The sequence below is a fragment of the Schumannella sp. GW821-FHT10F01 genome (assembly GCF_058809295.1).
Window position 1 is genome coordinate 1 of sequence record NZ_JBXASM010000012.1, and the last position, 52,815, is coordinate 52,815.

A 52,815-nucleotide genomic window follows, 5' to 3' on the forward strand; every position below is an offset into this window, starting at 1 on the left:
GGCGCGGCCGGTGCCGCGGGCCCCGTCCCGCCCGACGACCAGGCGACCGCGGTCTTCGGAGCGGCCGGTGCGGGCGGCTTCGCCGCCGCGACCGCCGCGACGCAACGCTATGAGGGCGGCTCATACCTGCCGCCGACCGGCGGCGACGACGGCTCGGGCGGGGGCGGCGACGGCCGCGGCCCGAACCGGAACGTCATCATCCTCGCCTCGATCGGCGCTGTGCTCCTGCTCGGCCTGATCATCGCGCTCGTCGTGTTCTTCACCTCGAACGCGACGCCGGCCGGGAACCCGTCCGCCACCGCTGACGACTCGCCGAGTGCGTCCTCGACGCCGAGCCGGACGCCGTCGAAGTCGCCGACGCCGAGCGCGACGCCGACTCCGACGCCCACCCCGACTCCGACGCCGAGCGCGACGCCGACTCCGACGCCGAAGCCCACTCCGACGGTCGCTCCGGCCAAGCTCGCGGTGACAGCATTCTCCGGTTCCGGCGCTGTGCAGGGCTGCACGAGCGGGTCGACTGACGGCGTCGGGACAGTCACGCTCTCGTGGAGCACAACCGGTGCCGACTCAGTGACTGTGTCCTACGGCCCGCCGAACAGCGAGGTCACCGGCAGCGTCCCGTCCCTCACGCCCAACGGGAGCTCGAACAAGATCCCGTATCCGTGTGATGCAACCTCGATGGTCTACCTGATCTCGGCGTTCAAGGGATCGACGAGCGTCGAAGGCAACGACCCGGTCCCTTTCAGTCGCTGATCGCGGCGAGGCTTCGAAGCCGCGCGGGGCCGGCGTGGCCGCGGGCGGCCTCGTCAGCCAGCGAGTTGGCATACGACAGGAGCCCCGGGCGTCGCGCCCGGGGCTCCTGTCGTGCTCAGTTCGGTCCGATCAGGACTCCGAGGCCGCCGTGTACGCGGACTGGATCGCCGAGCCCCAGTACGGCCCGAACATGGTGTTCGACACCGAGTCGTAGCCGAAGCTGTTGATCGAGTTCTGCGTTCCACCGGCGCCGCCGCCGATGAACCAGGGGCCGCCCGACGAGCCGCCGGTCATGTCGCAGCTCACGCCCTGCGACTCGCTCTGGCCGAACGGGTCGTCCGAGGCCGAGCCGGAGCAGCTCTGCAGCGTCTCGCCGTCGAACGGCGCGGCGGCCGGGTAGCCGTACAGCGTGTAGCCCAGCCCGCGGTCCTGGTTGAAGGCGACGCCGGAGGCACCCACCTCGTCCGAGAGGGTGCCCGATCCGGAGACCACCGCGAAGCCGGTGTCGTAGGTGATGTCGCCGTCCTGCGCCCACTGGTTCGTCGTGTAGAGGTCGGTGGCGGTCCACTGGCCGTACGGGGCGGCGCCGTCGTCGTAGGCGGGCACGAACACCCAGTTCGTGGCGAAGTCGCCGGGACCCTCGTTCACGCAGTGGCCCGCCGTCGAGACGACGCTGCCGTTTGCGGAGGCAACCGAGTTGCCCGAGCAGACGTAGTCGCTGCCGCCGAGCGTGAAGAAGACCTTGCCGATGTGCGCGATCGGCGCGACGGCCGCGGCCGCCGGGGCGACGGCGGCCTTCGTGACCGGCGCGCCCTTCGCCGGAGCCGCGGAGGCTGTGGCGGTCTCGGCGGCCGGCACCTCGGCGGGGGCGGCGGCCTCCATCCGCTCAGCGGTCCAGTACGCCGTCGCGGCCTTCGCCTTCGTGCTCGGCACCGACCAGTGGGCGACGGATGCGGTGCTGTCGTCGGCGGCGGGTGCGGCCTGCGCCGACATCGCCCCGCCGGCCGTCAGCGCCGCGCCGAGCAGGAGCGCCGCTCCGGTCGCGCCGAGACGCGCGGTCTTCTTCGTCATTCGATCCTCGTTCCGTATGGATTCGTTCCGTGTGCTGGAGAGCTCCGCGCCGCTGGGACGGTGCGTGGCACTGATCGTCGCGTCACTCAGGGAACCCGCACCGGAAACCTCGGTTCCCGAAGGACCTGTCGTGAAAACCGAGAAAGGGGTACACGAGCGGGGCTCATGACGTACCCTCCACCCCCCGGATGGGGGACAGATCAGTGGGCCGGATGCCCCACCCGGTGCCCCGGGGGCCAACCGTCGCGCACCTCTGACACACCCGTCCGGACGGTGCCGCGCGGGTACGATGAACGCGGAAGACACACTCAGGCATCCCTTGACGCGATGCCGCCGATATCGAACCGGAGCATCACGATGACCGACGCCACGCCCTCGCGCATCCCCGACCGACCCGCCCTCGAGGGGCTCGAGTCCAAGTGGGACGGGAGCTGGGCCGCAGACGGCACCTACCGGTTCGATCGGGCCGCCGCCCTCGCGGCCGGCAAGGAGTCGGTCTACGCGATCGACACCCCGCCGCCGACCGCGTCCGGCAGCCTCCACATCGGCCACGTCTTCAGCTACACGCACATGGACCTGGCCGCCCGGTTCCAGCGGATGCACGGCCGCCATCTCTTCTACCCGATGGGCTGGGACGACAACGGCCTGCCCACCGAGCGCCGGGTGCAGAACTACTACGGCGTGCGCTGCGACCCGTCGCTCCCCTACGACGCGTCGTTCGAGCCGCCGTTCGAGGGCGGCGAGGGCAAGAGCTCGAAGGCCGCCGACCAGATCCCGATCTCGCGCCGCAACTTCGTCGAGCTCTGCGAGCGGCTGACCGTCGAGGACGAGAAGCAGTTCGAGGACGTCTGGCGCAAGCTCGGCCTCAGCGTCGACTGGAGCCTCACCTACCGCACCATCGGCGACGAGGCGCAGCGGGTGGCGCAGCGCGCGTTCCTGCGCAACCTCGCCCGCGGCGAGGCCTACCAGGCGGACGCCCCCACCCTCTGGGACGTGACGTTCCGGTCCGCCGTCGCGCAGGCCGAGCTCGAGGAGCGCGACCAGCCCGGCGCCTACCACGGCATCACGTTCCACCGGCCGGACGGCGAGACCGTCGAGATCCAGACCACGCGCCCTGAGCTGCTGCCGGCCTGCGTCGCCCTCGTCGCCCACCCGGACGACCCGCGCTACCAGCACCTGTTCGGCACGACGGTCACGACGCCGCTCTTCGGCGTCTCGGTTCCGGTGCTCGCGCACCACCTCGCGCAGCAGGACAAGGGCTCCGGCATCGCGATGATCTGCACGTTCGGCGACACCACCGACGTGGTCTGGTGGCGCGAGCTGCAGCTGCCGAACCGCACCGTGATCGGCTTCGACGGCCGCCTCCTCGCGGAGGCCCCGGCGGCCGACCTGTTCACCGAGCAGGGCACCGCCGCCTACGCGGAGCTCGCGGGCAAGACCGTGTTCAGCGCGAAGGCGAAGATCGTGGAGCTGCTCCGCGAGTCGGGCGACCTCGTCGGCGAGCCGCGCAGCATCCAGCACCCGGTGAAGTTCTACGAGAAGGGCGACCGCCCGCTCGAGATCGTGTCGACGCGCCAGTGGTACGTGAAGAACGGCGCGAACGACCCCGCCCTCCGCGAGCGGCTGATCGAGGCCGGACGCCGCATCGGCTTCCACCCCGACTTCATGCGCGTGCGCTACGACAACTGGGTCAACGGGCTCTCCGGCGACTGGCTCATCTCGCGCCAGCGCTTCTTCGGGGTGCCGCTGCCGGTCTGGTACCCGCTCGACGAGGAGGGGAACCCGGTGCTCGACGCCGCGATCGTGCCGTCGGAGGACGCCCTGCCGGTCGACCCGACCTCGGACACCGCGCCCGGCTACGACGAGTCGCAGCGCGGCGTGCCCGGTGGCTTCGCGGGCGAGGTGGACATCATGGACACCTGGGCGACCTCGTCGCTCACCCCGCAGATCGCGGCCGGCTGGGGCACCGACGACGAGCTGTTCGACCTCGTGTTCCCGTACTCGCTGCGCAGCCAGGGCCAGGACATCATCCGCACCTGGCTGTTCTCGACCGTGCTGCGCGCGGAGCTCGAGCACGGCGAGATCCCGTGGCGCGACGCCGGCATCTCCGGCTTCATCGTCGACCCCGACCGCAAGAAGATGTCGAAGTCGAAGGGCAACGTGGTCACCCCCGCCGGCATGCTCGACGAGCACGGCTCGGATGCGGTGCGCTACTGGGCGGCGAGCTCGCGGCTCGGCACGGATGCGGCGTTCGATCCGCAGAACCCGAAGACGATCAAGATCGGCCGCCGCCTCGCCATCAAGGTGCTCAACGCGGCGAAGTTCGTCTACTCGTTCCCGTTCGACGCGGACGCCGCGGCCGTGACGGAGCCGCTCGACCTCGACCTGCTCGCCGAGCTCGCCGTCGTCGTGCGCACCGCGACCGACGCGTACCGCCAGTTCGACCACTTCCGCGCGCTCGAGGCCTCCGAGCAGTTCTTCTGGACCTTCTGCGACGACTACCTCGAGCTCGTGAAGGAGCGCGCCTACTCCGGCGCCGGCGCGGGTCAGACGAGCGCCGTGACCGCGCTGCGCGCCACCGTCGACGTGCTGCTGCGTCTGCTCGCCCCGGTGCTGCCGTTCGCGACCGAGGAGGTGTGGTCGTGGACGCACGAGGGCTCGATCCACACCGCCACCTGGCCCGTGGCCGAGGAGCTCACCGCCCTCGGCGCCGGCGAGCCCCGCGGCCTGCTGCCGGCGGTGAGCGCGGCGCTCATCGGCATCCGCCGCGCGAAGACCGACGCGAAGGCCTCGCAGAAGACCCCGGTGGTCTCGGCGTCGCTCGCCGGGCCGGCGCTGCTCGCGGACGCCGTCGACGACCTCCGCGCCGTCGGCCGCATCGAGACGCTCGCACTGACCGAGTCGGCCGAGGTCGCGGTGACCGACATCGTGCTCGGGGAGCAGCCGGCATGAGCACCGACGGCGACCGGGCCGGCGGTGCCGGGTCGGGCGTGCTCGTCCGACCCGTCGCGCCGGGCGACGCTGACGCGTGGCGCGGGCTGTTCGGCGCCTACGGCGAGTTCTACGAGACCGCGTTCGACGACGCGCACCTCGACCACGTCTGGGCGCTGCTGCTCGCGGACGGCTCCGGCGTCGACGCGCACCTCGCGGAGGTCGACGGCGCGGTCGTCGGGTTCGCCCACCACCGCTCGCATCCGGACACCTTCGGCCCGGGGCGCGACTGGTTCCTCGACGACCTGTTCGTCGATCCGTCGGCGCGCGGCGTCGGCGCGGCCACGACCCTGATCGCGCACCTGACCGAGCTCGCCCGACTGGACGGCGGCGGCACCCTCCGCTGGATCACCGCGGCGTCGAACGAGCGCGCGCAGCGCGTCTACGACCGGGTCGCGACGCGGACGAGCTGGGTCACCTACGAGGTGCGGCTCTGATGCAGCTCGGCACGCGCTGGAGCATCGGCGACGAGCCGCCGGCCCGGCTGCCGGAGGCGATGGTCGAGGCCATCCGCTCGGTGGAGGCGGAGCTCGAGGCGGATGCCCGAGCCGGCCGGCGCTGGACGCTCACCTGGCTCGAGCGCAGACCGCACGTCGAGCTCGACGACGGCCCCGTGCTGCGGCTCGACGCCGCCGGCGGAGTCGTGCGGATCGACGACCCGGACGACTGAGCCTCCCGGAGGCGGCTTCGGCCGGCTGAGCCGGTCGAAGCCTCGCGACCCTTCCGGATGGCTGAGCCTGTCGAAGCCCTTGCGGGTCGGGGCGGGGCCCCGCGAGGTCACATGTAGCGCGTGACCTGCGATCGCGACATCGACAGCGTGCGGTCGTCGTCCCGACGACGCCACGCCTCCTGGCGGAGGCGGTCGGACTCGAGCTGCTCGTGCAGCGACGGCCGGCGCGACTCGCGCGAACGGGACCACGCCACGAGCGCGACGCCGAGTCGGAAGACGGCCCCGTCGAGGCCGTGCGGGCGGGTGGTGCGAGCGGTGTTCAGCGTGAGAGCGGACATTTCGGCACCTCGTTTCTCTGCTTCGATCATGTCGCGGACCACCGACATCGACGCGGTGTCCGAGGGGGTGCGGAGAGCGGTCATCGCGAGCCGCCCTCGTCGTCCGGGGTGACGTCGCCGTCGACCACCGGGAAGAGGTTCAGGTGGAGCTGCACCGGCCGCGAGCCGGGGTTGCGGCGGCCGCGGAACTCGGTGACCGCGTCGTCGAGCGCGCGCGCCATCCGGTCCTGCACCTGCCGCGCCTCATCGGCGGTGAGCCGCAGGTTCACCGTCGAGATGAGCGCGGTGTCGAGCCACTCCTCGGGCAGGTGCCGATCACCGTGGGTGATGAAGTCGGCGAGCAGCGCCTGCCGGCCGCGCGACCACTCCGCGTTGATGAGGTCCTCGGCGGCGCGCGTGGCGGCATCCGCCCGGTGCGACTCCGATCCGGAGGGCAGCGAGATGCCGCCGGGCACCCGCTCCCACCAGCGCTCCCGCGCCGTGCCGCGGCCCTCGACCTCGCGGACGAAGCCGTGCTTCTCGAGCTGGCGCAGGTGGTAGCTCGTGGCGCCGCTCGACTCGCCGAACCGGTCCGCGAGACCGCTGGCGGTGTTCGGGCCGTAGACGGAGAGCGCGTCGAGCACGGCGATGCGCAGCGGATGCGCGAGCGCCTTGAGCGCGACCATGTCGAGGGTGCGCCCCTCGAGGCCCGCCGGGATCTTCCGGTCGGGGGCCGGCCGATCGGCCGGGTCAGGTGTGCTCTGTGCCATGCCGACCACGATACGCGTGCAAAGAATCCTTTGCAAGTACTTCTTTGCAATTGATCTTTTGCAACGATGCGTTTGCAACGCTTTCTTTGGAGTGCTCGGGGAGCGCGCTTAGGCTGGACGCATGACGAACCCGTTCCTCGAGCCGAGCACCCTCCCCCACGGACTCCCGCCGTTCGCGGACATCCGCGACGAGCACTTCGAGCCGGCGATCGAGCAGGGCATGGAGGAGCAGCTGCGCGAGATCCGTGCGATCACCGTGCGGCGCGACATGCCGACGTTCGAGAACACGATCGAGTCGATCGAGCGCAGCGGCCGCACGCTCACGCGCGCGCTGCACGTGTTCTTCAACAAGTCGTCCGCCGACTCGAACGACCTCACGAACGCGCTCGAGGAGGAGCTCGCGCCGAAGCTGGCCGCGCACGAGGACGCCATCCGCCTCGATCCGCAGCTCTACTGGCGGGTGTCGCAGCTCTTCGAGCAGCGCGAGCACGCGGACTGGACCCCGGAGCAGCGCCGCCTCGTCGAGAAGCGCTACGAGGAGATGACCCTCGCCGGCGCGGGCCTCGACGACGCGGCGAAGGAGCGCCTCCGCGACCTCAACGCGCGCCTGTCGAGCCTGCAGACCCGCTTCGAGAAGAACCTGCTCGCCGACACGAACGACCTCGCCGTCGTCGTCGACGACGCGGCCGAGCTCACCGGACTCGACGCCGGCGGCGTCTCCGCGACCGCCGAGGCGGCGAAGGAGCGCGGCCTCGAGGGCGGGCACCTCATCACGCTGCCCCTGTTCAGCGGGCATCCGTACCTCTCCGCGCTGTCGGATCGCGCCCTCCGCGAGCGGATCATGGCCGCCTCGCGCGCCCGCGGCATCCGCGGCGGCGAGCACGACAACCGCGACCTCGTGCTCGAGATCTCGCGCCTGCGGGCGGAGCGCGCCGAGCTGCTCGGGTTCGCGAACCACGCCGCGTTCGTCACCGCCGACCAGACCGCGAAGACCCCGGAGGCCGTCGCGGCCATGCTCGACCGTCTCGCTCCCCCGGCCGCCCGCAACGCGCGCGCCGAGCAGGGTGCGCTCGAGAAGCAGGCCGGCGGACCGGTCGAGAGCTGGGACTGGGCCTACTGGACCGAGAAGGAGCGCGTCGCGACCTACGACGTCGACACCGCGGCGCTGCGCCCGTGGTTCGAGGCCGAGCGGGTGCTGCAGGACGGCGTCTTCTTCGCCGCGAACCGCCTCTACGGGCTGACGTTCGCCGAGCACCCGGAGCTCGTCGCCTACCACCCGGACGTCCGCGTGTTCGAGGTCTTCAACGAGGACGGCTCGACCCTCGGGCTGTTCCTCTACGACCTCTACACGCGCGACTCGAAGCGCGGCGGCGCCTGGATGAACTCGCTCATCGACCAGTCCGAGCTGCTCGGCCAGTCGACCAGCATCGTCGTGAACAACCACAACGTGCCGAAGCCGGCCGCCGGCGAGCCGACGCTGCTCACCTTCGACGAGGTGAACACCCTCTTCCACGAGTTCGGGCACGCGCTGCACGGCCTGTTCGGCCACGTCGCGTACCCGTACTTCTCCGGCACGTCGGTGGCGCGCGACTTCGTGGAGTTCCCGAGCCAGGTCAACGAGATGTGGATGCTCTGGCCCGAGGTGCTCGAGAACTACGCGAAGCACTTCGAGACCGGCGAGCCGCTCGACGCCGCGATCGTGGAGCGGCTGCACGCGTCCGAGCGGTTCAACGAGGGCTTCGGCACGAGCGAGTACCTCGCCGCCGCGCTGCTCGACCAGGCCTGGCACCGGCTGTCGGCATCCGAGGCGGCGGCGGTGACCGACGTGGCGGCGTTCGAGGCGGCGGCGCTCGCGGCCGTCGGGCTCGACAACCCGGCCGTTCCGCCGCGCTACTCGTCCACCTACTTCGCGCACACGTTCTCGGGCGGCTACGACGCGGGCTACTACTCCTACATCTGGAGCGAGGTGCTCGACGCCGACACGGTCGAGTGGTTCAAGGAGAACGGCGGACTCGTGCGGGCGAACGGCGACCGGTTCCGCGCCCGCCTGCTCGGCGTCGGCGGCTCGAAGGACCCGATGGAGGCGTACCGCGACTTCCGCGGCCGCGACGCGGTGATCGAGCCGCTGCTGGAGCGCCGGGGACTGCAGTAGAGCCGGCGGGCGCGGGTGCGGGCGGGGGCGGCGGGCTCTGGTGCTGGACGCATCCGTTCCGCTTACGCGTGTGTCGACTGCGCACCGTTGTCAGTGCGCAGCCGACACGACGATGCGCAGTCGGCAGCGGGCCAACCGTCGGATGGGCGGTCAACCGATTCCTGACGCAGCGAGGAGTCGTCCGAGTCGCGGGCGATCGGCCGCGATCGCCATGTCCCAGCGCACCACCGTCCTCACCTGCCGGCGGAGGCGATCCTCTCGGCGCTTCTCGCGCCAGATCGCCTCGGCCGTAGCCTCGCCGGTTCGGCCGTACTTCACGTGTCCGTCGAACTCTCCCGCCACATCGAACTCAGGCCAGTAGAAGTCCGGGTACATGTCGCCCTCGGCGTCGGCGAACCGGCGCTGGAGGACGGGGCTCGGCAGTCCGAGACGATCGATCTGCACGCGGCTGAGTGACTCGCCCGGAGACTCCGAGCGCTCGTCGGCGAAGCGGAGCGCATCGCGTGCCGACGCGCTGCCGCGGCCACGGGCGGCCGCCAGCAACTCGGCCTCGAGCTCCGCGCGCGTCGTGCGGATGATCCCATCAGACGCCGGGATCCCCGCGAGCGCAGCGTCGATGGTGACGACGGCGGACGCGAACCCATCCGAGCGTGCCGTGTCGACGACCGTCCTCGCGAGGCAGGTGAGCGCGATCCCGCCCCGCATGACGATCCGAGTCGGCCGGTCACTCGCGAGGTGAGCGACACCCGCCGTCGAACGGCCGCCCGAGAGGACCCAGTCGTGCGCCTCGACCCGAGTCGGCCACTCATCGAGCCTCGGAAGATGCCAGATCGCTGCTGCCGATCGACCGCCGAACACATAGCGGCGGGGAGCGATGAGCTCACGTGCGCGAACGAGTGCACGATGGCGCTCGTCGTCGAACGTGCCCTCCGGCCACGGGCGGCGATAGACGCCCCGCACGACCCGGATCAGGGCCCCCGTCTTCGCCAGGGCCGCGAGCTGCGCGCGCTCGCTCGCCGTGGCGGCTTCCGCAGTACGCACGAACTCCGAACGCCACGACTCATCGGCGTCGGCGACCAGCGGCACACCCCGATAGACCATGCCGTGAGGATCGCGCCGCAGGCAGTCGCGTGGATCGCGTTGCGGCCGCACTGTGGAGGGGAGGGCCCCGCCGAGCCTCTGTGAGTTCTTCGGCCACGGCCCGGCTGCGTACCGTCGTGGCGACTGCGGACCTACGTGGGTGCGCAGTCGCTTCGCGCGTACGCGAGACGCATCTGCGCGCGGGCGAGGCGCCAGCTCAGGCGGCGGAGGGCGCCAGCGCCTCCAGCGTCTCGACCCGATGCGCCAGCTCGCCGCCCTGGGTCGCCAGGATGAGCTCGTCGGCGCCGGTCTCCTCGACCAGCGCGTCGAGCCTCGCGCGCACACCCGCGACGTCGCCGACGGCCTGCATCGCGAGGCGCTGGTCGACCCAGTCGTTCTCGGAATCCGTCCACGGATGCGCCTCCGCCTCCTCGATCGAGGGGACGCGCGGCAGCAGCACGCCCTGCCGCATCCGCAGCATGACGAGCGCCTGGGGCAGCGCGCGCCGGCGGGCCTCGGCCGGCGTCGGGGCGACGACCGTCGAGACGGCGAGCATGGAGTGCGGCTCGCGCAGCACCACCGACGGCGTGAACTCGCGGCGGTAGAGGTCGAACACGGCCGGCGTCTGCTCCCCGCCGGCGAAGTGGTGCGCGTACGCGAACGGCAGGCCCATCATCCCGGCGAGGCGTGCCGAGAAGTCGCTCGAGCCGAGCAGCCAGAGCTCCGGGGCGTCGCCGAGGCCGGGCACGGCCAGGATCCGACCGCCCTGCCCGCCCTCGAGCGGCGGGATCGTGCCGAAGTACGCGAGCAGCTCGATCACCTGGTTCGGGAAGTCGTCCACCGTCTCCGCGCCCACGTTGCGGCGGATCGTCGCCGACACGAGCGGATCGGTGCCGGCCGCCCGCCCGAGTCCGAGGTCGATCCGGTCGCCGTGCAGCCCGACGAGCGTGCCGAACTGCTCCGCGATCACGAGCGACGAGTGGTTCGGCAGCATGACCCCGCCCGACCCGACTCGGATGCGCTCCGTCGCGGCGGCGATCGCGCCGATCAGGACGGCGGGCGACGAGCTCGCGATCGACGGCATCCCGTGGTGCTCGGCGACCCAGAAACGCGAGAAGCCGAGGCGGTCGGCGGCGCGGGCCGCGTCCACCGTGGCGGCGAGGGCCGTGGCGTGGGTACCGCCGGAGACGACGGGGGCGAGATCGAGGACCGAGAGGGGCGTGCTCACGCTCTGCTCAACGACCGCGGGAGGGCGGGGATTCCGGATGCCCGGCTCGAGCCCGCCTCACCCGGCCGCGCGGCTCCCTCGCCGCCCGAGCGTGAACACGAGCATCAGCACCCCGCCCGCGATCAGCCCCCAGAACGCCGAGCCGATGCCGGCGACCGAGATCCCCGACGCGACGACGAGGAAGGTGGCGATCGCGACGATCCGGTGCTCCGGCGCTTCGAGCGCGGTCGCGATCGCGGAGACGAGCGCCCCGAGCAGGGCGAGTCCGGCGAGCGCGGTGATGAGGATGGAGGGGCTCGCGACGACCAGCGCCCCCGCCACGCCGGCACCGAGGCCGAGCACGAGGTACGCCGATCCGGACGTCACGGTGGCGATCCAGCGCCGCCGCGGGTCCGGCGAGGCATCGGGTCCGGCCATCATCGCCGCGGTGATCGCGCCGAGGTTGAGCGCGTAGCCGCCGAAGAACGAGGTGGCCGCGGTGGCGAGCCCGGTGCCGGCGAGGATCGCCCGGGCCGGCGGACGCTCGTAGCCGAACGTCGTGAGCACCGCGAAGCCGGGGACGTTCTGCCCGGCCATCGTGACGATGTAGAGCGGGATGCCGAGGCCGACGAGTACGGCCGGCTCGAACGTCGGGAGTACCGGCACGACCGCCGGCGCGAGGTGCGCGCCGTCGGCCCAGCCGGGTCCGGCGGCGATCACGATGGCGACGGCCGTGGCGACCACCGCACCCGGCACGGCCCAGCGCGGCGCGAACCGGAACAGCACGACCCAGACGACGATCGCCGGCAGCGCGAGCGCCGGCAGCTGCACCGCCGCCTGCGCGGGCGCGATGCAGATCGGGAACAGGATGCCGGCCAGCATCGCGGAGGCGATCGGCTTCGGGATGGAGGTCATCGTCCGCGCCAGCCAGGGCCAGAGGCCGGTCAGCAGCAGCAGGATGCCGCAGAGCAGGAACGCGCCGACGGCGGCACTGAAGTCGTGGGTGGTGCCGGCGGCCGCGACGAGCACCGCAGCACCCGGCGTCGACCAGGTGATGCTGATCGGCAGGCGGAACCTCAGGCTCAGCACGATCGCGACGAGGCCCTGCCCGACGCAGAGCACGAGCAGGCCCGAGGCCGCCTCGGCCGGGGTGGCGCCGACCGCGCGGAGGCCCGCGAGCAGGAGGACGAACGAGCTGGCGAACCCGGTGACGGCGCCGATCAGCCCCGCGGAGACGGGCTGGAGCACGTCGAGCCGGGGCCGCGGCGCGGGGCCGGCATCCGGGGGCGGCGGGACGGTGGACATGGGCCTCTCAGCCTAGGGCCGACCCCGGGTGCCGGAACGCGGTGCGCGCCGGACTACGCCGCGTGCCGCGCGGCGTGCTTCTCGACGACCGTGCGCCCGTGGTCCTGCGCGAGCGACTCGGCCGACGCGCGCAGCTCGGCGGCGACGTCCGTGAAGGCGTCGAGCGCCGGGTTCACGCCGACGAGCGTGAACTCGCGGGTCACGACGTGGAGGTCGAGGCCCCAGACGTCGGCGAGGACGCGGCGGAGCCAGCCGGTGGAGTGATCCCAGCCCTCCTTCGGCGTGCCGGGTCCGTAGTTGCCGCCGAGCACCGTGGCGAGGATGGCGGGGCGTCCCGCGAGCGCCTGGCCGGCGGCCGGGCCGAGACGCGGGTCGGTGTAGGCAAGGTCGAACCAGGTCTTGAAGGTCTGGGCGACGCCGTAGTTGTAGAGCGGCACGGCGAACAGGAGCGCCTCGGCTCCGAGCACCTCGTCGGCGATCTCGGCAGCCAGTGCGACCGCCGAGGTCTGCTCGGCGCTGCGGTCGGCCTCCGGCGTGAACCCGGCCGTGACGGCGGCGGCCCAGGCGCCGGCGGGCACCGGGTTGCTGCCGACGTCGCGGCGGACGATGTCCGACCCGGGGTGTGCGGCGCTCCACTCGGCCTCGGCGATGTCGGCCAGCGCGCGGCTGGCCGAGGTGGCGGGCATGATGCTGGCGTCGAGACGGAACAACGACACGGGATGGACCTCCATGGTTCTCGTAGTCGCTCCGGAAAAACTAGCGACTCCTGGAAGGCTAGCACGACTACGATGGAGGCATGCCCGAGGTCGAGGAGAACGTGCGGATGTGCGACGCCGCCGTCACGCTCGCGTTCTCGATCCTCGGCAAGCGCTGGAACGGCATGATCCTGGCCGTGCTCGGCGGCGGCGCGCACTCGTTCGCCGAGCTGCGCCGCGCCGTCACGGGCATCAGCGACACCGTGCTGTCGGACCGGCTCACCGAGCTGGCCGAGGCCGGGCTCGTCAGCCGAGAGGTGGATGCCGGACCGCCGCTCGCGGTCAGCTACCGGCTCACGGACGCCGGCGTCGAGGTGATGCCGACGATCGAGCAGCTCGGCGCCTGGGCGCAGCGCAACCTCGTCGCGCCGACGGCGCCGACGCAGGCACCGGCCGCGGGCTGAGCCCTACGCGCTCTTCTCGGCGCGACGCGGCGCGCGCGGCACGATCGTCGGCGCGGCGTTCTCCATCACGGCCTCGCGGGTGACGACGACCCGCCCGACCTCGTCGTTCGACGGCACGTCGAACATGATCGGCCCGAGCACCTCTTCGAGGATCGCGCGGAGTCCGCGGGCGCCGGTCTGGCGCAGCACGGCGAGGTCGGCGATCGCCTCGAGCGCGGCCTGATCGAAGTCGAGCTCCACGCCGTCGAGCTCGAACATCCGCTGGTACTGCTTCACCAGCGCGTTCCTCGGCACGGTGAGGATCTCCATGAGCGCGGCCTGGTCGAGCGGCGACACCGTGGTGACGACGGGCAGGCGGCCGATGAACTCGGGGATGAGCCCGAACTTGTGGAGGTCCTCCGGCAGCACCTCGCTGAAGAGCTGCGCGTCGTCGCGCTTCGAGTGCAGCGGGGCGCCGAAGCCGATGCCGCGCTTGCCGACGCGGTTGGAGATGATGTCCTCCAGGCCCGAGAAGGCGCCCGCCACGATGAACAGCACGTTCGTCGTGTCGATCTGGATGAACTCCTGGTGCGGGTGCTTGCGGCCGCCCTGCGGCGGCACCGAGGCGACCGTGCCCTCGAGGATCTTCAGCAGCGCCTGCTGCACGCCCTCGCCGGAGACGTCGCGCGTGATCGACGGGTTCTCGGCCTTGCGGGCGATCTTGTCGACCTCGTCGATGTAGATGATGCCGGTCTCGGCCCGCTTGACGTCGTAGTCGGCGGACTGGATGAGCTTGAGCAGGATGTTCTCGACGTCCTCGCCGACGTAGCCGGCCTCCGTCAGCGCGGTGGCGTCGGCCACGGCGAACGGCACGTTGAGGCGCTTCGCGAGCGTCTGCGCGAGATAGGTCTTGCCGCAGCCGGTGGGGCCGATGAGCAGGATGTTCGACTTCGCGATCTCGATGTCGTCGAGCTTCACGTCGGCGGAGGCGAGCGTCTGGCGCGCGCGGATCCGCTTGTAGTGGTTGTAGACGGCCACGGAGAGGGCGCGCTTCGCGGGCTCCTGTCCGATCACGTACTCCTCGAGGAAGTCGAAGATCTGGCGGGGCTTCGGCAGGTCGAACTCGCTCGAGGTCTCCTCGCCGGCCTCAGCCAGGCGCTCCTCGATGATCTCGTTGCACAGCTCGACGCACTCGTCGCAGATGTACACGCCGGGACCGGCGATCAGCTGCTGCACCTGCTTCTGGCTCTTGCCGCAGAAGGAGCACTTGAGCAGGTCGGCGCTCTCACCGATGCGAGCCATCTGGGTCTCCCTCCCCCGGAACTGTGCTTCGAAGCCTAACCCGATCGGCAGACCGAGCGGTGGACCCCGGAGGGGGGATGACGGCGCGTGTCTGCTGAGGGCAGAACGGCCCGGTCCGCCCTGCCTAGACTGGCCGCATGCGGGATCGGCGGCAGCGAGCGCTCCGCGGCGTCGCGGTGGGGTCCGTCGCACTGCTCGCCGGGGCGGCCGGTCACGGCATCGCCGGCGGCGGCACGCCCGGCTGGCTCGCGCTCGTGATCGGCGCGGCGTTCGCCGTCCCGCTCGGCGTGGTGCTCGCCTCCGCTCGCCCGTCGCTCCCCCGCACGGCGGTCATCGTCGTCCTCGCGCAGGCGGCGTTCCACTACCTCTTCTCCGCCCTCGGCTCGCCCGTGCTGCAATCGGGCGCGCACCACCACGGCGCCGCGGCCGTGACCGGCAGCGCGGCGCCGGCCGCGGCGCCGGAGCATGCAGCCATGGCGCACGGCTCGCCGCTCTCCGACCCGCCGATGGCGCTCGCGCACCTCGCCGCGGCGCTCGTCACCGTCGCGGTGCTGCGCGGCGCCGAGACGGCCCTGGTGCGGATGCTGCTCCGCCGGCTCGCCGTCGCGCTCGCCCTGGTGGTGGCGCCGGCGCCGTCCTCGGCCTCCGTCGTCCGCCCGGCCGGGCGGATCGTCCCGTCGCTCTCCCGCCGCGCCCTGGTCGCGCGGCCCCTCCGCGGTCCTCCGGCGCTCTCGCCCGCCTGACCCCGTCCTCGTCCCGTCCGGACGACGCCGCGCCCGCAGCGCACGCCGTCGCCGCGATGCGCAGCCACGGCCCACGCCGTCGCGGTCGTCGTGGCTGCCGCCACCACCGCGCACCCTCGCGGCGACTGCGCACCGTCGACGGTGCGCACCGGCCGCCCGCGTCCGCGATCCGGACGACGGACACCCCAGTTCCGCGAAGAGAGAGACCATGACCAGCACCATCCGATCCATCACCGGATCCACCACCGCACCGACCAGCCGATCCACCCCGTCCCGCGGGCGCGCGCTCGCGACTCGGGCCGGCGCCGCCGTCGGCGCGGCCGCCGTGCTCGCCCTCACGGCCGCGCCGCTCGCGGCCTCCGCCCACGTCACGGCGGCGCCGAACCAGGCCGCCGCCGGGTCGTATTCCCTCATCGACATCAAGGTGCCGACCGAGTCGGATACGGCCTCGACCACGAAGCTCGTGCTCGACCTGCCGACGGACACCCCGATCCTCAGCGTGAGCTACGTGCCGGTTCCGGGATGGACCGCCGAGCTCACCCGGGAGAAGCTGCCGAAGCCCGTCACGTCGGGCGACGACACGATCACCGAGGCCGTGACGCACATCACCTGGACGGCGGACTCGGCCGCGTCGGCGATCCCGCCGGGCGCGATGGGGCTGTTCCCCGTGTCGCTCGGGCCGATCCCGGACACCGGCTCGTTCGTGCTGCCGGCGCACCAGACCTACAGCGACGGCGAGGTCGTCGACTGGGCCGGCACGGAGGACGGCGCCGAGCATCCGGCGCCGACCGTCTACGTGAACGACGCGCCGCCGGCCGACGAGCACGGGAGCGCCGGCCACGACGCGACCGCCGTGCCGGCGACCGCGGACGACTCGGCGGACGCCACCGCGGACTCGACCGATGTGGTCGCCCGCGGCCTCGGCGTCGGCGGCCTCGTCGTGGGCGTGGTCGGCATCGTCATCGCCGTCGCGGCGACGACCTCGGCGCGGCGCGCCGCGAAGTGACCGCGCGGCGCACGGCCGGTCTCGCCGGTCTCGCCGCCGTCGTCCTGGCGGGGGTGCTGCTCGGCACCCCCGCCCCGGCGGAGGCGCACAACCGGGTGATCTCGACGACGCCGGCGGCGGACTCGACGGTCACCGAGGCGCCGGCGGCGTTCGAGCTCGTCACCGATCAGAACCTGCTGGCGATCGGCGGGTCGACGAGCTCGTTCCTGCTCGACGTCACGGATGCGGACGGCCGCCACTACGGCGACGGCTGCCTCGCGATCGTCGATGCGACGATGTCGGAGCAGAACGTGCAGCTCGGCGCGGCCGGGCTCTACACGGTCGACTGGCAGGTCGTGTCGGCCGACGGGCATCCGATCAGCGGCAGCTGGTCGTTCACGTGGGCGCCGCCCGCCGATTACGCCCCGGCGACCGGCACGGCGCAGACGCAGAACTGCGGTGAGCAGGCGCCGGCCGGCGAGTCGAGCCGCGCGCCGTCGGCCTCCGGATCCGGCAGCGCGGACGACGACGGGCGCGGCGCCGCGGTGCCGCTCGGCGACGTGCTGTGGATCGGCGGCGCGGTGATCGCGGTGCTCGCCGCCGGGGCGGTGACGCTGCTCGTCGTCACGCGCCGTCGGCCGGGGACGCCCTCCGAGTGAGCTCCACCACCGGGATGTCGCGGCCGGCGCGCTCCTGCTGCTCCGCGAAGAACGGGTAGTCGACGACGAGCCGCATCCACACGGAGGCGCGCTCGTCGTCGGGCAGCACGCGGGCGTCGCCGTCCCAGTCCTCCGTCGGCAGCTCGACGTGCACCCGCGGGTCGTCGACGAGGTTGAAGAACCAGGCGGGCGGATGCTCGGCGCCGTCGTTCGAGGCGACGACGAGCACCGGCCCGCCCCACGGCACGAACATCATCGGCGCCGTGTGCTTCTCGCCGGTGCGGCGTCCGACGGTGGTGAGCAGGGCGATCCGCTCGCGGTGCATGCCCGGCACGCCGAGGTCCGAGTCCCCCGAGCGGTACCGCTCGATGAGGAGCTTGTTGATCTCGCGCAGCTTCTCGGCGTCCATGCCGGCACGGTACTCCCGCCGGATGCGAGACGGGCCGCCCACCCGGGGGTGGACGGCCCGTCTCAGGCGCTTCGCGGACTCGGCGTCCGCGCTACGCGCGCTGCATCGGCTGCATCACGCGGTGAGCGCGCCCTGGTTCTTGCGGCTGGTGAGCACCTGGTCGATCAGGCCGTACTCGAACGCCTCCTGCGCGGAGAGGATCGTGTCGCGCTCGATCGCGGTGTTGATCTCCTGCTGCGTCTTCTTGGAGTGCTTCGAGAGCGTCTCCTCGAGCCACGTGCGCAGGCGGAGGATCTCCTTCGCCTGGATCTCGATGTCCGACGCCTGACCGCGGCCGGCCTCGCCGACGGCGGGCTGGTGGATCAGCACGCGGGCGTTCGGGAGCGCGAGGCGCTTGCCCGGGGTGCCCGCGGCCGCGATGACGGCGGCGGCGGAGGCGGCCTGCCCCAGCACGACGGTCATGATCTGCGGGCGGATGTACTGCATCGTGTCGTAGATCGCCGTCATGGCCGTGAACGAGCCGCCGGGCGAGTTGATGTACATGACGATGTCGCGCTCGGGGTCCTGGCTCTCGAGCACGAGCAGCTGGGCCATGATGTCGTCGGCGCTCGCGTCGTCGACCTGCACGCCGAGGAAGATGATGCGGTCCTCGAAAAGCTTCGCGTAGGGGTCCTGGCGCTTGAAGCCGTAGGCGGTGCGCTCCTCGAAGCTGGGGAGGATGTAGCGCGACTGCGGCATCCGGGCGGCGAGGTCTGCGCCGCCGGCGGAGAAGTCGGGGAGGTTCATTCTGGTCTCGTCTCTCTGGTCTCGGGCGCCGCTCAGCGGAGCGATCCGTCGTCCTCGGTGCCGCCGCCGCCGATCACGTCGGCCGCGGAGTCGCGGATGTGGTCGACGAAGCCGTACGCGAGCGCCTCGTCCGCGGTGAACCAGCGGTCGCGGTCGCCGTCGGCGTTCACCTGCTCGACCGACTTGCCGGTCTGCGAGGCGGTGATCTCCGCCAGGCGCTTCTTCATGTCGAGGATCAGCGCCGCCTGGGTCTGGATGTCGGAGCTGGTGCCGCCGAAGCCGCCGTGCGGCTGGTGCAGCAGCACGCGCGCGTTCGGCGTGATGTAGCGCTTGCCCTTGGTGCCCGCGGTCAGCAGGAGCTGCCCCATCGAGGCCGCCATGCCGATGCCGACCGTGACGATGTCGTTCGGCACGAACTGCATCGTGTCGTAGATCGCCATGCCCGCGGTGATCGATCCGCCGGGCGAGTTGATGTAGAGGTAGATGTCCTTCTTCGGGTCCTCCGCCGCGAGCAGCAGCAGCTTGGCTGCGATCTCGTTGGCGTTGTCATCGCGCACCTCGTCGCCGAGCCAGATGATGCGGTCCCGGAGAAGTCGATCGAAGACACTCGGCTGGAATGTCGTTTCGGCCATGTTCGCTGTCGCTCCCGTTCGTCGGTTCGCATGCGAATCTACCGGGGGCTGTGGAGCCGCCCCGGCACTGTTCGCCGTGGGCAGAGCGCGGCGTAGCCTGGCCCGATGGACCCCCGGCCGGAACCGACGCGCCTCGCCCGCGCCGCGACCGCCGCGCTGGTGCCGGCCGCGATCGCCGTGCCGCTCGTGCCGCTCGCGCTGTCGGTGCCGCCGCAGCTGCGGGCCGGCGCCGATCCCCAGTTCCTGCTGCAGCTCGCCTGCATCGAGGCCGCCGTGCTGCTCGCAGCGGGCGCCGGCGTCTTCCTCGTGCGCACGCGCCTCCGCCGCACCGGCGAGCCGACCGTGACGCGGCACGAGTCGTGGGCGGTGCTCGCGCTCGTCGCCGGCGGCGCGGTCTCGGCGGTCGGCGTGGTCGGCGCGGCGATCGATCCGCGGTCCGCCTCGGCGGTCGCCCTCGTCGACGGCTTCTGGACGGTCGCGGTCGCCTCCGGCGCGCTCATCGTGCTCGGCGCCCGAGGGCTGCGTCAGGCGGAGGAGGGTGCCGGACCCGGCACCCCGACGGGAGGAGACGGGACGATATGACGCACGAGAGCGGCGAGGCCGACGGCGAGGGCTACGGCGTCGGCGAGGGCACGACCGGCGGCGACGGCGCATCCGACGACTGGCGCACCCGCGTCGAGGCGGTCTGGGCGGACGCCGGCCTCGACGAGCTCGCGGTCGTGCGGGCGATGGACGAGCTCGCGGCGGAGCGGCCGGGCACCCCGGAGGCGCTCGCCGAGCAGGGCGGCGCACGCGACTCCGCCGGGCTCGAGGCGGAGGCCGTCGAGTTCTACCAGCGCGCGATCGACGCCGGGCTCGCCGAGCCGCTGCTCGGGCAGGTGACCATCCAGTACGCGTCGACGCTGCGCAATCTCGATCGCGCGGAGGAGTCCGTCGCGATGCTGCGCGCGTTCTACGGGCCGCGCCCCGACCATCCGCTCGCCCCGTCGGCCGCGGCGTTCCTCGCCCTCGCGCTGACGAGCGCGGGACGCCCGGTGGAGGCGGTCGCGGAGGTGCTGCGCGGGGTCGCGCCGATCCTGCCCCGCTATACGCGATCGGTCGCGGCGTACGCGGAGGAACTGGCTCCCTCCCGTTAACCTCGCGGACGTACCGTCGGCGGGATGGCCTCGCGAGCGCACGGTCCCTTCCGGGCCGACGTCCATGCGATCCGCGCGCTCGCGGTGGTGCTGGTGGTCGTGTACCACCTCGACATCGGGTGGGCGCGCGGCGGGTTCGCCGGCGTGGACGCGTTCTTCGTCGTCTCCGGCTTCCTCATCACCGGCCAGCTCGACCGCGAGCTCGAGGCGCGCGGCACGATCGACCTGCCGTCGTTCTGGGCCCGGCGCGCGCGGCGGCTGCTGCCCTCGGCGCTCGTCGTGCTCGCGGCGACGGGGGTCGCCGCGTGGCTGCTGTACCCGCGGGAGGACTGGCCGAAGCTCGGCGGCGAGCTCGCCGCGAGCGTCGGCTACATCGAGAACTGGGCGCTCGCCGGGTCGAGCACCGACTACCTCGCGTCCGGCACGCCGTCGACGCCGTTCCAGCACTTCTGGTCGCTCGGCGTCGAGGAGCAGTTCTACGTCGTCTGGCCGCTCCTGCTGCTCGTCGCCTGGCGGCTGCTGCGCCGACGGCGGAGCGCCGCGATCGCGGTGGTCGGCGTCGTCACCGCCGGGTCGCTCGCCTGCTCCATCGTGCTCACCGCGATCGCGCCCGCGCCGTCGTACTTCTGGCCGCATACCCGCGCGTGGGAGTTCGGCGTCGGCGCGCTGCTGGCACTGCTCGCCCGTCCGCTGCCGGAGCGACTCCGCGCTCCCGCGGCCGTGCTCGGCTGGGGCGGGCTCGCCGCGGTCGGACTGCTGCTGCCGGCCTCCGTGCCCTACCCCGGCATCGCGGCGGCGCTCCCGGTCGCGGCGACGGCGCTCATCATCGCGGCGCGTGCCGAGGCCGGAGTCGCGGGACGGCTCGCGCGCCTCTGGCCGGTGCGGCGTCTCGGCACGCTGTCGTATCCGCTCTACCTCTGGCACTGGCCGGTCGCGCTGCTGCTGCCCCGCGCGATCGACCTGCCCGATCCCGTGCGCGCGCTGCTCACCGTCGCGATCTCGCTCGTGCTCGCGCAGCTCACCCACTCGTTCATCGAGCGCCCGGTCATCGGCGGCGCCCTCTCGCGGCTCCGTCCGCGCGCCACGTTCGCCGCGGTCGCGGTCGGCATGGCCGTCGTGATCGCGCTGCCGGCCGCCGGCCTCATCGCCCTCGGCAGCCAGATGCGCACGGATGCGGTGCTCGCAGCCGACCTGCGCGCGGACGATGCACGCTGCTTCGGCGCCGCCGCGATCGCATCCGGCAGCGGCTGCGCGGTGGGTGGCGACGAGCGTCTCGGGTTCACGCCGTCCACGGTCGCCGCCGCCTACGACATCGACGCCACCTGGGACGACTGCGAGGCCGCCGACACCGACGCGCGCAGCTGCGTCGTCGGCGAGACCGGCGGCACCCGGGTCGCGCTGATCGGCGACTCCCACGCGCATCACTGGTCGTCGGCGCTCGAGAAGATCGCGCGCGAGCGCGGCTGGGAGCTGCACCTCTACGTCAAGGGCGGCTGCGAGTTCTCGCACGTCGACTGGAGCGAGGTCGCCTCGGCGGATCGCGGCCGCTGCGCCACCTGGAACGAGCAGGTCGACCGCTCGCTCGCCGCCGAGGACCCGTACTCGCTCGTGATCACGTCGTCGCGGGCGGACCTGCGCGGCCAGCCCGTCGGATCGGACCCGGCCGCCGCCGCCCTCGCCGGCTACCAGGCCTCCTGGCAGCCGCTCATCGACCGCGGCGCGACCATCGTCGCGCTGCGCGACACCCCGGCGGCCGGCAGCGGCGTGCAGGGGTGCCTCGACGCCAACCCCGGGCGGGCGGGGGCCTGCGCCCTCCCGGAGGACCGGGCGCTCGCGGCGGAGGACCGGCTCGTCGCCTCGGCGAGGCAGACCCCCGGTGCGGTCGTCGTCGACATGACGCCGTCGTTCTGCGCCGACGGATCGTGTCCCGCGGTGATCGGCAACGTGCTCGTCTACCGCGACTCGCAGCACCTGACCCGCACCTACGCCGACACGCTCGCGGCGCCGCTGGCGGCCGCGATCGACGCGGCGACGTCGGGGGCGGCCGCGCTCGACGGCTGAGGGATCAGCGCAGCATCCGCTCCAGGGTGTTCATGTTGCGCGCGGTCACCCACGGCTTGAGCTTCGCCTTCGCCTGCGCCCTCCCCATGACCGAGTCGAGCGTCCGGCCCTGCTCCACCGTCCAGTACAGGACGCCGTGGCCGGCTTCGGCGCGCTCGCGGTCGGCATCCAGCACTCCCGCCGTCTCGGCCAGCGCGGACAGCGCCTCCGGATCGGCCACCACGACGACGTAGTCGTGCCAGCCGTCGCGCCCTCGCGCGAACGGGTAGCCCTCGACGATCCTCCGCAGCGCCGCGACCGTCAGCACGTGCACCCAGGCGTCGTAGCCGAACCGCTCGCGCAGCGCCGTCTCGAGCTCGGACTTGGCCGCGGCGGTGGATCCGCCCGCTCGGAACAGCACGTTGCCGCTCGCGAGCACGGTGCGCACGTCGTCGTAGCCGAGCTCGCGGACGGTCTCGGCCAGCTCGGCGGACCTGATCGTGACGCCGCCGACGTTCACCCCGCGCAGCAGGGCCGCGTACTCCGTCATCGGTCCTCCTCGACTCGTGCTCCGCCGGGAACGATAGAGGCCCCGGAGACGTGGGGTCTCCGGGGCCGCGGTGCGCCGGTCGAGCCGGCGGCGGGATCAGTGCGAGTGGCCGGCGTGCTCGTCGGCGTCGGACTCGGACTCGTCGACGAGCGCCTCGGGCGACTCGTCCGAGCCGTCGCCGAGCACCGTCGCGGTGAACGCGGAGACGTCGACCGGCTTGCCGGACTCGTCGACGACCTTCGCGGTGCCGAGCACCACGGCGAGCGCCTTCGAGCGCGCGACCTCGGCGATCATCGCCGGGATCTGGCCCTGCTTGTCGAGCGCCTGGATGAACTCGCCCGGCTCCATGCCGTACTGGGCGGCACCCTGCACGAGGTAGGTGGTCAGCTCGTCCTGCGAGACCTTGACCTCCTCCTTCTCGACGATGGAGTCGAGCAGCACCTGCGAGCGGAACGTCTTCTCGGTGGCCTCCGTGACCTCCTTGCGGTGCTCGTCGTCCTCGAGGCGGTTCTCCTGCTCGAGGTGGCGGTGCACCTCCTCCTCGACGAGGGCGGGCGGCACCGGGATGTCGACCTTCTCGAGCAGCACGTCGACGATCTGGTCGCGCGCCTGGGCGCCCTGGCCGAAGACCTTCGACGAGCCGAGCTGGGTGCGCAGGTCGTCCTTGAGCTCGTCGATGGTGTCGAACTGGCTGGCGATCTGGGCGAAGTCGTCGTCGGCCTCGGGCAGCTCGCGCTCCTTCACCGTGAGCAGCGTCACGGTGATCTGCGCGGTCTCGCCCTCGTGGTCGCCGCCGAGCAGCGGGGCCTCGAAGGTCGTGGTCTCGTTCGCGGTGAGGGTGTCCAGCGCGTCGTCGATGCCCTCGATCAGCTCGCCGGAGCCGAGCTCGTAGGAGACGTTCGAGGCGGTGTCGACGGTCTCGTCGCCGATGACGGCGGTGAGGTCGAGCGTGACGAAGTCGCCGGACTTCGCCGGGCGGTCGACGGTCACGAGGGTGCCGAAGCGGCCGCGGAGGCTCTCGAGCTCGGTGTCGATGTCGGCGTCGGTGACGTCCGGGTTGTCGACGGTGAGCGTGAGGTCCTTGTAGTCCGGCAGGTCGAACTCGGGGCGCACGTCGACCTCGACGGCGATCTTCAGGTCGCCGGCGAAGGTGGCCTCGTCGGGCCACTCGAGGATGTCGGCCTCCGGGCGACCGACCGGGCGCACCTTCTCCTCCGACGCCGCGAGGCGGTAGAAGCCGTCGAGGCCCTCGCTCACGGCGTGGTTCAGCACCTCGGCACGGCCGACGCGCTGGTCGATGATGGGCGGCGGCACCTTGCCCTTGCGGAAGCCGGGGATCGTGACCGACTCGGCGATGTGCGAGTAGGCGTGGTCGATGCTCGGCTTCAGCTCCTCCGGAGTGACCGAGATGGTGAGCTTCACGCGGGTGGGCGTCAGCTGCTCGACGGTCGTGGTGACCATGGGGGTGTGCTCCTGATGTCGGTGGGTTGTCGTCGGGGCGACAGGATTCGAACCTGCGGCCTCCCGCTCCCAAAGCGGGTGCTCTAGCCAAGCTGAGCTACGCCCCGGACGTTCGGTTCCGCAGCCAGCTGCCGTTCGGCGGACACGCGCGGCGTCCGCCCGGAAAATGGCCCCCGCAAGTCTAGCCTCACGCCGCCTGCGGGCGTGCCGGGAGGGTGCTGGGCAGGGTTCGAGGGCGCTGCGGAGCGCGCCCGAGCGGCCGCACTGCGGCGGCATCCGCGTGTCCGGAGTCCGGATGTCGGCGGGCCCGCGCACACTGTCTGCCATGGCGGACATCGACATCATGGAGCTGCGGGCGTTCGAGCCGCGCTGCCTCGACTGCGGCGACACCGGCCCGATCGAGACGAGCTGGTTCTCCGCGATGGCGTGGGAGGAGCAGCACGTCTGCGTCGCCGTCCGCATCGACGAGGAGCGCGTGGAGCTCAGCGCGGCGTCCTGACCGAGGCGGCACGGGGCGGTCCGATCCACCCGATGCGTTAGGCTCATCCCCGGTTCCGGCGCGTCTGCGCGGGCGCTTCGGGGATGTAGCTCAATGGTAGAGCCTCAGTCTTCCAAACTGATTACGCGGGTTCGATTCCCGTCATCCCCTCCCCGTTCCGCCCCACTCGGCGTCCGGCCACGCGTGCCGAGGTGGCTGTGCCGCACGCGGTCCCGGACGCGTTGACTGGACGGATGACCGACGCCCTCCGCTTCTCGAGCGACCCCCGCGACCTCGACGGCGACCTCGTGCACCACTGGATCAGCGAGCTCTCGTACTGGGCCCCGGGTCGGTCGCGCGCGGTGCAGGACGCGGCGATCGCGAACTCGCGCCCGTACGGGATCTACGACGCGGCGTCCGGTGCGCAGCTCGCCTTCGGCCGCGTCGTCACCGATCTCGCGACGTTCGGATGGCTCTGCGACGTGTTCGTGTCGCCTCATGCGCGCGGGCGGGGTGTGGGCAAGGCCCTGATGACGGGGATCATCGCCGACCTGGAGCCGTTCGGGCTGCGCCGGCTCGCCCTGCGGACCGCGGACGCACACGGGCTCTACGAGCAGTACGGGTTCGCGTCACTCGACGAGCCGGAGCTCTGGATGACGCGCACCGCCGGATGACCCGGATGCCCGGCAGGGCTACCGTCGTCGCATGACCGCGACGTCACGACGGATCGTCACCGCCCGCCTCGACTTCGACGGCGGCCGTGACGTGACGGCGTCCGTGCCGGCGCATCCGACGTCGATCGTGTTCGCCGCCGACGGCGCCGCGACCGCCGCCTTCGCCGCCGCGCTGGACGACGCGGGCCTGACCTCCACCGCCATCGTCGGCGCGCACGGGCTCGCGGACGAGACGGCGCGGCTCGCCGAGTACTCCCCCGTCTTCGACGCGCAGCGGTTCGCGGCGCACGAGCGGTTCTTCGTCGACGACGTGCGGCGCTGGGCGCGCGAGGCGCTCGGTCTCGACCTGCCCGTCGAGCGGACCGCCGTGTTCGGCGCGTCCGCGGGGGGCGAGCTGGCGCTCGCGCTCGGACTCCGGCATCCGGACCTCTACGGCGCGATCCTCAGCGGATCGCCGGGCGCGGGCTTCCGGCCGCCCGAGCCGCCCGACCGACTCGTCGGCGTGCTGCCCCGCACCGTCCTCGTCGCCGGCACCGGCGAGCCGTTCTTCCTGGAGAACGCGACGCGGTGGGCGGATGCGCTGCGCGACGCCGGCGCGGAGGTCGTGCTGGCGGAGCGGGACGGCGAGCACGGCTCGGCGCTCTGGCTGGCGGCGTTCCCGGCGATGATCGCCTGGGCCTTCGGCGACGACGGCCGTCGGGCGGGACGACCGGATCCGGGCCCCGGACCCGTCGCGGGCTAGGACGCCGGCGCGGACGCGACGCGCGGCTCGTCGGCGGCCATGGCATCCGGTTCGGTGCGCGGCGCCGGACGGCGGCGCATCCGTCGACGCGAGCCTCAGCCGCCCGCCCGCGCCGCGGCGTCCTCGGCCAGCGTCTGCAGCGTCGCGGGCAGCCGTCCGCCGCCGAAGTCGTAGTAGCGCGCCCACGTCGGCGTGATCGTGATGCGCACCATCTGCGGGTACATCCCCCGCACTGCCCGCTCGAAGCCGGCGACCTCCTCCGCCGTCATCGTCTTCGCCGCCGCCTCGAGGTACTCGCTCGGGATGCCGTCCACTGTCTCGACCGCGGCCGGGCCGCGCACGAGGAGCGACTTCGAGTCGCCGGGGCCGGCTCCGCTGTCGATCGTGACCGCGACCTCCGGGCGCTCGCGGATTGCACGTCCCTTCGGCGCGGTGGTCGAGGTGCAGACGACGATCGCGTCGCCGGTCCACAGGAACCCGATCGGGATGACGCGCGGCGTGCCGTCGCGCCCGCTGTAGGCGAGGCGCAGCAGCGCGGCGGCGCGCAGCAGCTCCTGCGCGCCGGGCTGGTCGAGCTCGGTCCGGACCTCGTCAGCGCGCATCGTCGTCGCTCCGAATGTGTACGGCGTCCACATCTCCGACCCTAGGCTGAGGTCATGCCCGATGTCGAGTGGAGCGCCGCATGACGGCGTTCCGGGGGCTGATCCTCAACGGCGCGTCCGGCGTCGGCAAGTCGAGCGCGCTCCAGGCGATGGCCGCGCTCCTCGGCGAGCTGCAGCTGCCGCACGCGATCGTCGACGTCGACTTCCTCGCCCTGAGCTGGCCGGCCCCGCCGGACGATCCGTACCGGTTCCGCCTGGCGATGCGGAACCTCGGCGCCGTCGCGGCGAACGTCCGCGCGGACGGGGCGACCCATCTCGTGGCCGCGCACGTCTTCACCGAGCCCGGGCACATCGACGCCTGCCGCGCCGCGATGGACGCCCCCGATGCGCCGGTCATCCGCCTCCGCGCCTCCCGCGCCGTGGTGGAGCGGCGCCTCCGCGCCCGCCATCGCGTCGACGCGCCCTGGGAGCTCGACGGCTTCCTCGCGGGCCACGACGCACTCGAGCGGACCCTCGAGGAGGCGGCGGTGGACGACGCAGTGCTCGATGTCGACGAGCTCACCCCCGCCGCGACGGCGGAGCGGATCGTGGACCTGGCCGGATGGCGGAGCCGATGACGCGGGGCATCCGCGCCGTCGCGGACTCCGCCCTCCACGCCCGGTGGCGCCCCTCCTCGTCCTCGGAGGCTTCTAGTCCTCGGAGCGGGACGCGTCCGCCTCGCCGGGCTCCGGCGCGGACTCGGCGCCCGCCTCGGTGTCGTCCGCGAGGTCCTGGTCGCCGACCCAGGTCCATGCGAAGTCGTCGCGGTCCCAGCGGATGCGCCCCTTGTGCAGCGCGCGGAAGCGCGTGAGCACGCGCCGCGCGACGGCCGGGCGGCCGCTCTCGTCGTAGCGGACCGCGTCGTCGCCGAACTCGTCGATGAGCGCACGGACCAGCCGGCCCTGCTCGGCTCCGGCGTCGCCGGCGTCCTGGATCTGCTGGATCATCCACTGGGCCACGACGTCGGCATCGGTCATGCGCCCAGCCTAGGCGCGGGGCTCCGTCGGGCTCGGCCACGGACGGGCTTCGACGGGCTCAGCGATCCGAAGCGCGGCTCAGCCATCCCAAAGGCGGCTCAGCCATCCGAAGCGCCGGCTCGAACCGCCCGTCCTACTCCCCCGGACGGGGGCCGCGACGCTAGCGTTCCGACATGATCCGACTGACTCCCCCCGGTCTGCCGGAGCGCGAGGTGCACGAGCTCCTGGCTCCCCACCTCCGCTGCCCCGTCTGCAACGTCGCCGATCCCGACGCCCCGATCCGGATCGCCGACGTCGGCGCCGAGGAGACGCACGTGCAGTGCGCGCTCTGCGGCTCCCGCTTCGCCTACGACACCCGCCACCTGCTGCTCTCGCTCCTGCTCGGCGCCGCCGTCGACGACGGGCACGACCCGTTCCCGGCGCACCGGGCGGTCGTGAGCGTGCCGGACGACGAGGAGATCGACGACGGGCGCCTGCGCATGGCACTCGACGCCGAGCACATCCGCCGCTTCGGCAAGGTGCCGCCGAGTCTCGACGGCATCGACTGGGAGCGCGTCGAGGACGAGCTCGGCGAGCCGGGACGCGCCGCTCCCGTGCAGCGCATCGGCCTCAGCATCGCCACCGGCGACTACGACGAGCGCGCGCTCGGCAGCCAGCTCGACGAGCTGCGCCGCCGCTACCCCGCGGCCTGAGCTCCGCTCGCGGGCGTCGCGGCCGGCGCGCCGACTCCGGCGTCGCCGTCGACCGTCGCCGCCGCGGCGACCTCCCGCGCGTACCGGCCGATCAGCCGGTCGAGGATGAGCAGCGGCACGATCCCGATCACGCCGAACGACATGTCGATGAGCTGCCAGCTGACCGGGATGCCGCGCACGCCGCCGGCGATGAGGGCGAGCGGGATGACGCCGGCGCAGGCGAGCATCGCCCAGCGCACGATCCAGCGGTTGCGCACCGGGTCGCGGAACGGGCCGATGAACGCCGTCGCGATCACGAGGTGCGCGAACGCGAGCCAGTCCGTGCCGTAGAAGACCCAGGGGTACGCGTCGGAGGTCGCGACGACCCCGTCGCGGACGCGCACCACCCACTCGGCGGCCGACGGCAGCACGGCGCCGAGACCGCTGTCCAGGAGGAACGCGGTGCCGAGCACGAGCTCGGTGCGCAGCGGGAAGGCGGTGATCCCGGACAGGGCGAGAGCGATGACGAATAGCACGATCCAGATCCGGACAGCGCGGAGGGTGCGGGGCACGCGGCGAGGCTAACGCGGCACGGCCGCCCGCGTCGTCGGCCGGGAGGCGGATCCGGCAGTGCGGTCCGCGACGGATCCCGTCGTCCGCCGGCCGCACCGCAACCGGTTCCGCAGCACCGGAAACGAGATCCGGAGGGGCGTCTATGACGGCGGATTCGATAACGATCAGGTAACGGCTCCGAACCGATCTCGAGAGGGCTCCGAATGGGGGTGACCGTCGACGACGACTTCACTACCGGAAAATGCCTGTTCAAGGCCCGGTTTTCTGAGCCGGTCGCCCCTCGCGCGGGGGCCAGTGCCGTGTCCTCCATTGTGAGGACAGAACGTGAGATTCCGTCTACCCGCAAACGGGGGGTATGCGACCCCCGAAGGGGGGCACCTATAGTCGCCTCAGCCGCGGAACCCGAGTCGTCCCGAACTTCCCGCAGCGAACACCCTCCGTACCCGAGTGTGTAGTCCCCATACACAAGGAGCCCTCCGATGACGCTCGTCACCCCCACCACCACCGCCGCCCCTGCCGGCTGGTACCGCGACCCGCTCGGCCTGCCCCAGCTCCGCTGGTGGAACGGCATGACCTGGACCAACACCATCCAGGAGCAGCGCCCCGAGCTCCACCTCTCGGGTTCGCACATCGTCTCGGCGACCGAGCCCGAGCTCGGCACCTACGTCGCCTGAGAGCTCACCACAGAGCACACAGCCTCGACCCCGAACCATCGGAGGGATGATTCGGGGTCGTACCCCTCGGCCGGTCCAGCGTCGTCACCCCCCAGGCGGCGCCGGACCGGCCGCTTCTCTCTGCCGAACCGGCTAGGCCGCGGCGCGCTGCAGGAACGCGAGCACCGCGAGCACCCGCCGGTGATCCGAGCCGGAGTCCTCGAGACCCAGCTTCTGGAAGATCGCGGTGACGTTCTTCTCCACGGCGCCCGTGCCGATCACCAGCTGCGCGGCGATCGCCGTGTTCGTGCGGCCCTCGGCCATGAGCTGGAGCACCTCGCGCTCGCGGGGCGTCAGCGCGGCGAGCGGATCGGTGCGCCGGCTCATCAGCTGCGTCACCACCTCGGGATCGAGCACCGTGCCGCCGGCGGCGATCCGCGCGATGGCGTCCTGCAGCTCGACGAGCGAGGCGACGCGATCCTTCAGCAGGTAGCCGACGCCGCCGCTGCCGCCGCCGAGCAGCTCCTGCGCGTAGGCGACCTCGACGTACTGCGAGAGCAGCAGGATGCCGCAGGCGGGGCGTCGCGCCCGCAGCTCGATGGCCGCGCGCACGCCCTCGTCGCGGTAGCTCGGCGGCATCCGCACGTCGAGCACGGCCAGGTCCGGCGCGAACTCGTCGAGGCGGGTGAGCAGCTCGTCGGCGTCGCCGACCGCCCCGACCACCTCGTGCCCAGCCTCGCGGATGACGCGGGCGAGGCCCTCGCGCAACAGCACGGAGTCGTCGGCGATCACGACACGGAGAGCGGACACGCATCCAGCGTAGGGGGAGGCCCGCGGGCGGACCCGGCGAGCGGACGCGGACCGACGCCGACCGGACGCCCTCCGCGTCAGGCGATGCGGACCAGCGGCAGATGCGCGGTCAGCACCGTGCCGGCACCGGGCGGGCTGACCACCTCGAGGAAGCCGCCGAGCCCGCGCGCCCGCTCCTCGAGCCCCGCGATGCCGTGCCCGGGCAGCATCCCGGCGCCGCCGCGGCCGTCGTCGGTCACCTCGATATCGAGCCAGCTGATGTCGGTCTCCGGCAGCCGCCGGATGCCGACGCGCAGCCGGATGGCCGTCGCCTCTGCGTGCTTGGTCGCGTTCGTGACCGCCTCGGCGGCGATGAAGTAGGCGTTGCGCTCCGTCTCGACGGGCAGCGTCACGTTCGGCGGCAGCTCGTCGGCGAACTCGATCGGCACGGGGTTGCGGGAGGCCAGGGCGTCGAGGGCGGCGCGGAGGCCGCGGTCGAGCAGCAGCGGCGGCGCGAAGCCCCGCGACAGCGCCCGCAGCTCCTCGAGCGCATCCCGCGACTGCATCATCGCCTCGGCGATCAGCTCGCGGGCCTCGCCCGCGCCCTCCGGCAGCCGCCGCTCGGCGGCGGCGAGATCCATCTGCAGGCGCACGAGGCGCTGCTGCGGCCCGTCGTGGATGTCGCGCTCGAGCCGCCGCAGCGCGTCGCCCTCGGCCACCGCGGCCGCCGTGCGGGAGGCGGTGAGCACCTGCACCTGCCCGGCGAGGTCCTCGCTGCGGAAGGCGCCGAGCATGCCGCGGGCGATGGCGCGGTGCATCCACACCAGTCCGCGCACGACGAACGGCAGCGTGCCGGCGGCGACGATCCCCATCACGAGCAGCACGACCCAGTCGCCCGGACCGCCGATCGGCACGCCGAGCCAGGTGCCGCGGAGCGGCCGGTCGAACAGCCCGTGCCAGGCCCAGAAGGTCGTGCCGACCAGGGCGGTCGCCGACCAGGTGACCGCGATCGCCCAGCTGATCGTGCCGACGATCGGGCCCACGAGCAGACCCCAGAGCAGGTAGAGCCAGTAGTGCCCGTCGATGAACGGCGCCATCAGCTTCACGAGCATGCCCTGGCGCCGCGCGGCGCGGTCCCAGGCCGGCGCCGTCACCGGGGCGATGCCGGCGGCGTTGATGCGGGCGACCTCGACGATGCCGAGCCCGCGCGCGGTGAACAGCGCGCCGAGCACGACCAGCACGCCGATCACGACCGCGAGCAGGCCGACGCCGGTCCACAGCACGGTGTTGAGCACGACCGTGCCGACGATCACGATCGGCAGGGTCGGCAGGAGGTAGCCGAGGCCGCGCGGTACCCCGCGCCAGAGCTCCGCGTAGAAGGGCCGCACGGGCCCGATCGCGGCGGGGGCGTCAGTGGTCATGGCCCCAGCCTGGCGCACCGTCGGAGGGCTGGGAATGCAGTGCGCATCCGGCCTGCTGGTGGGGGAAACCCCCGAGAATCCGGGAAGGAAGCCCAGCCTTCGCTTGCTTGCGGAATCCTGGAGCGTGCGTAGCGTTTGATCCAGACGAAGGCTCTCGAAGCCGGAATGGAGCATCGGAATGACTGACATGAAGACCGTCCCGACCACCAGCACGAACCCCGACGCGGTCGCCGCCGCGGCGCAGTTCCTCGCCCCGATCGTGGTGGGCCTCACCGCGCTGTCGGTGGACGGCAAGCAGGCGCACTGGCACGTGCGCGGCGCCAACTTCATCGGCGTGCACGAGCTGCTCGACGTCGTCGTGGACCACGCCCGCGAGTGGGCCGACACCGCCGCCGAGCGCGTCGTCGCCCTGGGCCTCCCGATCGACGCCCGCATCGGCACCGTCGCCTCGACCACGACGACCCCGGAGTTCGCCGCCGGCTTCCAGCAGTCCGGCGACGTCGTCGCCCAGGTCGTCGCGCAGATCGACGCCGTGCTCGCCGACGTGCGCACCGCGATCGACGAGCTCGGCGAGGTCGACGCCGCGTCGCAGGACGTCGCGATCGAGATCGCCCGCGGCCTCGAGAAGGACCGCTGGTTCCTCTTCGCGCACGTCGCCGCGTAACGAGCTCCCGTACCGGCTGAAGGGCCGGACTGCTTCGGCGGTCCGGCCCTTCGCCGTCTCCGCAGGCGCTCGGACCCCTGAGCCTGTCGAAGGCGGCTTCGACAGGCTCAGCCAGCCGGGTCCGCGAACCGCAGCTTCGACAGGCTCAGCCAGCCGGGTTCAGGGACGGGCGGCTTCGACAGGCCCAGCCAGCCGGGTTCAGGGAGGGGAGGCTTCGACAGGCTCAGCCAGCCCGGTGGTCAGAGCCCGCGGTGGATCCACTCGCCGGCGAGGAGCGTGCCGGCCACCGGCATCGCGCGCAGCAGATGATCGTCCGCGGCCAGCGGGTCCGCCTCCGCGAGCACGAGGTCGGCGGGCTCGCCGACGGCGACGCGGTTCCGGGTCGACGCGGCGAGCGCCGCCGCCGAGGGGATGCGCTGCTCCGGATGCCACGCCTCGCGCCCGTCGCGGGTGCGGAACACCGCGGCCGCCATCGTGCCCCACGGGTCGAGCGGCGCGACCGGGGCGTCGGAGCCGAAGCGCAGCACCGCGCCCGCATCGAGGAGGCTGCGCCAGGCGAAGGCGCGGTCCGCCCGGTCGCCCCACAGGGCGTCCGCCACGTCGCGGTCGTCCATCGCGTGCTCCGGCTGCACGCTCGCCTCGACTCCGAGCGCCGCGAACCGCGGCATGTCGTCGAGCCGGACGAGCTGCGCGTGCTCCATCGTGCCGCCGGTGCCAGCGCGCTCGAACGCGTCGAGCGCGAGCGCGACGGCGGCGTCGCCGATCGCGTGGATGGTCGGCCGGATGCCCGCCTCGAGCCCGGCCCGCATCAGCGCGACGATCTCGTCGAGCTCGTGCACCGGCAGCCCGGTGGTGAGGTCGCCGTCCACCGTGCCGGGATACGGCTCGACGGTGTACGCCGTCCGGGTGTTCAGCGCGCCGTCCGTGAAGATCTTCAGCGCGCCGCCGACGACGAGCCCGTCGGTGGCGGCGAGCGGCTCGTCGGTGCGCTGGCCGCGGGCCCGGGCGTCCGCCAGGGCGTGCGGGTACACCGACGCACGGACCCGCACGCGCGGATAGCCCGGCCGCGCGCGACGCCGCACCCAGGCCGCGCCCGCATCGTCCATCTCGAGGTCCCCGAGGCCGACGATCCCGCGCGCGGCCGCAGCCCGCACGGCGTCGGCGACGGCCTCGTCCGCCCGCTCGTGGCTCGTGGCGCCGAGCCGCACGCCGACGTCGAACGCCGGCTTCTCGCGGAGGAACCAGTCGTCGGCGCCGAGGCCGAGGTGCTCGAGCGCGGCGCGGTTCATCCACACCGTGTGCACGTCGGCGCTGATGAGGGCCACCGGCGCTCCCCCGGCCTCGATCGCCTCCGCGCTCGGGGCGTCGGCCCAGAGCGCGTCGCGGAACCCGTAGCCGACGAGGACGTCGCCGGGCTCGACGGGATGCGCCGCGGCGTGCGCGCGCACGAGCCCGCCCGCCTCGGCGGCCGACCGCGCCGCGGAGACGTCGAGCCGCCGGCGCACGAGCGACCACTGGGTCAGGTGCACGTGGTGGTCCCACAGGCCGGGCATCAGCCAGCGCCCGGCCGCGTCGACCGCCTCGGCCGCGGTACCGGAGGCCTGCGTCGCGGCGGCGACGTCGTCCGCCCCGATCGCCGCGATCCGCCCGTCCGCGAGCAGCACGTCGACGGTCGCGTCGGCGCCGCCGACGATCCGGACCCCGCGGAGGACGAGGCTCGGCGCGCTCAATCCGGCGCTCCGGCGATCGCCTCCACCCGCGCCATCTCATCGGCGAGCGGCGCGGAGGAGTACGGGCCGTCGCCGCGGAGGGCGGCGATGATCGTCTCGCGCACGGCCGGGGTCTTGTTCTGGCTCAGCTTGGCGCGGGCGTCGAAGCGGGTCACCCGGATCCGGATGCCGACCGTGCCGAGCGCGATCCGGCGCGCGTACTCCTCGTCGTACTGCAGCGAGACCGGCGACGGCATCCGCCGCTCGAAGTGGTCGACGAGGGCGGAGAGCACCCGGAAGTTCTCCTCCTGCGGCAGCAGCTCCGGCGTGCCGTAGAGGTGCGCCGTGACATGGTTCCAGGTCGGGATGAAGTCGCCCTCCGCGTACCAGCCGGGCGAGACGTAGCCGTGCGGGCCCTGCACGATCACGAGCACCTCGTGCTGCCCGAGCTCGTGCAGCCGCTCGTCGGGGCGGCCGACGTGCGAGACGAGCGAGATGCCCGCCGCGTCCTCCTCCAGCAGCACCGGGTAGTGCGACGCGACGAGACCGCCCGAGGTGGCGGAGACGATGCCCGCCCACGGGTTCTCGCGCACCAGGCGCTTCACCTCGGACTCGTCCGTCATCAGGTAGTGGGGCGTGTGCCGCATCCGGGTCTCCAGGGATGGAAGGGGGCGTGGTCGTTCGGGGCGGTGCCGGGAGGCCGGAGCAGGCCGCTCAGACCTGGTCCGTCGGGCACCAGTAGAGCTTGCGGCCGGCGAGCACCTGCATCGCGATCGGCGTGCCGCAGACACGGCAGGGCAGCCCGGTGCGGTGGTACACCCAGTGGCGGTCGTCGCGGCTCGCCAGCTGTCGCTCGCGGCGGGCGGCGCTGCGGGTGTCCATCGTGAGCATGTAGCCGGTGTCGACGCCGATGCGCAGCAGCTTCGCCCAGTCGCGCCAGAGCGCGCGCAGCTCCTCCTCCGGCACGTCGCGCGCCTCGCGGAACGGATCGAGCCGCGCCCGGAACAGCAGCTCGGCGCGGTACACGTTGCCGATGCCGGCGATCACGGACTGGTCCATGAGCACGAGCGCGATCGGCTGCGCCTTGCGACGCGCGACCTCGAGGAAGCGCTGCTCCCCGCGACGCGCGCCGTCGACGAGCGGATCCGGCCCGAGCTTCGCGATCGCCTGCTGCACCTCCGCGGCGTCGAGCACCTCGCACGCGGTGGGACCGCGGAGGTCGGCGACGGCCTCGTCGGTGAGCAGCCGCACCCGCACCTGTCCGACCGGCTCGGGCGGGAAGCCCTCGACCGCATCGCCGAGCCGCTCGGACTCCGCCATCCGCAGCCGGCGCGGCGCGCCCATCGAGGCCAGCGAGTCCGGGTTGTCGCGCGCGGTGTCGCCGCCGGCGCGCGTCGACGCGGCGGGCAGGTCGATCCGGCCCGCGAAGTCCCACGCGCCGTACATGCCGAGGTGCACCCGCAGCCAGAGCCCGTTGTCGAACTCGAGGAACATCTGCTTGCCGACCGCCCGCGCATCGACGATCTCGCGGCCGTCGATGCGCGCCGCGTCGCCCGCGAAGCGCCCCTGCGGAGAGCTCACCCGCACCGGGGTGTGCTCGAAGTGCCGGGCGAACTGCCCGGTGATGCGGTGGACGGAGTGGCCCTCGGGCACGGCTCAGTCGACCTGCCTGCCGGCGATGGCGCCGGTCGCCTCGTACTCGGCGAGCTGCGCGATGCGCCGCGCGTGGCGCTCCTCGCCGCTGAACGGCGTCGCGAGGAACGTGTCGATGAAGGCGATGGCCTCCTCGACCGTGTGCTGCCGGGCGCCGATGGAGATCACGTTGGCCGCGTTGTGCTCGCGGGCGAGCTCGGCCGTCGAGTGGTTCCAGACGAGCGCGGCGCGGACGCCGCTCACCTTGTTCGCGGCCATCTGCTCGCCGTTGCCGGAGCCGCCGAAGACGATGCCGAGCACCTCGAGGCCGGCCTGCTCGTCGACGACGACGGCGTGGGCGGCGTTGATGCAGAACGAGGGGTAGTCGTCGAGGGCGTCGTACTCGACGGGCCCGTGGTCGTGCACCTCGTGGCCGGCGTCGCGCAGGTGCTCCTGCAGCGTCCGCGAGAACTCCAGCCCGGCGTGGTCGGTGGCGATGTGGATGCGCACCCGCTCAGTCTGGCACCGGTTCCCCCGGCGATCCGCGCCGGGCGTGTAGAGGATCGGGGTGCGGCTCCGACATCCTGATGAGATCGCACCGCGGTCACTCGAGGAGCACGCCATGAAGTACGTCATCCTGATCCAGAGCAACGCCGACGTCGTGCGGATGTGGGCGACGCTCGACGCCGACGCGCGCGCCGCCGCGTTCCAGTCGTACTTCGACGTCGAGTCGGACCTGGAGGCGAGCGGCGAGCTCGTCGAGTCGAAGGCCCTCGACGAGCGAGTGCAGCGCATCGTGACGCTCGGCCCCGACGGCCCGGTCGTCACCGATGCACCCCTGCCGGAGGTCACGGAGGTCGTCTCCGGCTTCTACCTGGTCGACGTCGCCGACGAGGCCCGCGCGGTGGAGATCGCGGCGCGATTCCCGGAGGCGCGCTACGGCGCGATCCGGGTGGCGCGCGCGCTCACCGCCGAGGACTTCGCGGCGTTCGATGCGTAGCGCCCCGCCATGAGACCGCCGGGGTCGCTCGTCACCGCCGCCGTGCGGGCGGCGGCGCCGCGCGCGCTGGCGGTGCTCGTGCGGCGCACCGGCGACTTCCACGACGCGGAGGACGCGCTGCAGGAGGCCCTGGTCGACGCGGCCCGCCGCTGGCCGGTCGACGGCCTGCCGGAGGACCCGGTCGCCTGGCTCTGCACGGCGGCGGCGCGCAACTGGATCGACGCGGTGCGCTCGAGCACCGCGCGACGGGACCGCGAGCTGCGCACCGCGCTGCTCGAGCCGCCGCCCGCGGACGTGCCCGACGTCGACGACTCGCTCGACCTGCTGCTGCTGTGCTGCCACCCCGCGCTCCCGCCGGCGTCGCAGGTGGCGCTGACGCTGCGCGCGGTCGGCGGGCTGACCACCCGCGAAGTCGCCCGCGGCCTCCTCCAACGGGAGGCGACGGTCGCCCAGCGGATCAGCCGCGCGAAGGCCGTGCTGCGGTCGCTGCCCGACGGCGGACTCGGTCCGCTGCCCGCAGGCGACGTCGCGGCGCGCATCCCCGCCGTCCTCACGGTGCTCGGCCTGATCCACACGGAGTCGCACAGCGCGACGGACGGCGACGCGCTGCTGCGGCCGGAGCTCGCCGCGGAGTCGCGCCGCCTCACCCGGATGCTGCTCGAGCGGACGCCCGCGGACGCGCCCTGGCGCGGCGAGGTGATGGGGCTGCTCGCGCTCATCCTGCTCACCGACGCCCGCGCTCCCGCCCGGGTCGGACCTGGCGGCCTGCCGGTGCCGCTCGCCGATCAGGACCGCTCGCGCTGGCGCCGGGGCGACATCGCGGAGGGCGTGACCCTGCTCGAGGCGTCGCTGCCGGCGTTCCCGCTCGGCACCTTCCAGCTGCGCGCGGCGATCGCCGCGGTGCACGACGAGGCGCCGGACGACGCGAGCACCGACCGGGACCAGCTGCTCGCGCTGTACACGATGCTCCGCGAGCTCGATCCGGGTCCGATCCCGGCGCTCGGCTGGGTCGTCGCGCTCGGCGACGTGCGCGGCCCCGACGCGGCGCTGGCCGAGCTGGCGCGGGTGGCCGGCGCGCCGCCGCACCGCGTCGCCGCCGTCCGGGCGCATCTGCTGCGCCGGGCGGGTCGGGACGAGGAGGCCCGGACGGCCGCCGGCGAGGCCGCGGCGCTGACCCCGAACGCGGCGGAGGCCCGCTGGCTCGAGGCGGAGGCCGCACGGGACGCGCGCTAGTCGTGCCAGAACCCGAGGCGGCAGAGCAGCAAGGTCTCCTCGTCGGCGCCGGCCGGCGGCTCGATCTCGGGCGGCAGCACGTGCCACTCCCGCCACTGCGCCGCGTTCGGCACGATCCAGCGGTTCGAGCCCTCGATCACCGCCGGCGCGAGGTGGAAGGGCAGCCCGACCTCCTTCGCGATGAGCCAGGCCTGGAACGCCCGGTACGACGCGATGTGCACGAGCCCCTCGGCCATCGGGAAGTCGCCGTAGCTGAAGTGCGCCACCGCGTCGCCCGGCACCTCGCCGCCCGGGAAGGCCGAGGTCACCGCCGCCGTGGCCGCGTCGTTCGCGCGGTCGTACGCTGCGATCACGTCGTCGCCGGCGAGGTCGCCCGACCAGCGGTCGCCGACCTCGTCGAGCGTGCGGCCCGCAACGACGTCCGGCACCCAGGACTCGTCGACGAGGTGCGCGACCACGATGTCGTGGAGCGTGGGATCCGTCGTGCGCGACCAGTCCTGCGGCATCGGCCGGGTCAGGTGGTCGGGCGTCAGGCGGTCGATCACCGAGCGCAGGTCGGCATCCGAGGCTTGGAACAGCTCTGTCTCCGTCATGCGCGAACGGTACGCCCGGCGCACGACATCCCGGTCCCCCTCCCGGATGCCGACGTTAGGCTCGACGGGCGGACACGATCCGCCGAGAACAGCAGCGAAGGAGCACCGTGCCTGGCGAGAACCTCACCCGATCGGAAGCAGCGGAGCGGAAGGGCATCGTCGACGTCGCGTCGTACGACGTGACCCTCGACCTCACCACCGGGCCGGAGACCTTCCGGTCGACCACCGTGGTGCGGTTCCGCGCGACGCCGGGCGCGTCGACGTTCATCGACGCGATCACGCGCGCCGTGCACGCGGTGACGCTGAACGGCCGCGAGCTCGACCCGGCCGACGTCGCCGACGGCGTGCGCATCCGCCTCGACGACCTCGCCGCGGAGAACGAGCTCGTCGTCGACGCCGATGCGATCTACACGAACACCGGCGAGGGCCTGCACCGCTTCGTCGACCCGGTGGACTCCGAGGTGTACCTCTACTCGCAGTTCGAGGTGCCGGACAGCCGCCGCATGTACGCGGTGTTCGAGCAGCCCGACCTCAAGGCGGAGTTCACGTTCCACGTCACCGCGCCCGCCGCGTGGGCCGTCGTGTCGAACTCCCCCACCCCGGAGCCGGTCGCCGCGCACGAAGGCGCCGCGACCTGGCACTTCGAGCCGACCCAGCGCATCTCGAGCTACATCACCGCGCTCATCGCCGGCCCGTACCAGTCCGTGCACTCCGAGCTGACGAGCGCGAGCGGCCGGGTCATCCCGCTCGGGGTCTACGCGCGGAAGTCGCTGTTCCAGTACCTCGACGCGGACTACGTGTTCGACACCACCCGCAAGGGCTTCGAGTACTACGAGGCGAAGTTCGGCTACCCGTACCCCTTCGCGAAGTACGACCAGCTCTTCGTGCCGGAGTTCAACGCCGGCGCGATGGAGAACGCGGGCGCCGTCACGTTCACGGAGACGTACGTCTTCCGGTCGAAGGTGACCGATGCCATCCGCGAGCGCCGCGTCGTCACGATCCTGCACGAGCTCGCGCACATGTGGTTCGGCGACCTCGTGACGATGAAGTGGTGGAACGACCTCTGGCTCAACGAGTCGTTCGCCGAGTGGGCGTCGACGATCGCCACCGCCGAGGCCACCGAGTGGGAGGGCGCCTGGACCACGTTCCAGGCGATGGAGAAGAGCTGGGCGTACCGCCAGGACCAGCTGCCCTCGACCCACCCCATCGTCGCGACCATCAACGACCTCGAGGACGTGCAGGTCAACTTCGACGGGATCACCTACGCCAAGGGCGGGTCGGTGCTCAAGCAGCTCGCCGCCTGGGTCGGCGTCGACGCGTTCTTCGCCGGCGTCGGGGCGTACTTCGCCAAGCACGAGTTCTCGAACACGGAGCTGAAGGACCTGCTCGCCGAGCTCGAGACCACGAGCGGCCGCGACCTCGACGATTGGTCGAAGCGCTGGCTCGAGACCGCCGGCGTGAACACCCTGACGCCCGAGATCGAGACCGACGCGGACGGCCGCATCACCGCCTTCGCGATCCTGCAGACCGCGATCGAGGATCACCCGACCATCCGCCCGCACCGCCTCGCCGTCGGCTTCTACGCACTGCAGGACGGCGCGCTGACCCGGGTGGAGCGCGTCGAGCTCGACATCGACGGCGACCGCACCGAGGTGCCGGCCCTGGTCGGCCTCGCGAAGCCCGACCTCGTGCTGCTCAACGACGACGACCTCGCCTACGCGAAGATCCGCCTCGACGAGGCGTCGCTCGCCGTCGCGATCGAGAACCTCTCGGCGATCGGCGACCCGCTGGCGCGCGCGCTCGTGTGGGGCTCGGCCTGGGAGTCGACCCGCGACGCGGTCATGCGCGCAAGCGACTACGTGCGCCTCGTGCTCGGCAACATCGCCGCGGAGACGGAGTCGACCACCGTCCGCGTGACGCTGACGCAGCTGCTCACGACCGCCCGGATGTACGTGGACCCGGAGGTGCGGATCGACACGGTGCGCGCCATCGGCGACGCGCTCTGGTCGCTCGCGCAGCAGGCCGAGGCCGGCAGCGACGCCCAGTTCCAGTTCGTCAAGTTCTTCGCGCAGGCCGCGTCGACCGACGAGCACGAGGCCGCCCTCCGTGGCCTGCTCGAGGGCGGCATCGCGCTCGACGGACTCACGGTCGACACCGACCTGCGCTGGGAGCTGCTCGAGGGCCTCGTGCTCACGGGCGGGGCCGGCGAGGCGGAGATCGCGACGGCGCTCGAGGCGGACTCCACCTCGAGCGGCGAGCAGGCGGCGGCCCGCGCCCGCGCGACCATCCCGACGCCGGAGGGCAAGGCGGCGGCGTTCGACGAGCTCGTCGGCGGCACCCAGCCGAACGTCGTGGTGCGCGCCGCGACGATGGGCTACCTCCACGTCAACGACCCGCAGGTGCTCGCCGGCCGGGTCGCGCCGTACTTCGAGGCGATCCTCGGCATCTGGGAGTCGCGCAGCTACAAGATCGCGGAGTACCTCATCACCGGGCTCTTCCCGACGCCGCTGGCCTCGCAGGAGCTCGTCGACGCGACCACGCGCTGGCTCGACGCCAACGAGTCCGCGCCGGCCGCGCTGCGCCGCATGCTGCTCGAGCAGCGCGCCGTCGTGGTGCGCTCGCTCAGCGCGCAGGAGCACGACCGGGGCTGAGCCGCCCCGCACGACTGAGCCGAACGCGGTCGAGAGCCCCCGGAGCGATCCGGGGGCTCTCCCTCTTCGGAAGCACAGACAGCCCCGTCTAGGCTCGAGAACATGAGGAGAATCCCATGATCGAAGCCCGAGATCTCACCAAGAGCTACGGGCCGACCCTGGCCGTCGACCACATCACGTTCACCGCGCAGCCCGGCCGGGTCACCGGCTTCCTGGGCCCGAACGGCGCCGGCAAGTCGACGACGATGCGGATGATCATCGGACTCGACCGTCCGACATCCGGGTCCGTCACGGTGAACGGCTCGGCCTACGCGCAGCTCAAGGACCCGCTGCGGCAGGTCGGCGCGCTGCTCGACGCGAAGGCCATCCACACCGGGCGCACGGCCCGCAACCACCTGCTCGCGCAGGCCGCGACGCACGGCATCCCGGCGGCGCGCGTCGACGAGGTCATCGCCCTCACCGGCCTGCAGAGCGTCGCGCGCAAGCGCGTCGGCGGATTCTCGCTCGGCATGGGACAGCGCCTCGGCATCGCCGCCGCGCTGCTCGGCGACCCGCAGACGCTCATCCTCGACGAGCCGGTGAACGGCCTCGACCCCGAGGGCGTCATGTGGGTGCGACAGCTGACGCGCCACCTCGCGTCGGAGGGCCGCACCGTGTTCCTCTCCTCGCACCTCATGAGCGAGATGGCGCAGACGGCCGACCACATCATCGTGCTCGGCCGCGGCCGGGTCATCGCCGACGCCCCCGTCGCCGAGATCGTGGCCGGCGCGGGCGGCACCAGCGTGCGCGTCCGCACGCCGCAGACCCAGGCGCTCGGCGACGTGCTCCACGGCAGCGGCGCGGGCGTCACGCTCGGCGCCGACGGCGAGCTGCTCGTCACCGGCATGCCGGCGCCGCGCATCGGCGAGCTGGCGGCGCAGCACGCGCTCGTGCTGCACGAGCTCTCGCCGATCGCCGGCACGCTCGAGGCGGCCTACATGGAGCTCACCCAGAACGAGGTGCAGTACGTCTCCGGCGGCGCACCGGCCCCGACCGGAGGTGCCCGATGACCACGACCGCTCCCGCCCCCGCCGTCGCTCCGGCGTCCGGAGGCCACCTGTCCTTCGCCGGCATCCTGCGCTCCGAGTGGATCAAGCTCCGCACGCTGCGCTCCACGTTCTGGTGCTCGATCGTCGCCGTGGTGATCAGCGTGGGCATCTCGGCGCTGGCCGGGCTCGCGTTCGCGCTGAGCACCCAGTCGGCGGCGCAGGGTCAGCCGATCCCCGACCTCTCCGACGAGCAGACGCAGCCGCTCCTGGTCTCGGCCGTGACGGCGCCCGCGCTGTTCGTCTCGCTCGTGGTCGCCGTGCTCGGCGTGCTCATGATCTCCGGCGAGTTCGGCACGGGCATGATCCGCTCGACCTTCGCCGCGGCCCCCGGCCGCCTGGCGCCGCTCGCTGCGAAGGCGATCATCGTCGGCGTGACGATGTTCATCGTCTCGGCGGTCGCCGTGCTGCTGTCGCTGCTCGTCGCGTCCGCGCTGCTCGCCACCGGCGACCTGCACCCGAGCCTCGGCGGCTGGCCGCTCTGGAGCGCACTGCTCGGCGAGATGCTCTACCTCGCGCTCGTCGGCGTGATGGCCGTCGCCATCGGCGCGATCATCCGCAACAGCGCGGGCGGCATCGCGGTCGCGGTCGGGCTCATCATGGTGCTGCCGATCATCGTCGGCATCCTCAGCGGCGTCGCACAGGCCGCCTGGGTCACCAACCTCGGCGCGCTGCTGCCCTCCAACGCCGGCTCGCGGATGTCCGCGTACATCGCCGAGGGCACGACGCTGCAGACCTCCTCGGACGGCGTCTGGGCCCTGACGCCGCTCGACGGCGGGCTCATCGTGCTCGCCTGGGTCGTCGTGCTCGGCGTGCTCGCCGGCGTGCTGGTGAAGCGCCGCGACGCCTGACGCGGCATCGGATCGCGAGGGCGGGCGTCCAGTGGACGCCCGCCCTCCGTCCACGTCGCGCCCAGTCTCGGCACGACCCCGTCGTTAGGCTTGGCGCGCTATGACCACCGACCTCACCGACTTCTGGACGGGGCTCTGGGCCTTCCTCATGGGCTGGCCGCTGCAGGTCCTCATCATCATCATCGTGGCGCTCGTGCTGCGGATCGTGCTGCACTTCGTCATCCGGCGCACCGTCGACCGCATCGTCAACGGCGTCAAGAAGCGCCAGAACGTCGACGACACGCGTGCGCTGCAGGCCTCGCCGCTCGCCGCCGTGCGCACCGTGCAGCGCACCCGCACGCTCGGCACGGTCTTGAGCAACGTCGTCTCCGCGATCATCGTGATCGTGGCGCTCATCTCGATCGTCACCGCGATCAACCCGAACGTGACCGGCGCGTTCTCGCTCATCACCGCCGCCCTCGGCGCCGGTCTCGGCTTCGGCGCGCAGAACGTCGTCAAGGACATCCTCAACGGCCTGTTCATGGTCATGGAGGACCAGCTCGGCGTCGGCGATGTCGTCGACGTCTCGTTCGCGACCGGCGTGGTCGAGACCGTCGGCATCCGCACGACGCAGATCCGCGACGTCAACGGCGTGCTCTGGTTCGTGCGCAACGGCGAGATCCTCCGCGTCGGCAACATGTCGCAGGGCTGGTCGCGCGTGATCATCGATCTCGCCGTGCCGTACGACGCGGACGTGCAGAGCGTGCAGGAGCGGATGCTGTCCACCGCCGTCGACATGGCCGGCGAGCCGAAGTGGAAGCGCATCTTCCTCGAGCGGCCGGAGATCTGGGGCATCGAATCGATCTCGGCCGAGGCGATCGTGATCCGCATCGTCGCGAAGACCCGCTCCGGATCGAAGGACGACGTGGCCCGCGAGCTGCGCGGCCGCCTCAAGCACGCCCTCGACGAGATGGACGTGCACGTGCCGTCGCTCAACGCGGTCGTGCTGTCCGGGTTCGACGACGCGACCTCCGTGCGGGGCGCCCGGCCGCCGTCGACCGCGCCGATCGCCGCGCAGCCGCCGGCCGCGCCGAAGAAGATGCCGCGCGCCCGCCGTCCGCTGACCCCGCCGGACGGGACGGAGTGAGCCGTGGCCGGTGATCACCTGTTCCTCCGCTCCGAGCCGGGCGGCGAGGACGCGCAGGGCAACTTCTGGCGGGAGGTCGGCGGACGGCCGACGTTCGAGCGGCTCGTGCGGCGCTTCTACGAGGGCGTGGCCGATGACGAGGTGCTGCGTCCGATGTATCCCGAGGACGACATGGAGGGCGCCGTGCAGCGCCTCACCGGCTTCCTCGAGCAGTACTGGGGCGGACCGACGACGTACAGCGAGGAGCGCGGGCATCCGCGGCTCCGGATGCGGCACATGCCGTTCAAGGTGAACCCGGACGCGCGCGACCGCTGGCTCGCCCACATGCGCGTCGCGGTGGAGGAGCTGGACCTCTCGCCGATGCACCAGGGGATGCTCTGGGGCTACCTCGAGCGCGCGGCGCACGCGATGGTCAACACGTTCGAGGAGTGACGCCGCCCGCTGGACTCGGATCCCTGAGCCTGTCGAAGGTCCCTCCGACGGGCTCAGGGAGCCGTGAGCGTCAGGCCGCGAGCCCGTCCTCGCGCAGGCCCTGCGCGACCGGCGTCGTCGGTCGGCCGATCAGCTTCGCGAGCGTGCCGTCGGTGAACTCGAGCGTGCCGGCGGCGATGCTCGCGTCGATGCCGGCGACGAAGCCCGCCGTGCCCTCGTCGAGACCGAAGCCGACCAGCGCGGCGACGTGCTCGTCGGTCGGCACGTCCCGGTACTCGACCGCGGCGCCCGTCACCTCGGCGATGGTGGCGGCGAGCTCCGGGAAGGTCCAGGCGACGTCGCCGGCGAGCTCGTAGACCTGTCCGACGTGGCCGTCCTCGAGCAGCACGACCGCGGCGGCCTCCGCGTAGTCCTTGCGGCTCGCGCTCGCGACCCGGCCCTCGTGCGCGCTGCCGAGCAGCGTGCCCGAACCGGCGGCCTGCGAGGCGGAGCCGGTGTAGTTCTCGGTGTACCAGTTGTTGCGGAGGACCACGGTCGGCAGCCCGGATGCCGCGAGCAGCTCCTCCGTCGCCTTGTGCTCCGGCGCGAGGATGAGCGACGACGTGGTGGCGAACGGCGCGCTCGTGTAGACGAGCTTCGTCACGCCGGCGGCCGCCGCGGCGTCGATCACGGCCTGGTGCTGCGGCACCCGCCGACCCGGCTCGCTCGCCGACACCAGGAGCACCTGCTCGACCCCCTCGAGCGCGGCCGCTACGGTCTCGGGACGGTCGTAGTCGAGCTCGACGACGCGCACGCCGCGGTCCGCGAGGTCGGCGGCCTTGGCGGGGGTGCGCACGCCGGCGATGAGGTCAGCGGGCTGCGCGCCGCGGGCGAGGAGGGCCTCGACGGCCAGTCGTCCGAGGTGGCCGGTGGCGCCGGTGATGAGGATGGTCATGGTGCGGATGCTCCTTCTTCCGCTCCGACCGTCGGAGCGCACGGGGGAGGCAACCGGGCTCTCGTGAGGTGCATTCCCGGCGGAGGGTACCCACTTTCCGGTAAGTTGCTCGCCATGGCCACCACGCTGTCCGAGATCCGCCACCTGCCCGGATTCGACGACACCCTCTTCGACGAGGGCTGCCCCACGCGCGTCGTGCTCGACCACATCGGCAGCAAGTGGGGCACCCTCGTGCTGCTCGTGCTCAGCGACGGCACGCTGCGCTGGGCGGAGCTGCGCCGCGCCGTCGACGGCATCAGCGAGAAGATGCTCGCGCAGACGCTGCGCACGCTCGAGCGCGACGGACTGGTGCGGCGCGAGGCGCTGCCGGTCGTGCCGCCGCACGTCGAGTACAGCCTCACCGACCTCGGCCGCGACCTCATGACGCGCCTGATCCCGCTCATGGAGTGGCTCGCCCACCACGCCCCCGCGATCGTCGGCGGCGACCGCGCCGACGCCTGGACGGCGGCGCACCACGCGGCGGCCCGCGGCTAGTCGCGCAGGACGACCGCGCATCCGGACGGACGCGCACGAGCCGTCCGGGCCCGCCCGTTAGGCTCGGCACACCCGCGACCGCTGCCGACCGCCCGAGGAGGACTCCGGATGACCGATGCCGACGCCCTGGTGATCGGAGCGGGCCTCGCGGGGCTCGTCGCCGCCGGCGAGCTCCTCGACGCCGGCCGGCGGGTCATCATCCTCGAGCAGGAGCCCGAGGCGTCGCTCGGCGGTCAGGCCTGGTGGTCGTTCGGCGGGCTGTTCCTCGTCGACAGCCCCGAGCAGCGGCGCCTCGGCATCCGCGACAGCCTCGACCTCGCGCGCCAGGACTGGTTCGCCAGCGCCGAGTTCGACCGCGACGAGGATCGCGAGGGCATCCGCTGGGCCGAGGCGTACCTCGACTTCGCCGCCGGCGAGAAGCGGGCGTGGCTCGCGTCGAAGGGCATCCGCTTCTTCCCGGTCGTGGGGTGGGCCGAGCGCGGCGGCTACACCGCGACCGCCCACGGCAACTCGGTGCCGCGGTTCCACATCACCTGGGGCACCGGACCGGGCATCCTCGAGCCGTTCGTCGCGCGGGTGCTCCGCGGCGTCGCCGAGGGCCAGGCGCAGCTGCGCTTCCGGCACCGGGTCGACGAGCTCGTCGTCGCGGGCGGCGCGGTCACCGGCGCGCGCGGCACGGTGCTGGCCCCGGACGGCGCGGCGCGCGGCGCGGCGTCGAACCGCGATCCGGTGGCGGACTTCGAGCTCTCGGCCGGCGCCGTCATCGTCGCGTCGGGCGGCATCGGCGGCAACCCGGATCTCGTGCGCGCGAGCTGGCCCGAGTGGCTCGGCTCGCCGCCCGACGAGATGATCAGCGGCGTGCCGGCGCACGTCGACGGCCGGATGCTCGGCATCAGCGAGACCGCCGGCGCGCGGCTCGTCAACGGCGACCGGATGTGGCACTACGTCGAGGGCATCCGCAACCACTCCCCGGTCTGGGAGCGCCACGGCATCCGGATCCTGCCCGGGCCCTCGAGCCTGTGGTTCGACGCGGAGGGCCACCGGCTGCCGGTGCCGCTCTTCCCCGGCTTCGACACCCTCGGCACGCTCGAGTGGCTGCGCCAGACCGGACACGACCACAGCTGGTTCGTGCTCGATCAGCGCATCATCGAGAAGGAGTTCGCGCTCTCGGGCAGCGAGCAGAACCCCGACCTCACCGGCAAGAGCGTGCGCGAGCTGCTCCGCCAGCGCCTCGGCCGCGGCGCGACCGAGGCCGTCGAGCGCTTCAAGTCCGACGGCGAGGACTTCCTCGTCGCCGACGACCTCGACACGCTGCTCGCGAAGATGGTCGAGCACTCCCCCGGCGTCGAGCTCGACACGGCGAGCATCCGCGCCGAGATCGAGGCGCGCGACCGCGAGATCGCGAACCCGTTCTCGAAGGACGCGCAGGTCACGGCCATCCGCGGCGCCCGCCGGTATCTCGGCGACCGGCTCATCCGCGTCGCGAAGCCGCACCGGGTGCTCGACCCGGCCGCGGGCCCGCTCATCGCGGTGAAGCTGCACATCCTCACCCGCAAGTCGCTCGGCGGCATCCAGACCGACCTGCGCGGACGCGCGCTCGGGCCGACCGGCGACCCGGTGCCGGGCCTCTACGCCGTCGGCGAGGCCGCCGGCTTCGGCGGCGGCGGGGTGCACGGCTACCGCTCGCTCGAGGGGACGTTCCTCGGCGGCTGCCTCTTCACCGGGCGCGTCGCGGGCCGGGCGGCCTCCACCTCGCTCTGAGCGCCGCCCGCGGGGTCGGGCGGCTGGCGGCCGGCCGGCCGGTCCGTCACCGGTGTTCCGCGCCCGTTCGTGCGTTTCGCGCGCGTTCGAACGGCGGCGGGGCTCAGGCGCCGATGCCGGGCTGGTCGAGCACGCGGAGCCAGCGGCCGTCGGGCTGGCGCCGCGCCACCTGGACGCGGACACCCGCGCCGTCCTTCGCCGGCGTCGCCGTCAGCGCGAGGTCGCCGCTGATCAACGTCGGGAGCGGCGCCTCCGGCTCGGGCGCCGGCATCGAGGGCAGCGCCTCGGCGAACAGGGCGCGGATCGCGTCCCGCCCGCGTGTCTCGGTGCCGGGCGGGAACGCCATCACGGCGTCCTCCTCGTAGAGCGCTGCGATGCCGTCGGCATCCTTCGCGGTCGCCGCCTCGACGAACAGGCGGGTGAGGTCCTCCGGTGCGGTCGCGTGCTGCTGCTGGGTCATGCGTCGACCGTAGGCAGGTACGGCGGACCGGGTCACGGGCCGATCGCGCGCCGGACGCTCGGGCCGATCCGGGTCCGGGCGCCGCTCGGGCCAATCCGTCCGGGCGCCGCTCGGGCACTGCCCGTGCGCCGCCCTCGGCCCGGAGCGGGCGCGGCGGCGTCAGCGCGCGAGCGTCCAGGGCTTGCGCTTGATGAGCACGTGGCCGCGCTCGGTCGAGAGCCGCGTCCACGGGCCCGACTCGTACAGGCGCACGGGGTCGTCGCCGAGGAAGCCGAGGCTCAGCTGCGCGAACGCCGCGCCGGCCGGAATGTGCTCGATGCCCTCGATCGGACGGCTCCAGATCTCGCCGCGCACCTTCCGCACGATCTGCTCGCCGACGGCCTCGGGCACCGCCTCCGCGATCTCGGCGACGCCGGCATCCGCGACGGCCCGCAGTTCGGCGGCGGAGTGCTCGCCGGCCGCGTGCCAGCCGCCGCGCGGCGGCGAGATGCCGGCCCAGGTGACCGTGTTCACCTCGATCGGCAGGTTCACGGTCACCGGCGGTGCGACGGTCGACCCGGCGGACGACTCCATCTCGCGGGCCGCGGCGTAGCGCAGTCGCGCGCTCTCGATCCGCTGCGCGAAGGAGCGCACCGGCACGACCGCGTCGAAGAACTCCTCCTGCGGCTCCACCGCGAAGGTGCGCAGGCCGAGCACGGTCGGGGTGTCGTCCATGAGGCCGATCGGATACAGCACGGCGGCGTAGGCCGCGAGCACGCCGGCGCCGCCGATCATGCGGATCGCGCCCTCCTCGATGCGACCGGCGCGGTCGACGAAGGTGGCGAGGTCCTCGAGTGCGGCGGAGTCGAGGAGAGTGAAGGTTCGGCTCATCGGGCTCCTAGGCTATCGCCCATGAGCGATCCCCTCGCCGGACTGCTGGCCGCACTCGATCTGACCGACACGGGGGCCCGCACCAGCGAGGACATCTTCACCGGCCCGAGCCAGTGGACGCCGATCGGCCGCGTCTTCGGCGGGCAGGTGCTCGCGCAGTCGCTGATCGCCGCCATCCGGACCGTGCAAGAGGGCCGCGCGGTGCACTCGATGCACGGCTACTTCCTCCGCCCGGGCGACGTGCGGCTGCCCATCACGTTCTCCGTCGACCGGATCCACGACGGCCGCTCGTTCTCCACCCGCCGCACCCAGGCGTACCAGGGCGGCATGCCGATCCTGTCGATGATCGCGTCGTTCCAGGACGCCGACGAGGGCCTCGAGCACCAGGCGCCCATCGACATCTCCGCCTACCCTGATCCCGAGACCCTCTCGACGGCCCGCGAGCTGCTCGCCGGCATCGACGATCCGCGCGCCTCCGCGTGGGCGACGGAGCGGGCCTTCGACATCCGGCACGTCGACCCGGCCATCTACCTGCGGCCGGCCGAGGACCGCTCGCCGCGCCAGGCCGTGTGGATGCGCGCGATCGGCCGGATGCCGGATGACGCCGACCTGCACCGCGCCGCGCTCGCCTACGCCAGCGACTACACGATCCTCGAGTCGACGCTGCGCGCGCACGGCATCGCCTGGTCGAACCCGGGCCTCAAGGCGGCGAGCCTCGACCACGCGATGTGGTGGCACCGCCCCGGCCGCGCGGACGAGTGGGTGCTCTACGTGCAGGAGTCCGTCAACGCGATCGGCGGGCGCGGCCTGTCGTCCGGCCGCATGTACGACCGCGAGGGCCGGCTGCTCGCGAGCGTCGCCCAGGAGGGGATGCTGCGCGTCCCGCTCGACTGATCGCAGGCATCCTGCACACGGCGAGCGGCGCTGCGGTTCAGCGGCGCTTCGCGAACGCGACGGGCTCGTCGAGGTACGGCTCCCACGCGGCGCGGAGCTCGTCGCCGATGCGGGCGGGGCGTCCGGTCGCCGCGGTCACCATGACGAGCGTGGTCGCGGCGCGCGTGTACAGCGACCGCGGCTCGACGCCGACCGGCGAGTAGACCTCGTAGTTCACCTCGGCGCTCGCGCCGCCGACCCGGCCGAACCACAGCTCCACGTCGACGGGCGCGCGCATGTACGGGATCGGCAGCAGGTACTCGACCTCCTGCCGCGCGATGAGCGCGATCGTCTCGGCGCCCGGCCGCGCGTCCATCACCGCGGTGGCGTGCCGGGGCTCGGCGTCGCCGTCGGGGCGCCAGAACGCCTGGATGCGCGCCTCCTCGAGGAGGCGCAGCATCTCGGCGTTGTTGACGTGCGCGTAGGCGTCGTAGTCGCTCCAGCGGAGCGGGATCTCGACGTGCAGCCGGGTCATCCGGTGCCGCCCGTCAGCTGCGGGTGAGCTTGCGGTGCACGGACCGGTGCGGCTTCGCCGCGTCCGGTCCGAGCCGCTCGATCTTGTTCGCCTCGTACGACTCGAAGTTGCCCTCGAACCAGTACCACGAGGCCGGGTCCTCGTCCGTGCCCTCGTAGGCGAGGATGTGCGTCGCGACCCGGTCGAGGAACCACCGGTCGTGGGTGATGACCACGGCGCAGCCGGGGAACTCGAGCAGCGCGTTCTCGAGCGACTGCAGCGTCTCGACATCGAGGTCGTTGGTGGGCTCGTCGAGGAGCAGCAGGTTGCCGCCCTCCTTCAGCGTCAGCGCCAGGTTGAGGCGGTTGCGCTCGCCGCCGGAGAGCACACCGGCCTTCTTCTGCTGGTCCGGGCCCTTGAAGCCGAACTTCGACACGTACGCGCGGCTCGGGATCTCGGTCTTGCCCACGGTGATGATGTCGAGCCCGTCGGACACGACCTCCCACAGCGTCTTGTTCGCGTCGATGTTCGAGCGCGTCTGGTCGACGTAGCTGATCTTCACGGTCTCGCCGACCTTGAGGTCGCCGCCGTCGATCGGCTCGAGGCCCACGATCGTCTTGAACAGGGTCGTCTTGCCGACGCCGTTCGGGCCGATCACGCCGATGATGCCGTTCGGCGGCAGCGAGAACGAGAGCCCGTCGATGAGCGTGCCGCGCTCGTCGAAGCCCTTCTGCAGCTTCTTGGCCTCGATCACGACGCTGCCGAGGCGCGGACCCGCCGGGATCTGGATCTCCTCGAAGTCGAGCTTGCGCGTGCGCTCCGCCTCCGACGCCATCTCCTCGTAGCGGGCGAGGCGCGCCTTCGACTTGGCCTGACGGCCCTTCGCGTTGCTGCGCACCCAGTCCAGCTCGTCGGCGAGGCGCTTGGCGAGCTTCTGGTCCTTCTTGCCCTGCACCTCGAGACGCTGGGCCTTCTTCTCGAGGTAGGTCGAGTAGTTGCCCTCGTAGGGGTAGAGGTGGCCGCGGTCGACCTCCGCGATCCACTGGGCGACGTTGTCGAGGAAGTACCGGTCGTGGGTGATCGCGATCACCGCACCGTGGTACGCCTGCAGGTGCTGCTCGAGCCAGAGCACGCTCTCGGCGTCGAGGTGGTTGGTGGGCTCGTCGAGGAGCAGGAGGTCGGGCTTCTGGAGCAGGAGCTTCGTCAGCGCGACGCGGCGCTTCTCACCACCGGAGAGGTTCTTGACGCTCGCGTCGCCCGGCGGAGTGCGCAGCGCATCCATCGCCTGCTCGAGCTGGGAGTCGAGGTCCCACGCGTCGGCGGCGTCGATGTCCTCCTGCAGCGTGCCCATCTCCGCCAGCAGCGCGTCGAAGTCAGCGTCCGGGTCGGCCATGGCGGCGGAGATCTCGTTGAAGCGGTCGATCTTGCCCTTGATCGGGCCGACGCCCTCCTGGACGTTCTCGAGGACCGTCTTCTCCTCGTCGAGCTCCGGCTCCTGCATGAGGATGCCGACGGTGTAGCCGGCGCTGAGGCGGGCCTCGCCGTTCGAGGGCTGGTCGAGGCCGGCCATGATCTTGAGGATCGTCGACTTGCCGGCGCCGTTCGGCCCGACCATGCCGATCTTCGCGCCCGGGTAGAACGACATGCTCACGTCGTCGAGGATCACCTTCTCGCCGACCTTCTTGCGGGCGCCCGACATGGTGTAGATGAACTCGGCCATGATCCGATCCTAGGGAACGCGGGGCCCTCGCACCGCCGCGCTCGCTCAGCGCGGACGGCTGCCAGGCGGCTACCAGTCGATGGGGCGCGTCTTGCCGACGAGGCAGCGGCCGGTGCCGAGCTGGTCGACGACCTGGCTGACGTAGCCGACGCTGCCGTACTGGCCCAGCAGGCAGTCGCCGTTGAACTTGACGGAGAACTGGATGCTGTCGGCCTTGAGCCCGACGCTGGTCGTGTCCGGCGTCAGCTCCATGTCGGTCTTCACGAAGCCGGCCGCGACGAGGGCGTCGATGAACGACCGGCCGCCGAGGTCGCCGCCCTTGGCGATGAGGGCCTCGTTGACGGAGTCGAAGTACGGGAGGTTCTGCTTCGCCGTGCCGTCGAGCTGCAGCTCCGGC

The 52,815-nt window shown here is 72.8% G+C and carries 58 protein-coding genes and 2 tRNA genes (1 of these 60 only partly in view); 29 read left to right on the top strand and 31 right to left on the bottom strand.

From position 1 onward, the window contains the following. Positions 1-107: 107 nt before the first annotated feature. Positions 108-458: a hypothetical protein gene (locus AC1RSJ_RS13260; protein ID WP_493118874.1), complete on the bottom strand. Its 351-nt coding sequence runs from the start codon at positions 456-458 to the stop codon at positions 108-110. Between the two features lie 424 nt (positions 459-882). Beyond that, positions 883-1,824, bottom strand: coding sequence for a trypsin-like serine peptidase (locus tag AC1RSJ_RS13265; RefSeq protein WP_493118875.1), 942 nt, complete (start codon positions 1,822-1,824; stop codon positions 883-885). Between the two features lie 357 nt (positions 1,825-2,181). Between AC1RSJ_RS13265 and valS the strand changes: the two genes are divergently transcribed. The 3 genes from valS to AC1RSJ_RS13280 are packed head-to-tail and all read left to right on the top strand — an operon-like array spanning position 2,182 to position 5,485. Continuing rightward, positions 2,182-4,776 carry a valine--tRNA ligase gene (gene valS / locus AC1RSJ_RS13270; protein ID WP_493118876.1) on the top strand — a complete coding sequence of 865 codons (2,595 nt, stop codon included), beginning with the start codon at positions 2,182-2,184 and terminating at the stop codon, positions 4,774-4,776. Beyond that, positions 4,773-5,252: a GNAT family N-acetyltransferase gene (locus tag AC1RSJ_RS13275; RefSeq protein WP_493118878.1), complete on the top strand. Its 480-nt coding sequence runs from the start codon at positions 4,773-4,775 to the stop codon at positions 5,250-5,252. Before valS ends, AC1RSJ_RS13275 begins: the two co-directional genes overlap by 4 nt. Continuing rightward, complete coding sequence (locus AC1RSJ_RS13280; protein WP_493118879.1) at positions 5,252-5,485, top strand: hypothetical protein; 234 nt, start codon at positions 5,252-5,254, stop codon at positions 5,483-5,485. The genes AC1RSJ_RS13275 and AC1RSJ_RS13280 overlap by 1 nt, the downstream gene beginning before the upstream one ends. Positions 5,486-5,592: 107 nt before the next feature. On the opposite strand, the gene AC1RSJ_RS13285 is transcribed toward AC1RSJ_RS13280, so the two are convergent. Then, complete coding sequence (locus tag AC1RSJ_RS13285; RefSeq protein ID WP_493118880.1) at positions 5,593-5,823, bottom strand: hypothetical protein; 231 nt, start codon at positions 5,821-5,823, stop codon at positions 5,593-5,595. 80 nt (positions 5,824-5,903) lie between these two features. Beyond that, positions 5,904-6,572 carry a helix-turn-helix domain-containing protein gene (locus AC1RSJ_RS13290; protein ID WP_493118881.1) on the bottom strand — a complete coding sequence of 223 codons (669 nt, stop codon included), beginning with the start codon at positions 6,570-6,572 and terminating at the stop codon, positions 5,904-5,906. Positions 6,573-6,693: 121 nt separating this feature from the next. On the opposite strand from AC1RSJ_RS13290, the gene AC1RSJ_RS13295 reads away from it, so the two are divergent. Further along, entirely contained in the window at positions 6,694-8,724 is a 2,031-nt protein-coding gene (locus AC1RSJ_RS13295; protein WP_493118882.1) for a M3 family metallopeptidase, read from the top strand. Between the two features lie 150 nt (positions 8,725-8,874). Here the strand turns inward: AC1RSJ_RS13295 and AC1RSJ_RS13300 are convergent, their stop codons facing one another. From AC1RSJ_RS13300 to AC1RSJ_RS13315, 4 genes are all read right to left on the bottom strand, one after another. Further along, the gene (locus tag AC1RSJ_RS13300; protein ID WP_493118883.1) at positions 8,875-9,825 is read right to left on the bottom strand and encodes a hypothetical protein; all 951 of its coding nucleotides are present in this window, start codon (positions 9,823-9,825) and stop codon (positions 8,875-8,877) included. A 196-nt stretch (positions 9,826-10,021) separates the two neighbouring features. Further along, positions 10,022-11,032 (bottom strand): LLM class flavin-dependent oxidoreductase, encoded by a 1,011-nt coding sequence (locus AC1RSJ_RS13305; RefSeq protein ID WP_493118884.1) that lies wholly within the window; start codon positions 11,030-11,032, stop codon positions 10,022-10,024. Positions 11,033-11,089: 57 nt separating this feature from the next. Continuing rightward, positions 11,090-12,316 (bottom strand): benzoate/H(+) symporter BenE family transporter, encoded by a 1,227-nt coding sequence (locus AC1RSJ_RS13310; RefSeq protein WP_493118885.1) that lies wholly within the window; start codon positions 12,314-12,316, stop codon positions 11,090-11,092. 53 nt (positions 12,317-12,369) lie between these two features. Next, positions 12,370-13,047 (bottom strand): FMN-dependent NADH-azoreductase, encoded by a 678-nt coding sequence (locus AC1RSJ_RS13315; RefSeq protein ID WP_493118886.1) that lies wholly within the window; start codon positions 13,045-13,047, stop codon positions 12,370-12,372. A gap of 65 nt (positions 13,048-13,112) precedes the next feature. On the opposite strand from AC1RSJ_RS13315, the gene AC1RSJ_RS13320 reads away from it, so the two are divergent. Beyond that, a complete protein-coding gene (locus AC1RSJ_RS13320; RefSeq protein WP_493118887.1) occupies positions 13,113-13,475 on the top strand; it encodes a winged helix-turn-helix transcriptional regulator in 363 nt (120 codons plus the stop codon). A gap of 3 nt (positions 13,476-13,478) precedes the next feature. On the opposite strand, the gene clpX is transcribed toward AC1RSJ_RS13320, so the two are convergent. Continuing rightward, positions 13,479-14,756, bottom strand: a complete 1,278-nt coding sequence (clpX, locus tag AC1RSJ_RS13325; RefSeq protein WP_493118888.1) for an ATP-dependent Clp protease ATP-binding subunit ClpX — start codon at positions 14,754-14,756, stop codon at positions 13,479-13,481. Positions 14,757-14,893: 137 nt separating this feature from the next. Between clpX and AC1RSJ_RS13330 the strand changes: the two genes are divergently transcribed. The 3 genes from AC1RSJ_RS13330 (at position 14,894) to AC1RSJ_RS13340 (ending at position 17,143) form a co-directional block, all read left to right on the top strand. Next, entirely contained in the window at positions 14,894-15,499 is a 606-nt protein-coding gene (locus AC1RSJ_RS13330; protein ID WP_493118889.1) for a hypothetical protein, read from the top strand. 208 nt (positions 15,500-15,707) lie between these two features. Next, a complete protein-coding gene (locus tag AC1RSJ_RS13335; RefSeq protein ID WP_493118890.1) occupies positions 15,708-16,505 on the top strand; it encodes a YcnI family copper-binding membrane protein in 798 nt (265 codons plus the stop codon). Further along, positions 16,502-17,143, top strand: coding sequence for a copper resistance CopC family protein (locus AC1RSJ_RS13340; RefSeq protein ID WP_493118891.1), 642 nt, complete (start codon positions 16,502-16,504; stop codon positions 17,141-17,143). Before AC1RSJ_RS13335 ends, AC1RSJ_RS13340 begins: the two co-directional genes overlap by 4 nt. Here AC1RSJ_RS13340 and AC1RSJ_RS13345 read toward each other — a convergent pair. The 3 genes from AC1RSJ_RS13345 to AC1RSJ_RS13355 all read right to left on the bottom strand — a co-directional run bounded on the left by AC1RSJ_RS13345 (position 17,109) and on the right by AC1RSJ_RS13355 (position 18,970). Continuing rightward, positions 17,109-17,552: a nitroreductase/quinone reductase family protein gene (locus AC1RSJ_RS13345; protein ID WP_493118892.1), complete on the bottom strand. Its 444-nt coding sequence runs from the start codon at positions 17,550-17,552 to the stop codon at positions 17,109-17,111. The genes AC1RSJ_RS13340 and AC1RSJ_RS13345 overlap by 35 nt on opposite strands. 114 nt (positions 17,553-17,666) lie before the next feature. Then, positions 17,667-18,338 carry an ATP-dependent Clp protease proteolytic subunit gene (locus tag AC1RSJ_RS13350; protein WP_493118893.1) on the bottom strand — a complete coding sequence of 224 codons (672 nt, stop codon included), beginning with the start codon at positions 18,336-18,338 and terminating at the stop codon, positions 17,667-17,669. 32 nt (positions 18,339-18,370) lie between these two features. Further along, positions 18,371-18,970, bottom strand: coding sequence for an ATP-dependent Clp protease proteolytic subunit (locus tag AC1RSJ_RS13355; RefSeq protein ID WP_493118894.1), 600 nt, complete (start codon positions 18,968-18,970; stop codon positions 18,371-18,373). Between the two features lie 105 nt (positions 18,971-19,075). On the opposite strand from AC1RSJ_RS13355, the gene AC1RSJ_RS13360 reads away from it, so the two are divergent. The 3 genes from AC1RSJ_RS13360 to AC1RSJ_RS13370 are packed head-to-tail and all read left to right on the top strand — an operon-like array spanning position 19,076 to position 22,167. Then, positions 19,076-19,552 (top strand): hypothetical protein, encoded by a 477-nt coding sequence (locus AC1RSJ_RS13360; protein WP_493118895.1) that lies wholly within the window; start codon positions 19,076-19,078, stop codon positions 19,550-19,552. Then, positions 19,549-20,106, top strand: coding sequence for a tetratricopeptide repeat protein (locus tag AC1RSJ_RS13365; protein WP_493118896.1), 558 nt, complete (start codon positions 19,549-19,551; stop codon positions 20,104-20,106). Before AC1RSJ_RS13360 ends, AC1RSJ_RS13365 begins: the two co-directional genes overlap by 4 nt. 24 nt (positions 20,107-20,130) lie before the next feature. Further along, on the top strand, positions 20,131-22,167 hold the full coding sequence (locus tag AC1RSJ_RS13370; protein ID WP_493118897.1) for an acyltransferase family protein: 2,037 nt from the start codon (positions 20,131-20,133) through the stop codon (positions 22,165-22,167). A 4-nt stretch (positions 22,168-22,171) separates the two neighbouring features. On the opposite strand, the gene AC1RSJ_RS13375 is transcribed toward AC1RSJ_RS13370, so the two are convergent. The 3 genes from AC1RSJ_RS13375 to AC1RSJ_RS13385 all read right to left on the bottom strand — a co-directional run bounded on the left by AC1RSJ_RS13375 (position 22,172) and on the right by AC1RSJ_RS13385 (position 24,264). Continuing rightward, positions 22,172-22,696: a DUF1697 domain-containing protein gene (locus AC1RSJ_RS13375; RefSeq protein ID WP_493118899.1), complete on the bottom strand. Its 525-nt coding sequence runs from the start codon at positions 22,694-22,696 to the stop codon at positions 22,172-22,174. A 96-nt stretch (positions 22,697-22,792) separates the two neighbouring features. After that, positions 22,793-24,157 carry a trigger factor gene (tig, locus tag AC1RSJ_RS13380; protein WP_493118900.1) on the bottom strand — a complete coding sequence of 455 codons (1,365 nt, stop codon included), beginning with the start codon at positions 24,155-24,157 and terminating at the stop codon, positions 22,793-22,795. Positions 24,158-24,189: 32 nt separating this feature from the next. Further along, positions 24,190-24,264 (bottom strand) — tRNA-Pro (locus AC1RSJ_RS13385). 218 nt (positions 24,265-24,482) lie between these two features. Here AC1RSJ_RS13385 and AC1RSJ_RS13390 point away from each other — a divergent pair. The 4 genes from AC1RSJ_RS13390 (at position 24,483) to AC1RSJ_RS13405 (ending at position 26,051) form a co-directional block, all read left to right on the top strand. Then, positions 24,483-24,656: a hypothetical protein gene (locus AC1RSJ_RS13390; RefSeq protein WP_493118901.1), complete on the top strand. Its 174-nt coding sequence runs from the start codon at positions 24,483-24,485 to the stop codon at positions 24,654-24,656. A gap of 79 nt (positions 24,657-24,735) precedes the next feature. Further along, positions 24,736-24,806, top strand: a tRNA-Gly gene (locus tag AC1RSJ_RS13395). A gap of 83 nt (positions 24,807-24,889) precedes the next feature. Further along, positions 24,890-25,309 carry a GNAT family N-acetyltransferase gene (locus AC1RSJ_RS13400; RefSeq protein WP_493118902.1) on the top strand — a complete coding sequence of 140 codons (420 nt, stop codon included), beginning with the start codon at positions 24,890-24,892 and terminating at the stop codon, positions 25,307-25,309. A 31-nt stretch (positions 25,310-25,340) separates the two neighbouring features. Beyond that, entirely contained in the window at positions 25,341-26,051 is a 711-nt protein-coding gene (locus tag AC1RSJ_RS13405) for an alpha/beta hydrolase-fold protein (protein WP_493118903.1), read from the top strand. Positions 26,052-26,146: 95 nt separating this feature from the next. Here AC1RSJ_RS13405 and AC1RSJ_RS13410 read toward each other — a convergent pair whose 3' ends face one another. Continuing rightward, positions 26,147-26,653: a pyridoxamine 5'-phosphate oxidase family protein gene (locus AC1RSJ_RS13410; RefSeq protein WP_493118904.1), complete on the bottom strand. Its 507-nt coding sequence runs from the start codon at positions 26,651-26,653 to the stop codon at positions 26,147-26,149. Between the two features lie 80 nt (positions 26,654-26,733). Between AC1RSJ_RS13410 and AC1RSJ_RS13415 the strand changes: the two genes are divergently transcribed. Next, positions 26,734-27,270: a hypothetical protein gene (locus AC1RSJ_RS13415; RefSeq protein WP_493118905.1), complete on the top strand. Its 537-nt coding sequence runs from the start codon at positions 26,734-26,736 to the stop codon at positions 27,268-27,270. Positions 27,271-27,342: 72 nt separating this feature from the next. Here AC1RSJ_RS13415 and AC1RSJ_RS13420 read toward each other — a convergent pair whose 3' ends face one another. Further along, the gene (locus tag AC1RSJ_RS13420) at positions 27,343-27,669 is read right to left on the bottom strand and encodes a DUF6953 family protein (protein ID WP_493118906.1); all 327 of its coding nucleotides are present in this window, start codon (positions 27,667-27,669) and stop codon (positions 27,343-27,345) included. 173 nt (positions 27,670-27,842) lie between these two features. On the opposite strand from AC1RSJ_RS13420, the gene AC1RSJ_RS13425 reads away from it, so the two are divergent. Beyond that, positions 27,843-28,361 (top strand): hypothetical protein, encoded by a 519-nt coding sequence (locus AC1RSJ_RS13425; protein WP_493118907.1) that lies wholly within the window; start codon positions 27,843-27,845, stop codon positions 28,359-28,361. Here the strand turns inward: AC1RSJ_RS13425 and AC1RSJ_RS13430 are convergent. After that, positions 28,346-28,912 (bottom strand): hypothetical protein, encoded by a 567-nt coding sequence (locus AC1RSJ_RS13430; protein WP_493118908.1) that lies wholly within the window; start codon positions 28,910-28,912, stop codon positions 28,346-28,348. The two genes, AC1RSJ_RS13425 and AC1RSJ_RS13430, sit on opposite strands and share 16 nt — an antisense overlap. Positions 28,913-29,392: 480 nt before the next feature. On the opposite strand from AC1RSJ_RS13430, the gene AC1RSJ_RS13435 reads away from it, so the two are divergent. Continuing rightward, positions 29,393-29,587 carry a DUF2510 domain-containing protein gene (locus AC1RSJ_RS13435; protein WP_493118910.1) on the top strand — a complete coding sequence of 65 codons (195 nt, stop codon included), beginning with the start codon at positions 29,393-29,395 and terminating at the stop codon, positions 29,585-29,587. A gap of 132 nt (positions 29,588-29,719) precedes the next feature. Here AC1RSJ_RS13435 and AC1RSJ_RS13440 read toward each other — a convergent pair whose 3' ends face one another. Then, complete coding sequence (locus AC1RSJ_RS13440; protein ID WP_493118911.1) at positions 29,720-30,376, bottom strand: response regulator transcription factor; 657 nt, start codon at positions 30,374-30,376, stop codon at positions 29,720-29,722. Between the two features lie 77 nt (positions 30,377-30,453). After that, a complete protein-coding gene (locus AC1RSJ_RS13445) occupies positions 30,454-31,776 on the bottom strand; it encodes a sensor histidine kinase (protein WP_493118912.1) in 1,323 nt (440 codons plus the stop codon). 178 nt (positions 31,777-31,954) lie between these two features. Between AC1RSJ_RS13445 and AC1RSJ_RS13450 the strand changes: the two genes are divergently transcribed. Next, positions 31,955-32,440, top strand: a complete 486-nt coding sequence (locus tag AC1RSJ_RS13450; protein WP_493118913.1) for a Dps family protein — start codon at positions 31,955-31,957, stop codon at positions 32,438-32,440. 239 nt (positions 32,441-32,679) lie between these two features. Here the strand turns inward: AC1RSJ_RS13450 and AC1RSJ_RS13455 are convergent, their stop codons facing one another. The 4 genes from AC1RSJ_RS13455 to AC1RSJ_RS13470 form a co-directional block, all read right to left on the bottom strand. Beyond that, entirely contained in the window at positions 32,680-34,170 is a 1,491-nt protein-coding gene (locus tag AC1RSJ_RS13455) for an amidohydrolase (RefSeq protein ID WP_493118914.1), read from the bottom strand. After that, positions 34,167-34,796, bottom strand: a complete 630-nt coding sequence (locus tag AC1RSJ_RS13460) for an FMN-binding negative transcriptional regulator (RefSeq protein ID WP_493118915.1) — start codon at positions 34,794-34,796, stop codon at positions 34,167-34,169. Before AC1RSJ_RS13460 ends, AC1RSJ_RS13455 begins: the two co-directional genes overlap by 4 nt. A 67-nt stretch (positions 34,797-34,863) precedes the next feature. Beyond that, a complete protein-coding gene (locus AC1RSJ_RS13465; protein ID WP_493118917.1) occupies positions 34,864-35,802 on the bottom strand; it encodes an Fpg/Nei family DNA glycosylase in 939 nt (312 codons plus the stop codon). 3 nt (positions 35,803-35,805) lie between these two features. Further along, positions 35,806-36,291, bottom strand: a complete 486-nt coding sequence (locus AC1RSJ_RS13470) for a ribose-5-phosphate isomerase (protein ID WP_493118919.1) — start codon at positions 36,289-36,291, stop codon at positions 35,806-35,808. Between the two features lie 112 nt (positions 36,292-36,403). Between AC1RSJ_RS13470 and AC1RSJ_RS13475 the strand changes: the two genes are divergently transcribed. Together AC1RSJ_RS13475 and AC1RSJ_RS13480 are read left to right on the top strand one after the other, a co-directional pair. After that, positions 36,404-36,781 carry a YciI family protein gene (locus tag AC1RSJ_RS13475; RefSeq protein ID WP_493118921.1) on the top strand — a complete coding sequence of 126 codons (378 nt, stop codon included), beginning with the start codon at positions 36,404-36,406 and terminating at the stop codon, positions 36,779-36,781. A gap of 9 nt (positions 36,782-36,790) precedes the next feature. Continuing rightward, on the top strand, positions 36,791-38,014 hold the full coding sequence (locus AC1RSJ_RS13480; RefSeq protein WP_493118923.1) for an RNA polymerase sigma factor: 1,224 nt from the start codon (positions 36,791-36,793) through the stop codon (positions 38,012-38,014). Here the strand turns inward: AC1RSJ_RS13480 and AC1RSJ_RS13485 are convergent. Next, positions 38,011-38,607, bottom strand: coding sequence for a DinB family protein (locus tag AC1RSJ_RS13485; protein WP_493118925.1), 597 nt, complete (start codon positions 38,605-38,607; stop codon positions 38,011-38,013). The two genes, AC1RSJ_RS13480 and AC1RSJ_RS13485, sit on opposite strands and share 4 nt — an antisense overlap. A 107-nt stretch (positions 38,608-38,714) precedes the next feature. Here AC1RSJ_RS13485 and pepN point away from each other — a divergent pair, with 107 nt between their 5' ends. The 5 genes from pepN (at position 38,715) to AC1RSJ_RS13510 (ending at position 44,752) form a co-directional block, all read left to right on the top strand. Then, a complete protein-coding gene (pepN, locus tag AC1RSJ_RS13490) occupies positions 38,715-41,258 on the top strand; it encodes an aminopeptidase N (protein ID WP_493118928.1) in 2,544 nt (847 codons plus the stop codon). Positions 41,259-41,374: 116 nt separating this feature from the next. Beyond that, positions 41,375-42,307: an ABC transporter ATP-binding protein gene (locus AC1RSJ_RS13495; protein ID WP_493118930.1), complete on the top strand. Its 933-nt coding sequence runs from the start codon at positions 41,375-41,377 to the stop codon at positions 42,305-42,307. Beyond that, on the top strand, positions 42,304-43,194 hold the full coding sequence (locus tag AC1RSJ_RS13500; protein ID WP_493118932.1) for an ABC transporter permease: 891 nt from the start codon (positions 42,304-42,306) through the stop codon (positions 43,192-43,194). Before AC1RSJ_RS13495 ends, AC1RSJ_RS13500 begins: the two co-directional genes overlap by 4 nt. A 100-nt stretch (positions 43,195-43,294) precedes the next feature. After that, on the top strand, positions 43,295-44,320 hold the full coding sequence (locus AC1RSJ_RS13505) for a mechanosensitive ion channel family protein (RefSeq protein ID WP_493118934.1): 1,026 nt from the start codon (positions 43,295-43,297) through the stop codon (positions 44,318-44,320). 3 nt (positions 44,321-44,323) lie between these two features. Further along, on the top strand, positions 44,324-44,752 hold the full coding sequence (locus AC1RSJ_RS13510; protein ID WP_493118936.1) for a globin: 429 nt from the start codon (positions 44,324-44,326) through the stop codon (positions 44,750-44,752). 70 nt (positions 44,753-44,822) lie between these two features. On the opposite strand, the gene AC1RSJ_RS13515 is transcribed toward AC1RSJ_RS13510, so the two are convergent. Further along, positions 44,823-45,686 (bottom strand): SDR family oxidoreductase, encoded by an 864-nt coding sequence (locus tag AC1RSJ_RS13515; RefSeq protein WP_493118938.1) that lies wholly within the window; start codon positions 45,684-45,686, stop codon positions 44,823-44,825. Positions 45,687-45,800: 114 nt separating this feature from the next. Here AC1RSJ_RS13515 and AC1RSJ_RS13520 point away from each other — a divergent pair, with 114 nt between their 5' ends. Together AC1RSJ_RS13520 and AC1RSJ_RS13525 are read left to right on the top strand one after the other, a co-directional pair. Then, entirely contained in the window at positions 45,801-46,220 is a 420-nt protein-coding gene (locus tag AC1RSJ_RS13520) for a winged helix-turn-helix transcriptional regulator (RefSeq protein ID WP_493118941.1), read from the top strand. A 108-nt stretch (positions 46,221-46,328) separates the two neighbouring features. Beyond that, on the top strand, positions 46,329-47,981 hold the full coding sequence (locus tag AC1RSJ_RS13525) for an FAD-binding dehydrogenase (RefSeq protein WP_493118943.1): 1,653 nt from the start codon (positions 46,329-46,331) through the stop codon (positions 47,979-47,981). A gap of 103 nt (positions 47,982-48,084) precedes the next feature. Here the strand turns inward: AC1RSJ_RS13525 and AC1RSJ_RS13530 are convergent, their stop codons facing one another. Then, on the bottom strand, positions 48,085-48,441 hold the full coding sequence (locus AC1RSJ_RS13530) for a YybH family protein (protein ID WP_493118945.1): 357 nt from the start codon (positions 48,439-48,441) through the stop codon (positions 48,085-48,087). A 159-nt stretch (positions 48,442-48,600) separates the two neighbouring features. Beyond that, the gene (locus AC1RSJ_RS13535) at positions 48,601-49,311 is read right to left on the bottom strand and encodes a DUF8185 domain-containing protein (RefSeq protein ID WP_493118946.1); all 711 of its coding nucleotides are present in this window, start codon (positions 49,309-49,311) and stop codon (positions 48,601-48,603) included. Positions 49,312-49,332: 21 nt separating this feature from the next. Here AC1RSJ_RS13535 and AC1RSJ_RS13540 point away from each other — a divergent pair, with 21 nt between their 5' ends. Then, positions 49,333-50,205, top strand: a complete 873-nt coding sequence (locus AC1RSJ_RS13540; protein ID WP_493118947.1) for an acyl-CoA thioesterase — start codon at positions 49,333-49,335, stop codon at positions 50,203-50,205. A 37-nt stretch (positions 50,206-50,242) separates the two neighbouring features. On the opposite strand, the gene AC1RSJ_RS13545 is transcribed toward AC1RSJ_RS13540, so the two are convergent. The 3 genes from AC1RSJ_RS13545 to AC1RSJ_RS13555 all read right to left on the bottom strand — a co-directional run. Beyond that, positions 50,243-50,719, bottom strand: a complete 477-nt coding sequence (locus AC1RSJ_RS13545) for an acyl-CoA thioesterase (protein WP_493118948.1) — start codon at positions 50,717-50,719, stop codon at positions 50,243-50,245. Between the two features lie 13 nt (positions 50,720-50,732). Beyond that, the gene (gene ettA, locus AC1RSJ_RS13550; protein WP_493118949.1) at positions 50,733-52,418 is read right to left on the bottom strand and encodes an energy-dependent translational throttle protein EttA; all 1,686 of its coding nucleotides are present in this window, start codon (positions 52,416-52,418) and stop codon (positions 50,733-50,735) included. Between the two features lie 69 nt (positions 52,419-52,487). Then, positions 52,488-52,815, bottom strand: the 3' portion of a protein-coding gene (locus AC1RSJ_RS13555; RefSeq protein WP_493118950.1) for a DUF6993 domain-containing protein. It continues 143 nt past the right edge of the window; the window shows 328 of its 471 coding nt (coding positions 144-471); its start codon lies off the right edge, out of view — the gene reads right to left on this strand; it ends in the stop codon at positions 52,488-52,490.

Excerpts from the sequence above, each read along its gene's own strand:
- AC1RSJ_RS13265 (WP_493118875.1), bottom strand. The coding sequence starts at position 1,824 with ATGACGAAGAAGACCGCGCGTCTCGGCGCGACCGGAGCGGCGCTCCTG.
- valS (WP_493118876.1), top strand. The coding sequence starts at position 2,182 with ATGACCGACGCCACGCCCTCGCGCATCCCCGACCGACCCGCCCTCGAG.
- AC1RSJ_RS13275 (WP_493118878.1), top strand. The coding sequence starts at position 4,773 with ATGAGCACCGACGGCGACCGGGCCGGCGGTGCCGGGTCGGGCGTGCTC.
- AC1RSJ_RS13280 (WP_493118879.1), top strand. The coding sequence starts at position 5,252 with ATGCAGCTCGGCACGCGCTGGAGCATCGGCGACGAGCCGCCGGCCCGG.
- AC1RSJ_RS13285 (WP_493118880.1), bottom strand. The coding sequence starts at position 5,823 with ATGTCCGCTCTCACGCTGAACACCGCTCGCACCACCCGCCCGCACGGC.
- AC1RSJ_RS13290 (WP_493118881.1), bottom strand. The coding sequence starts at position 6,572 with ATGGCACAGAGCACACCTGACCCGGCCGATCGGCCGGCCCCCGACCGG.
- AC1RSJ_RS13295 (WP_493118882.1), top strand. The coding sequence starts at position 6,694 with ATGACGAACCCGTTCCTCGAGCCGAGCACCCTCCCCCACGGACTCCCG.
- AC1RSJ_RS13300 (WP_493118883.1), bottom strand. The coding sequence starts at position 9,825 with ATGGTCTATCGGGGTGTGCCGCTGGTCGCCGACGCCGATGAGTCGTGG.
- AC1RSJ_RS13310 (WP_493118885.1), bottom strand. The coding sequence starts at position 12,316 with ATGTCCACCGTCCCGCCGCCCCCGGATGCCGGCCCCGCGCCGCGGCCC.
- AC1RSJ_RS13315 (WP_493118886.1), bottom strand. The coding sequence starts at position 13,047 with ATGGAGGTCCATCCCGTGTCGTTGTTCCGTCTCGACGCCAGCATCATG.
- AC1RSJ_RS13320 (WP_493118887.1), top strand. The coding sequence starts at position 13,113 with ATGCCCGAGGTCGAGGAGAACGTGCGGATGTGCGACGCCGCCGTCACG.
- clpX (WP_493118888.1), bottom strand. The coding sequence starts at position 14,756 with ATGGCTCGCATCGGTGAGAGCGCCGACCTGCTCAAGTGCTCCTTCTGC.
- AC1RSJ_RS13330 (WP_493118889.1), top strand. The coding sequence starts at position 14,894 with ATGCGGGATCGGCGGCAGCGAGCGCTCCGCGGCGTCGCGGTGGGGTCC.
- AC1RSJ_RS13335 (WP_493118890.1), top strand. The coding sequence starts at position 15,708 with ATGACCAGCACCATCCGATCCATCACCGGATCCACCACCGCACCGACC.
- AC1RSJ_RS13345 (WP_493118892.1), bottom strand. The coding sequence starts at position 17,552 with ATGGACGCCGAGAAGCTGCGCGAGATCAACAAGCTCCTCATCGAGCGG.
- AC1RSJ_RS13350 (WP_493118893.1), bottom strand. The coding sequence starts at position 18,338 with ATGAACCTCCCCGACTTCTCCGCCGGCGGCGCAGACCTCGCCGCCCGG.
- AC1RSJ_RS13355 (WP_493118894.1), bottom strand. The coding sequence starts at position 18,970 with ATGGCCGAAACGACATTCCAGCCGAGTGTCTTCGATCGACTTCTCCGG.
- AC1RSJ_RS13360 (WP_493118895.1), top strand. The coding sequence starts at position 19,076 with ATGGACCCCCGGCCGGAACCGACGCGCCTCGCCCGCGCCGCGACCGCC.
- AC1RSJ_RS13365 (WP_493118896.1), top strand. The coding sequence starts at position 19,549 with ATGACGCACGAGAGCGGCGAGGCCGACGGCGAGGGCTACGGCGTCGGC.
- AC1RSJ_RS13370 (WP_493118897.1), top strand. The coding sequence starts at position 20,131 with ATGGCCTCGCGAGCGCACGGTCCCTTCCGGGCCGACGTCCATGCGATC.
- AC1RSJ_RS13375 (WP_493118899.1), bottom strand. The coding sequence starts at position 22,696 with ATGACGGAGTACGCGGCCCTGCTGCGCGGGGTGAACGTCGGCGGCGTC.
- tig (WP_493118900.1), bottom strand. The coding sequence starts at position 24,157 with ATGGTCACCACGACCGTCGAGCAGCTGACGCCCACCCGCGTGAAGCTC.
- AC1RSJ_RS13390 (WP_493118901.1), top strand. The coding sequence starts at position 24,483 with ATGGCGGACATCGACATCATGGAGCTGCGGGCGTTCGAGCCGCGCTGC.
- AC1RSJ_RS13400 (WP_493118902.1), top strand. The coding sequence starts at position 24,890 with ATGACCGACGCCCTCCGCTTCTCGAGCGACCCCCGCGACCTCGACGGC.
- AC1RSJ_RS13405 (WP_493118903.1), top strand. The coding sequence starts at position 25,341 with ATGACCGCGACGTCACGACGGATCGTCACCGCCCGCCTCGACTTCGAC.
- AC1RSJ_RS13410 (WP_493118904.1), bottom strand. The coding sequence starts at position 26,653 with ATGCGCGCTGACGAGGTCCGGACCGAGCTCGACCAGCCCGGCGCGCAG.
- AC1RSJ_RS13415 (WP_493118905.1), top strand. The coding sequence starts at position 26,734 with ATGACGGCGTTCCGGGGGCTGATCCTCAACGGCGCGTCCGGCGTCGGC.
- AC1RSJ_RS13420 (WP_493118906.1), bottom strand. The coding sequence starts at position 27,669 with ATGACCGATGCCGACGTCGTGGCCCAGTGGATGATCCAGCAGATCCAG.
- AC1RSJ_RS13425 (WP_493118907.1), top strand. The coding sequence starts at position 27,843 with ATGATCCGACTGACTCCCCCCGGTCTGCCGGAGCGCGAGGTGCACGAG.
- AC1RSJ_RS13435 (WP_493118910.1), top strand. The coding sequence starts at position 29,393 with ATGACGCTCGTCACCCCCACCACCACCGCCGCCCCTGCCGGCTGGTAC.
- AC1RSJ_RS13445 (WP_493118912.1), bottom strand. The coding sequence starts at position 31,776 with ATGACCACTGACGCCCCCGCCGCGATCGGGCCCGTGCGGCCCTTCTAC.
- AC1RSJ_RS13450 (WP_493118913.1), top strand. The coding sequence starts at position 31,955 with ATGACTGACATGAAGACCGTCCCGACCACCAGCACGAACCCCGACGCG.
- AC1RSJ_RS13460 (WP_493118915.1), bottom strand. The coding sequence starts at position 34,796 with ATGCGGCACACGCCCCACTACCTGATGACGGACGAGTCCGAGGTGAAG.
- AC1RSJ_RS13475 (WP_493118921.1), top strand. The coding sequence starts at position 36,404 with ATGAAGTACGTCATCCTGATCCAGAGCAACGCCGACGTCGTGCGGATG.
- AC1RSJ_RS13480 (WP_493118923.1), top strand. The coding sequence starts at position 36,791 with ATGAGACCGCCGGGGTCGCTCGTCACCGCCGCCGTGCGGGCGGCGGCG.
- AC1RSJ_RS13485 (WP_493118925.1), bottom strand. The coding sequence starts at position 38,607 with ATGACGGAGACAGAGCTGTTCCAAGCCTCGGATGCCGACCTGCGCTCG.
- AC1RSJ_RS13495 (WP_493118930.1), top strand. The coding sequence starts at position 41,375 with ATGATCGAAGCCCGAGATCTCACCAAGAGCTACGGGCCGACCCTGGCC.
- AC1RSJ_RS13500 (WP_493118932.1), top strand. The coding sequence starts at position 42,304 with ATGACCACGACCGCTCCCGCCCCCGCCGTCGCTCCGGCGTCCGGAGGC.
- AC1RSJ_RS13505 (WP_493118934.1), top strand. The coding sequence starts at position 43,295 with ATGACCACCGACCTCACCGACTTCTGGACGGGGCTCTGGGCCTTCCTC.
- AC1RSJ_RS13515 (WP_493118938.1), bottom strand. The coding sequence starts at position 45,686 with ATGACCATCCTCATCACCGGCGCCACCGGCCACCTCGGACGACTGGCC.
- AC1RSJ_RS13520 (WP_493118941.1), top strand. The coding sequence starts at position 45,801 with ATGGCCACCACGCTGTCCGAGATCCGCCACCTGCCCGGATTCGACGAC.
- AC1RSJ_RS13525 (WP_493118943.1), top strand. The coding sequence starts at position 46,329 with ATGACCGATGCCGACGCCCTGGTGATCGGAGCGGGCCTCGCGGGGCTC.
- AC1RSJ_RS13530 (WP_493118945.1), bottom strand. The coding sequence starts at position 48,441 with ATGACCCAGCAGCAGCACGCGACCGCACCGGAGGACCTCACCCGCCTG.
- AC1RSJ_RS13535 (WP_493118946.1), bottom strand. The coding sequence starts at position 49,311 with ATGAGCCGAACCTTCACTCTCCTCGACTCCGCCGCACTCGAGGACCTC.
- AC1RSJ_RS13540 (WP_493118947.1), top strand. The coding sequence starts at position 49,333 with ATGAGCGATCCCCTCGCCGGACTGCTGGCCGCACTCGATCTGACCGAC.
- AC1RSJ_RS13545 (WP_493118948.1), bottom strand. The coding sequence starts at position 50,719 with ATGACCCGGCTGCACGTCGAGATCCCGCTCCGCTGGAGCGACTACGAC.
- ettA (WP_493118949.1), bottom strand. The coding sequence starts at position 52,418 with ATGGCCGAGTTCATCTACACCATGTCGGGCGCCCGCAAGAAGGTCGGC.